The sequence below is a fragment of the Vibrio ziniensis genome (assembly GCF_011064285.1).
Classification (GTDB): Bacteria; Pseudomonadota; Gammaproteobacteria; order Enterobacterales; family Vibrionaceae; genus Vibrio; species Vibrio ziniensis.
Map to the genome: position 1 here is coordinate 1,784,524 of NZ_CP049331.1, position 57,671 is coordinate 1,842,194.

Below are 57,671 nucleotides of genomic sequence, written 5' to 3' on the forward strand. Positions count from 1 at the left end.
GTTTATCTCAGCGAATGATTTGGACAGAAGTGCGGAAGATTTTGTAGGTCTAGCTCGGCGCTATCTTGCCGCTGCCGAGCCAGAGAATAAAGATCAGTAAAGAGGCATCTCATCAGCCACATAATGATTGTGCAATCTTTCATGACCGAAAGTAGATTTTGGTCCGTGACCCGGAATGAAAGTAACATCATTCCCCAGCGGCCACAGTTTGGTTTTGATGGAAGTCAGCAAATCACTGTGATTACCTTGTGGGAAATCGGTACGACCGATGCTGCCGTGGAACAATACATCACCAACAAAAGCCAATTTTGCTTCTTCACTAAACAAAACCACATGACCCGGTGTATGACCCGGAGTGTGAATCACCTGGAGAGTCTGCTTACCGAAAGTTACCGTATCACCTTCATCTAACCAAGTATTTGGTTCGAAAGCTTCTGTGAGTGGAAAACCAAACATTTGGCTTTGCCCTTCTAACCCTTGCAACCAGAAGTTATCTGCTTTATGTGGCCCAACAATATCGACATTGCCAAGTTGTTCAGCCAGCGCTTCCGTACCACCAACATGGTCTAGATGACCGTGTGTAAGTACGATATGAACCACTTTCACGCCGAGTTTATCAATCACAGCTTTCAATTGTTTGACGTCACCACCCGGATCGACGACCACGCCTTCCATGGTTTCATCACACCAAACAATTGAACAGTTTTGAGCGAAGTGAGTCACTGGGACAACTTGATATTGTAAAGACATAAAGCAAACCTTGTTCGATATTCGAAATTGTTCGAACTATGCCACTAGCGCCTTAGTTTGACAAGTTACGAGCCCTGCCAGCGGCGAACTGGACCAGTGTCAATATGAACAAATCCGCTACGAGGGTAATAACCAACACCACCAACATTTAAACTTAATGCAGCTTCATGAACTTGCTTCAGCGACACGCCATCCAAGCGGAAATCGAAAGCTTTACCTAACATGTGGTAACTCTTCTGAGCGACACCACCGTTCGAATTATTACGTAGCATTTCATTTGTAGCTGGAGATCGGTAACCAGAAATAATCTGCACTTCTGCCTCACATCCAATTAAGGTCTGAATACGAGTTAGTTGGTCGAATAACCCTTTATCCATAGGGTAAACTTCGTTACGGCGGAAGTCGCGGCAAATGTGATTTAGTCTTTTTAGTTCTGAGCGAACGTAACGATGACCGTTGAAATAGCAACTTTCTAACGTTTCGCCTGTATGTAAGTTGTTTAAAGCTAACACACGCGGTTCAACAGGAAGGGAAGCCTGAGCAATCGTAGGTGCACAGGCCGCAACCACCAAACCACTTCCAGCAAATTTCAAAAAATCACGTCGGGATACAATCAAACCTACACCTTTACCACTGGTTAAATTTCTGACAGAGCGCGAAACTTAACGGACTCATAGATGTAGGTCAAATGCATAATTTGTGCACGAAATCGCTTAAAGCGAAGATTGACATGGTTACTTATTGAACATAAAAGAGATTTTTCCTGTGTAAATTTTGAGTAAAAATCACACAGAAAATCATTTATTGGTGGTTATTGCTATTAATTGCCGCTTACCCACGAGATTGGGCATCAAAACGGTAAACATCATCTCTGTATTGCAAACTACCACCTTCATACCACACAGTCTGATAGATAATCTGAACCGGAATTCTCTTTTTCAAAGTGACAGATTTGTTGCTCGCCTTCTTACTTTCCTCAAGTTGTGATTCATCAATCCCCTGAGTTTCGAATATTTTAGAAGCAAAAAGAGAGGCATTCTGAACACGAATACAACCCGAACTGAACGCTCTTGATGAGTTATTAAACAAATGTTTACTCGGTGTGTCGTGTAAATAAATAGCTCGAGAATTAGGCGTGTTGAACTTGTACAGACCTAGAGCGTTTTTACGCCCCGATTGCTGGCGCATGCGATACGGAAAGGACTCTGGTTCAACCATTGACCAGTCAATCACTTTTGGATCTAACGTTTGATCTGACCCCCAGCTTTTGATGATATCGATATGGTGTCGACTAAAATAATTCACGTCTCTTTTAGCGAGAGGAAGAATATCTTCAACCATGATTTTTCTAGGCACGTTCCAAGTTGGATTCAGAATCACTGAATCTAACTTTACCGACATCAGAGGAGTGGGACGTTTTACACTACCAACAACGACTTTAGTAGTAAAAATTGGCTTACCCGAATACCAATACTTCATATCAAAGCCAGGAATGTTGACCACAATAACGGTATCTTCCTGCGACCATAAGCGACTCCGTTCAGCATTTAGAGCTAACAAGGATAAGCGCGCCTTAACAGAAAGGTTTAGCCATTTGAATGTTGCAGGACCAATAATTCCATCCGATTTTAAACCGTGCATTGTCTGGAATTGCTTGACCACATTGACCAAACTTTCATCGTACCAAGAGACTCCCTCATTAACTGAGCTCATATCAATATTAACAAGTGACAAGCGTTTAATCAGAAGTTCTCTGTCAGCCAGTTTGTCTCCTGGTTTGATTAACATACCCTTTTGAAAATAAGTGGGAATAAATGCAGATTCTAAGGGCAGTAGAGTTTGGTAAGCTTTTACCAATGGCTGATAAGATACTGCTCTAGGCGTATATGATTGTATCAACTCTCCTATCCCTTGCGTACTGATGGCGACCTCTAGTGATATAAACGCATTATCACTCGGAAGAGGAAGGTGGTCAGTCAATTTTTGACCATCAAAAAACCATTCTTGCCCTATCTTCTCGGCTTGCTCCGCATAGCTCAAATACATGATCAGCGTATCAGTAGCGAACAAATCGTATTCAAACCAGGCCCTTTGCTCACGGAATTTTCTAAGTTTATTTAAACGAAGAGAGAATAATGGGCTAAAACCTGCACGATGAATCACTTCAAGTTGATGCTCCAACTTCTCCATTAACGGTACATCTAACCAAATGAGTTGATTCCCATGTTCTTGATAAAGATGCTTAATTCGTTCTGGATATTGGAGACTTGATAGGTTGTTTACATTCTTTTCAACCCAGCTACGATTTGAAAGGTTCCCCTCATCTGCAGCCAAAGGGCAGCTTAGTAAAACAAGCAACACTGCAAAAAAATGGATACATTTCATAAAACTCAACTTCACGACTACACGACCAATTGTCAGAGTATGGCAAATTATTTGCCAATTGTAATAGTGGTTTGATACTAGAGTACGTAAATTAGTGAATTGCTGCCCAATGATTATCCCATTGAACATTTGATATGTTGGTTTCAGCACCAATTGGATACTGGTTCTTCACCACTAACCCAGCACCAGAACTGACCTGAAATAGATCACCATCTACAACCACACCTGACGCGTCAGGTAATGGTGCAAGTTCGACTAAACGGCGAGTGTGCTTAGACCAAATACCATAACAGTTACCGACAGGAGATGTCGCCAGTATCCACTTATCCGTAGCAGCAATGCTCGCAATGTAGTGATTAAAACGAGCCCACTCTTCAGGTTCTGCTATTAATGGCTGCATTTCTCCACCTCGAGTATGCATTGAAATTAATGATGGTGAATCTTCAGGCTGCCCGCGATATTGCTGACCACACAGGACCGTTTCGCTTCCATCGTGAGCGAGGTGACGAATACTCAAATGGTGGTCAGGCAGAGATACCTGTTCGAGCACTTTGCCATCCATAGATAGATACGTCAGACTTGGGGTCATAGTGTCGATGTTTAATGGTTCACGACCATTAGTATGAACACCTCCAACACCAATTGCTAAAGTGTTATTCGGCATCATTATCACTTCGTGTGGGCCAATTCCAAATCCGGTTAACTCAGCGGTTTTCTTATAGCCGTCTTTGACATCATAAACACCAATGATACCTCGACTGGTGCCACGCTCACCTTCTGTAGCAAACAGCAATGTGCCGTCATTGGAATAAACACCGTGACCATAAAAATGTCGCTCAGAGCCCGACAGATTGAGCGTAATCATCTCACCAGTTTGATAGTCAAACACCATCATGAACTCACCCGGACGCCTTCCGAAGGCAACCGCTTGAGAAAGTTGCGGGTGAATAGCCACACCATGACCTCTAGCAGGCAGAGGCAACTGAGAAATAGCTTGCCCTTCTTTATCAGCGATTACAGCACTAAACTGGTTGCGACTTGTTACAGCGCAACCAATCAGCGCGGCTTGTTTCTGGGCAGAACTAGCACAACCAAACGGTAGCAGCGGCGCACAAGCGCCAAAAAGAGCCGCTTTTAAGAGTGAGCGGCGAGTATTATCAGTCACCATCTGTTGCATTAAACCCTATTACTACATCCAACGCGACTGACACTTCGTCGTGCAACAAATACTTCAACTGATCCATTTTGTTGTATTGAGAAAGCACCATGCGGTATCCATCTTTTGTTTGCAGTAAGTCAAACAGACTGCCTTCTTCTGGCCATGCTTCGACTAAGTTTGCATACTGTGTTTTTACTCGGTCGGCTAAATCGACTAAGCCACGATCTCTAAGCATTTGATCAAGGCCACTTCCGTTAGATAAGTACAGCGCTTGCATCGCTTCAACGTTCGCTTTTAAGTTAAACATTGAAGTTTTAGAACGCCATGACTCAGAAAAATAAGGGCGCGGTTTGCCTATATTGGCTAATGGTCGGCTTAACTTAGACATGGAAAACTCGAGCTGATTAGAAAGCAGAGCAATATATTCAGACTTCCATGATTGTTCATCAAGTTTTGTCCATGGATTTGTACGCCACGCTTTTTCAATCGTGTCTGCTCTGTTTGCAAGGTTTTTACTGATCGCTGTTGCAGACATACATGCTTGAGCTTTTGAGGAAGTCAGCGGTGATTTTGAGTCGTAGATCAACCACTCAAGCGCCCCCAACCCTTGTACCGTCACACTATTTTCTGAGATTTCCGCTGCTGTCCAAAACTTATCCTGCTTGGTAAGCGCAGTCATCTTTAGACCAGTGGTATTTTTCTTGTCTGGCCAGAATTGAACATTCCAGCTCTGAGCCAAGGCGTCAGCAGGACCACGCTCCTGACCTTGAAGCGCCATCCAAGCAAGCATAGTTGTATGCCACTGTTGTTTTAGTTCCGAATTGTCGGCAACGTCAGTTTCGCAATAGTTCGCGAATGCCTGTGCCAGTGAATGCGCCTGAACCGAAAAATGATTTGCTGCCTGATATTCTACCAAGTAGGTTGATTGACTCACATGGCGCGTCTGATCGGCATATGACGCCGTTTGGTTCGATTGGCAGGCCGTTAAACTCAAAACCAATATACTTGGCAAAAAATATTTGAAGGTCATATAAACACCTAACAAAGAATGACTTTATAAAGAATTCAAAAATGCGATTAAGGCTTCTCGTTCTTGCTTATTGAACTGAAGTACTTTTGCTTTGGCTTGTTGAGCTTCTCCGCCATGCCAAAGAACCGCTTCCATAAGATTTCGAGCTCGTCCATCGTGTAAGAAGTAAGTGTGGTTGTTTACTTCTTCTGTATAGCCGATACCCCATAGTGGTGGTGTCCGCCATTCATTTCCTGACGCAAGAGCTTCCGATCGCCCGTCACTTAATCCCTCACCCATATCGTGTAATAACAAATCTGTATATGGGTGAATAGTTTGTTCTGACAGTGCAGGTCTAGATTCCATTTTTGCTGTTTTAACGTCAGTTTTGTGGCAATTGTTACACCCTACTTCAGCAAACAACTTTTTACCATGTTGTACTGCCGGAGCATCGACATTACGACGTACTGGTACGGCTAAATGTTGCGAATAAAATTCCACGAAGTCGAGTATATTTTCACTGACCTCTGGCTCACCACCGTTTGGGACTTCATGGCAAAGAGACTGATGGACGGTACAGTTTTCCATAGGGAAAAGGCTGCTCGTCAATCCTAAATCGCCATTAAAGGCAGCTGCATTTTGCTGCATCAAAGATGGCTGCCCTGCTTTCCAACCAAAACGACCGACAACTTTTTTATCGCTACGTACATCCCAAACTCGGTTTACACGGCCAGAGATACCGTCGCCATTAGCGTCGTCCTCATCTTGCCAAGAGAGAATCGTCTGCTCAGGGATCGACTCTAATAAGCCTAGCCCAATCATAGGTGGAGCCACACGTGCTGAGAATAGAGTCTTAGGATGCAACTTTCCATAACCGAGATTCTGAATGGAAAGATTGGGTTTACGCAGCAGTACAGGTGTCCCATCAGCAAACTTGACGACCACTTCATCATAGGAAATATGTATAGAACCTTCCGCCTTTTTTCCTGGAAGTGCAAAATCCTGCAATTGGTCACCGTAGACTGGCTCAGGAACTACCCCTGCTTTGTCATAAATCGCTTTCTGTTCAGAGGTTTCTGCCGGAATACTAATACGTACAAGCATAGATACCGCTTGTGTATCATTGGCTTCTGGAGGATGACCACGACCATCTTTAATGTGGCAGTTCTGACAACCATTAGTGTTAAATAGTGGTCCTAAACCATCGCGAGCATCGGTTGAAGAAGGCGCTGGAACCCAAGGATTACGGAAAAAACTGTTACCTACGCTAAAATCCAAGCGTTTCGACATAGGTAAGTTGGAGGCTGGTAAGGAATAAGCGTTAGGGCCAGCTTTGGTCGTACTTGTGCTGCCACCAGATTTCACGTCTTCAGCCAGAGCTTGGCAAGATGCCAGACTTAATAATAGTGCTGAAAAATACGATTTCATTACATCTTTCTCGTTATTATAAAAAGCAAGAAACCCAACCATCAAAACCTGTTAGATAAGATCCGATGATTGGGTATAAATGGGTTCTCATCATGAATTAAACTATGACTGAAAACTCATTATGACATCCAGATTAAAACTCGTGGTCAGCGTTATCTGGGTTCAGATTGTCAATACCAATGATGGTAGCTGCACGTTCGATCGAAGCAGTTTGAGCGACTAGACCGGTAATCGCTTTGTTTACCAAAGCGTTACCTTCTGCGTTATCTGCCGCAATAAGCTGATCAAAATGTACGTTGTTTTTCTCAGCCGAAGTAACAAGCTTGCCAACTTCTGCGCGAGACGCTTCGAACTGCGCTAAGATATCTTTAGCGGCTGTAGAATCTTTTGCAGCGACTAGATCATTGATGCTTGGACCAGAGAGCTTAGAACCGTCAGCACGTGAGTATGAACCTGTGTAGATGTTGTAGATGCCTTGCTCGTTGAAGTAGTGCGAGTTGTGAGTGTTATCAGAGAAACAATCATGCTCATCTTCTGTAGAGTTAGCTTCCAGAGCCACTTTCATACGCTCACCAGCAAGTTCGCCAAGAGATAGTGAACCCATACCAAATAGCATCTTACGGATACCATTAGTAGCAGAATCAGCAAGAAGCTCTTGACGGTAGTTTCCTTTCTCTTCAGTAGACCACTGCTTCTCCATCCATTCTAAATCTTGAACAAGAAGCTGAACTGACGCTTTGAGATACTGTGCGCGACGATCACAATTGCCGTTAGTACATGCAGCACCTTGAACATAGTCCGTATATGGACGAGCACCAGCGCCTGGGTTAGTACCGTTTAGATCTTGGCCCCAAAGAAGAAATTCGATTGCATGGTAACCAGAAGCAACGTTCGCTTCAGAGCCACCAACTTCATTTAAGCTAGCAATAAGCTCAGGGGTAATTGTTGATGCGTCGATCGCTGTCGCACCAATAGTAATAGATTTATTACCGATAATGTTTGCGCTTGCGCCTTCATTACCCAGTTCGTACTGGTAATCTGTAGCTACATAGTCGATCAAGCCTTCATCTAAAGGCCAAGCGTTTAACTGCCCTTCCCAGTCATCAACTACAGCGTTACCAAAACGGAAAACTTCAGATTGTTGGTAAGGTACGCGTGCAGCTAACCAAGCTTTTTTAACATCATGGAGTTTTGCTTCTGATGGCGCAGATAGAAAAGCATCTACTGACTTTTCAAGCCCTTTTGCTGTAGATAATGAGTCAGCGAACACTGCATGTGCAATATCTGCATAATTTTCTACAACTTGTTGTTGGGTAACAGCGGCCATACTTGAAGTACTAGCTAGAGCAAAAGAAACGGCGATAGATTGGACTAAAAACGATTTCACTTTCATTAAAGCATCCTTGTTGAGCAATTTTATATTTGTAGTGCTAATTATTCTCATTTGCACTATTAGTTACGCATAATACAAATTTACATTTCATTTGCAAGCTGTAACAAAAAAAACCTCACCAAAGTGAGGTTTTTTCATGCAAAAGTAACAATCAGTTATCGTTTTAAGTCATAACTTAGTGTCATAACTTTAAGTCATGCTTTCCGTGTGAGACTTTCGCTTTCAAATAGTTTTCATTACCGGATTTAATATGAGCAGCCGTATTAACCACTTCAACGATTTCTATACCGTGATCTTTTAAATCTTTAACTTTTTTAGGATTATTAGTAATCAAACGAATTTTGCAAATCCCTAAGGCTTTCAACATTTGCGCCGCTTCTGTGAAATCGCGCAGGTCATCACCAAAACCTAAGTGATTATTTGCTTCATAGGTATTCATACCTTGGCTCTGTAGGCGATAGGCATCGATCTTATTGTAAAGCCCGATACCTCTACCCTCTTGGCGAAGATATAAAATGATTCCGCCAAACTCACCCATTTTTTCAATTGTTTCTTCAAGCTGCTCGCCACAATCGCATCGCGACGAATGAAAAACATCGCCTGTTAGACACTCGGAGTGCATACGAACTAATGGGACGTCTTGGGACTTATCAACAGATTTGAAAATGACAGCAACATGCTCTTTATCTGTTTCTAATCCTTTAAAAGAAAGGATTTCAGCGTCAATGCTACTTTTTGCGCCGACTTTAAAGTCAACCCTGGCTCTTACTTCCGCCATATCTGTACTCACTTCACTCAAACTTACTTATGCATAGTTGTTAATAATTTATCTTCATTCACACAGAACAGGTTTATCTTCTGTCGCTATGAGAATCTATGCATTCGAATACGTTAATCTTGTCATAACTATGGGGACTGACACCCAAGTTTTCAATAAAAAGATCATACTCCGTTTATCTGCTTAAGTAACCTTTAGAAATATCCTCCAAGAGAATCACTTAACAGATATTGTTATAGTATAACAATTTAAAAAAACGGCAATAAAAAACCCAGCTGTTTGCGCTGGGTGAAAAGCATTAGACTGACTTAGCTATTTTGAGCTTTCTTCCACATAGTGAAGTCAATCCAAATTTGTTCTAGCTCCTTCAACTCTTCTGCGGTTAATAGAGATAACGTCGATTTAGACTGAGTTGAAGTATATGGCTGCAGAGAACTAATTTGTTCATGAAACGCTTCTTTCAATTTATAAATCATCAGTTGGTCCACTGCCTCAATCCATTAATAAGCATTAATTCTCAAAAATAATACCATTTAAAATTCAATTTTGTGACAAAAAACAAATTAATGGAACGATTATCACACTTTACATTTGATTTTTTTGATATTTATTTTGATCAATTTTCTGTCTATAGATCAATTATCTTACTGTAGTGATCACCAATTTTTGAATAAAACATTACAACTTCTATTTAGCCAAAATTCGCATTTCAACACTTCTAATATAGAGATACTTTCTCTCTATATATTATTAATGCCTAATATAACAATCACCATTTAAATTTAAAAATATTGGACGTTTTAATGAAATTGAATAAACCTTATTAGAGTTTCAGGATAAAAAAAGCCGAGTATCAAATACTCGGCCTTTTAATATCAACGATTAATTATTCTGAATCACTTTCGCTATCTGACTCAGAATGGTCTGTATCTAAGGAACCCGTTGCTTCTACTGCACTTTCAATCTCAGCACCTTCTTCTCCTTCAGGAAATTCAGATTCTTCGATTTCTTCAATGCGTTGTAGACCAACAACTTTCTCATCTTCCGCTGTACGAATAAGCGTTACACCTTGAGTGTTACGGCCAACTTGGCTCACCTCAGCAACACGAGTACGTACTAGCGTACCTGCGTTAGTGATCATCATGAACTCGTCGCCTTCTTCTACTTGTACCGCACCGATAACTAGACCGTTACGTTCAGAGACCTTAATAGATACAACACCTTGTGTTGCACGGCTCTTCGCTGGGTACTCGCTTAGCACTGTACGCTTACCGTAACCATTTTCTGTTACTGTCAGTACATCACCGTCAGTCTTAGGTACGATTAGAGAAACGATTTGGTCATTACCATTCAGTTTCATACCGCGAACACCAGCCGCTGTACGTCCCATCGCACGAACTTGTTGCTCGTTGAAGCGAACAACTTTACCCGATTGAGAGAACAACATAATGTCGTTATCGCCGTCAGTAATATCAACACCGATCAGTGAATCTTCATCACGTAGGTTCAGAGCAATCAAACCATTAGCACGTACGTTGGCAAATTGATCAAGAGAAGTCTTCTTAACCGTACCATCACCTGTTGCCATGAAGATGAACTTATCTTCACTGAACTCGGTTACAGGTAGAATCGCAGTAATACGTTCGTTTTCTTCTAGAGGTAGCAAGTTAACAATTGGCTTACCACGAGCGGTACGGCTCGCTAATGGCAATTGATATGTCTTCAGACGGTATGTCTTACCACGCGTAGAGAAACATAGAATATTGTCATGAGTATTCGCGACAAGCAGACGCTCGATATAATCTTCGTCTTTCATGCGAGTTGCACTCTTACCGCGGCCACCACGGCGTTGAGACTCGTAATCACTTAGAAGCTGGTACTTTACGTAACCTTCATGAGACAGCGTTACAACCACATCTTCACGAGCAATAAGTTCTTCCATGTCGATATCATGGCTAGCTGCTGTGATTTCAGTACGACGAGCGTCACCAAAACCATCGCGAACCGCTTCTAATTCTTCACGGATAACTTCCATCAAACGTTCAGTGCTGCCAAGAATATGCAGTAGTTCTGCAATTTCTTCTAGAAGCTGTTTGTATTCATCAAGAATCTTCTCATGTTCTAGACCCGTTAAACGGTGTAAACGCAGTTCTAGAATCGCTTGAGCTTGTTGCTCTGTTAAGAAATATTGACCGTCACGAATACCGTATTGTGCTTCTAGCCACTCTGGACGAGCCGCATCAGTACCTGCGCGCTCAAGCATTGCAGCGACATTACCGAGATCCCAGCCACGTGAAATCAAACCAGTTTTTGCTTCTGCTGGCGTTGGTGCTTTACGAATCAGGTCAATGATGTCATCGATATTAGCAAGTGCAAGCGCCAAACCTTCAAGGATATGAGCACGTTCACGAGCCTTGCGTAATTCGAAAATAGTACGACGAGTAACCACTTCACGACGGTGGTCAACGAAGCACTTAATCATCTCTTTCAGGTTAAACAGTTTTGGCTGACCGTGTTCAAGGGCAACCATGTTAATACCGAAAGTGGTTTGAAGTTGAGTGTTAGCGTAAAGGTTGTTCAGAACAACTTCACCAACTGCGTCACGCTTACATTCAATAACGATACGCATACCATCTTTATCAGATTCGTCGCGTAGTGCACTGATGCCTTCAACTTTTTTGTCTTTTACAAGTTCTGCAATTTTCTCAATCAAGCGAGCTTTGTTCACTTGATATGGAATTTCAGAAACGATGATCGTTTCTTTGCCGCTCTTATCAGCTTCAATTTCAGCTTTAGAACGCATGTAAACTTTACCGCGACCAGTCTTATAGGCATCGATGATACCTTTACGACCACTGATCAATGCTGCGGTTGGGAAGTCAGGGCCAGGGATGTAGTCCATCAGCTCATCGATCGTAATGTCTTCATTGTCGATGAAAGCCAAACATCCATTCACAACTTCAGTTAAGTTATGTGGCGGAATATTAGTAGCCATACCTACTGCGATGCCTGACGCACCATTTACAAGTAAGTTAGGAACTTTTGTTGGCAGTACCGCAGGGATCTGCTCAGTACCGTCGTAGTTATCTACGTAATCTACCGTTTCTTTATCTAAGTCAGCCAACAATTCATGGGCGATTTTAGCCATACGCACTTCGGTATAACGCATCGCCGCAGCTGAGTCGCCATCAATAGAACCGAAGTTACCCTGGCCATCCGCTAGCATATAGCGAAGTGAGAACGGCTGCGCCATACGTACGATAGTGTCGTATACAGCACTGTCACCATGCGGGTGATATTTACCGATTACGTCACCTACCACACGGGCAGATTTTTTATATGGTTTGTTCCAATCGTTGCCCAACACGTTCATTGCAAATAGAACGCGGCGGTGTACTGGTTTTAGACCATCACGCACATCAGGAAGAGCACGACCAACGATAACTGACATCGCATAGTCTAAGTATGAACCTCGAAGCTCATCTTCAATGTTTACGGGCGTGATCTCTTTAGCTAGATCGCTCATAGAGCCTATATCCCTCTATAGTTTGATCGGTATATCCAGACAGTGAGCTATTACTATAAATAAGCCTAATAGACACTGTTTTCCAATTTCCAGATATTATTGATACTTATAAGGTGAAAAAATATAACACAACTTATTACGGTTCGGCATAACTTTCATTGCCCTTTTATCAGGTTGTGATGTTTGTTGCTTGTTATATGTCGAGAAATTACACACTTCGCCCATATCCAACTGATAAATGGTTAATTTTTGTCCACATATTTACTAAACAATCAATTCTTTACTAAACAAACTGAGAACACTGGTTTGATTTACTCAGGACGTTATAATGCCTACGTAACCACGGATGAGTATTAAAGGCAAATTCAATATGACGATAACTCAAAATCAAAACGTCGACCCTAACGAAATAAAAAAATTTGAGGACATGGCCTCTCGTTGGTGGGATCTCGATGGCGAATTTAAACCTCTTCATCAAATTAACCCTCTTCGTCTGGATTACGTGCTCGACAAAGCCGACGGCCTTTTTGGCAAAAAAGTTCTAGATGTTGGCTGCGGTGGAGGTATTCTAGCCGAAAGCATGGCAAGAGAAGGTGCAGACGTCACTGGCCTAGATATGGGTAAAGAACCTTTAGAAGTCGCTCGTCTTCACGCACTGGAAACCGGTACTAAGCTCACTTATATACAAAGCACGATAGAAGACCACGCTAAAGCGAACCCTCAAACATACGATGTAGTGACTTGTATGGAAATGCTGGAACACGTTCCGAACCCGCTTTCTGTTATTAAGTCTTGTGAAGCATTAGTGAAGCCAAACGGTCACGTTTTTTTCTCTACGCTTAACCGTAACTTTAAATCTTATCTGTTTGCTATTGTTGGCGCAGAGAAGTTGATGAAAATCGTACCGGCAGGCACTCACGACCATGAGAAATTTATTCGTCCTTCTGAATTACTAAAGATGGTCGACCAAACACACCTTAAAGAGCAAGGTATTACAGGCCTACTCTACAACCCTCTGACAGATACTTATCGCTTAGGTAAAAATGTGGATGTGAACTACATTGTACACACTCGCCTATTCTAATTATCTCATCCTAAATTTGAGGGTTTTGACCCTCAATTTTTTCAATAAAATTTTCATTTTTATGCACATTTTTCGTGCATTCTGTTCCATTTTGATTCAACGAAAATTGATAGAAATTTTTGACAAAAGATCAAGGAAATTTTTTTTTGATCGGTTATGAATAAACCAATCTTGAAAGCTCGATTTTTTACAATCAACTCTGTTCTTAGATCATCAGTTAGTGGCTACTAACGTTTTTTTTCATTTTCCAAGTTATCCACAAAGTTTCCCCTAAACTGTAACTTGCAATAAAGGGGTTATAGCACTATGTTGTAACTCGAACACTGATGCACCCCTATATGTAGTGTCTAGGCCACTACATATAGGCAGAGCATAATCACAAAACCGTCAATAATTTTACAAGAATTACATAAAAAAACGGTTTTTATCAGTTTTGTTAGGGAAATGAAGCAGAATGAACCAACAACTCACTGTCACTAAACGTGATGGCCGCAAAGAAACTATCGATCTGGACAAGATCCACCGAGTGATCACATGGGCAGCTGAAGGTCTGCAAAATGTTTCTGTATCACAAGTGGAACTTAGAGCTCACATCCAGTTCTACGATGGCATTACCACATCAGACATCCATGAAACCATTATCAAGTCAGCAGCCGATCTGATCTCTGAAGAGAGCCCAGACTACCAATATCTGGCTGCGCGATTAGCGGTTTTCCATTTACGCAAAAAAGCTTACGGCCAATATGAGCCACCAACGCTGTTAGAACACGTTTCTTCTATGGTTGAAAAAGGCAAATACGATAAGCACCTGATGGAAGATTACACACGTGAGGATTTCATTAAGCTAGACAGCTTCATCGATCACCGTCGTGACCTAAACTTCTCTTATGCTGCAGTTAAACAGCTTGAAGGCAAGTACTTTGTACAAAACCGCGTGACAGGCCAAATTTATGAGAGTGCTCAGTTCCTATACATTCTTGTAGCGGCATGTTTGTTTGCAAAATACCCGAAAGAAACTCGTTTGGACTACATCAAGCGTTTCTATGATGCGACTTCAACATTCAAGATTTCTCTACCTACACCGATCATGTCTGGTGTACGTACTCCTACCCGTCAGTTCAGTTCATGTGTACTGATCGAGTGTGGTGATAGCCTAGATTCTATTAACGCAACGGCAAGCTCGATTGTTCGTTACGTTTCACAGCGTGCTGGTATTGGTATCAACGCAGGTCGTATTCGTGCATTGGGTTCAGAAATCCGCGGCGGCGAAGCTTTCCACACAGGTTGTATTCCATTCTATAAATACTTCCAAACAGCAGTTAAATGTTGTTCTCAAGGTGGTGTTCGTGGCGGTGCAGCAACTGTTTTCTACCCTCTTTGGCACGGCGAAGCTCAATCACTATTAGTTCTAAAGAACAACCGTGGTGTTGAAGAAAACCGCGTTCGTCATATGGACTATGGCGTTCAGCTAAACAAACTGATGTACCAACGTTTAGTTGAAGGTGGAAACATTACTCTGTTCTCTCCTTCTGACGTACCAGGGCTTTATGATGCGTTCTTCCAAGATCAAGAAGAGTTCGAACGTTTATACGTAAAATACGAGAACGATTCTTCAATTAAGAAGACAACGGTTAAAGCTCTAGAAATGTTTACGCTGTTAATGCAAGAACGTGCTTCAACAGGCCGTATTTACATTCAAAACGTTGACCACTGTAATACTCACAGCCCATTTGATGCAGCTGTGGCGCCTGTACGTCAGTCAAACTTATGTTTGGAAATTGCACTACCGACTAAACCTTTAACAAACGTTGAAGATGACAACGGCGAAATCGCGCTTTGCACTCTTTCTGCATTCAACCTAGGTTCGATTGAACACCTAGATGATTTTGAAGAGTTAGCTGACCTAGTTGTTCGTGCTCTTGATGCCCTATTGGATTATCAAGACTACCCGCTTCCAGCAGCGTACAAGTCAACAATGAACCGTCGTACTCTGGGCGTAGGCGTCATCAACTACGCGTACTACCTAGCGAAAAACGGTGTTAAATATTCAGATGGCAGCGCGAATGCTCTAACGCACCGTACTTTTGAAGCAATGCAATACTACTTGCTCAAAGCTTCTGTACAGCTAGCGAAAGAACACGGTAAGTGTCCACTATTTGACGAAACAAATTACGCGAAAGGCTTGCTACCAATCGATACCTACAAACGCGATCTAGATAAAATCTGTGATGAAGAACTTCATTACGATTGGGATGCGTTACGTTCAGAAATCATGGAGCACGGCTTACGTAACTCAACTCTGACTGCACTAATGCCTTCTGAGACATCATCTCAGATTTCGAATGCAACAAACGGTATCGAACCACCTCGTGGTTACGTATCAGTAAAAGCATCAAAAGACGGTATTTTGAAGCAAGTTGTACCAGAGTTCCTAAAATACAAAGAAAACTACGAGTTGCTTTGGAACATCGGTTCTAACGATGGTTATCTACACCTTGTTGGTATCATGCAGAAGTTCGTTGACCAAGCTATTTCAGCGAACACAAACTACGACCCTAGCAAGTTCGAATCAGGCAAAGTGCCAATGAAGAAACTGCTTCAGGATCTTCTAACTGCATACAAGTTTGGTGTGAAAACGCTGTACTACCACAACACTCGTGATGGTGCGAAAGACGAGCAAAAAGATGTGGTTCAACCACAAGATGACGACTGCGCAGGCGGTGGTTGTAAGATTTAATCTTATTGACTCGAACTTTTAACTGATTTGAATGCCCTTTGTGACTGCAAAGGGCAAAATGGATGACAGCAAATGGCTTACAGTACTTTTACTCAGAAAAAGAATAACCAACTTAAAGAACCAATGTTCCTTGGTCAGCCAGTCAACGTGGCTCGTTATGACCAACAAAAATACGATATTTTTGAAAAGCTGATCGAAAAACAGCTTTCTTTCTTCTGGCGTCCTGAAGAAGTTGACGTATCAAGTGACCGTATTGATTACAACAAGTTACCAGAGCATGAAAAGCACATTTTCATTTCTAACCTTAAGTATCAAACTCTTCTAGATTCAATCCAAGGTCGCAGCCCTAACGTAGCCCTACTTCCTTTGGTGTCACTGCCAGAATTGGAAACATGGATCGAAACTTGGTCTTTCTCTGAAACGATTCACTCTCGTTCATACACGCACATCATCCGCAACATCGTGAATGATCCTGCTGTTGTTTTTGATGACATCGTTGAAAATGAGCACATCATTAAACGTGCGAAAGACATTGCGCATTACTATGACAACTTAATTCAGCTTACCAACGACTACCATCGCTTTGGCGAAGGAACTCACACGGTAAATGGCGAAACAATTAAGGTCAGTATTTCTACACTTAAAAAGCAACTGTACCTTTGCTTAATGTCGGTAAACGCTCTAGAAGCTATCCGTTTCTACGTGAGTTTTGCATGTTCATTTGCATTTGCAGAGCGCGAACTAATGGAAGGTAACGCAAAGATCATCAAGCTTATTGCTCGAGATGAAGCTCTGCATTTGACTGGCACCCAGCACATGATCAACCTACTTCGCAACGGTATGGATGATTTTGAGTTCTTACAAATTGCTGAAGAGTGCAAACAAGAGTGTTTTGACTTATTTAAGGAAGCTGCTGAGCAAGAAAAAGAGTGGTCTGAATATCTGTTTAAAGACGGTTCTATGATTGGTCTTAACAAAGACATTCTTTCCCAATACGTTGAGTACATTACTAACATCCGTATGCAAGCGGTTGGTCTTGATGCTGCGTATCCAAATGCGACTAGTAACCCTATTCCATGGATTAATGCGTGGTTATCATCAGACAACGTTCAAGTTGCTCCACAGGAAGCAGAAATAAGTTCATACCTCGTGGGTCAAATTGACAACGAAGTGGGCTCAGATGATTTCGAGGGCTTCGAGCTGTAATGGCAACGGTCAAAATCAACAAAATAATCACAATTGAATCTAACCCGTCAAATACGCTGCTTGAGACTATGGAGCAAGCGGGGTTAGAGCCGGAATACAACTGCCGAGATGGCCATTGTGGAGCGTGCCGATGCACGCTTATCTCCGGCGAAGTTGAGTATGTTGGTTTTGCAATGGCGTATACACAAGGCAATGAAATCTTGCCATGTATCTGTAAAGCTAAAACGCCAGTTGAACTTGCTAATGTAAATTACCAAACTAAAGCTAAACGAGCATAACGATTCGTTATCTGCCCAAATGGCTGTCAAATTTAAGCCAGAGCTAAACTCTGGCTTTATTCATTCCAAATAATATTTCATCTGCCGTTCCCATAGAAACGGATTTATGACCGATTTCCCTACCGTCGTCATCGTATAAAGACAAGCGATAACCAGGATAGCTTGAACTGTTGGTATCAACAGGCGCATGGCGCCATAGAGACACTACATCATGATCCTCACCAATACCGGTAAGTGCTTCTCCCAAAATTACTTTTTGGCTTGCAACTTCATACCACACTAAGATTTTTGATTGTGAAAACATATCCAGCCTCCTGCCGAATCACAGTGTTGAGCTTTCAGTTTACAAACAAAATTTAGAAATTTGGGGCCTAATTATGAAAAGATTTTTTACCTCTTCTAAAATCATCGGTTTAGAACTTAGACAATTTACTCATAAAAAATTGAGCAACATCGACTTTGGTAATAAGCTTATTTTTCATTGCATTATTACCATTCGTCATACTGAAAATAAAATTTGCAAGTATCCAAAAATTAAAAATCACTTCAAAACACTGCTTGGCAGATACATTTCTTTAACGGAAGATACAGAGCTGTACTTAACTAGAATAGGCTTACCTTCCAAATAACGGCGTAACATATCTGCTGCAATAGTCCCGATGATTTGTTTCTGCTCAGAAGGCGAATATGTGCGATTGAACTTCACTGTTTGCCCCCACTCGCCTTGCGGAGCAGAAAGAGAAACGGTGAAATGCTCATCGTTAAGCATACCTGTCACAAGCGAAAGATCTGTAGCGCATTTTTCTTTCGTTGCAGCAGCTAAAGCAAAAGATGCAGCCAATGGATCTTGATGCCCTAAGCCCTCTTCTGCCTTGTGGCTTAAAATCCAACTGTGACCACTGAGCTTTTCAATGTCAGCATTGCTTAATAGCCAATTTGATAACCAACCTTTCGTTGACTGCTCCGCTAACGAGAGTGACATACCTTTCTCGAGCATAAGATGACCAATATGTTCTAACATAGGTTCATCGACACTCACGACATGCAACTCCAAATGCGCATAGATCATTTGCAACAACTTCACACGCGTATCTAGATCACTACGAGGACCAAACAGCTTCACTTCAATGAATGGCAAATAAGAGCGATATCCAAGAACGTAGCCCTTTGGTAGTTGAAGTTTATCCAATTTATCCGATATACCCGATTCGGTAGTACCAAACGTATATAGACGGCTGCACTCTAAACCACTCTGTTGAGGAAACAGCTTTTGCAAATCTGGCAGTATCTGCTCGCTAACCATCTTTTTAAATTCTTTTGGTACTCCAGGCGTAAAGTAAAACCAACAATCGTTGATTTGAATTTTGAATCCACATGCCGTACCAATAGGATTATCGAGAATCATCGCTCTTTCTGGCAACATCGCTTGTTTGATATTACTTTCAGGCATTTTGATTTTACGTTGAGCAAAAAATGCTTCCAGTCTCTCAACCCATTCAGGAAACAACTTAAGTTCCTGCTCTGCTGCTAATGCAGCGCACTCAGAGCTTAAGTCATCTGTGGTCGGTCCCAAACCACCATTAACAACCACTACATCAGTATTAAAGCTGAGCATCAATAACTCTTCAACCAAAGCACTTTTTGCATCACCAACTGTTGAACGTTTACTCAGCTCAAATCCACTTTGGAAAAACTCTCGTGATAACCAAGCAGCATTAGTATCCACGATGTCTCCATGCAAAACTTCCTCACCTGTACTTAACATTGCAATTTTGAGCATATTCTTACCCTTAAAAGATATACCTAACCTATACTCGGTTATATAACACTCACTATATCCTCTGGAATGTGCTATTTCTCTAGAAGTTTTTCGTTTATGTGCAATTTGATGTTTCCATACATAAGACTTTAATGGATAATTGTGATAGCGATCATTAAAAACAGTGCCTTGGAGCCTTTTGTGCTAAAGAAAACCATCACAGCCCTCACGTTATCAATTTCAGCTTGCGTCAATGCAAGTCAGCACTTTGACAATCAATCTATTGAGCTGAACTCTTCAGTCAACTGTGCGGATTCTTTTTGCGCTTTTAATACTCCGTATTCTTATCAAGCACCATCACCTTATGCGATGAGCCTATCTGAGCAGCAGGATTTGCAAATTGATAAGCCACTTCCTCGTTATTTACTTGTCTCTAATGAGCGTGACTCTGAATATTTAAGACAACAAACATATACCATCTTAGGCTTGAGTGTTGCGACAGTAGCACTTATGACGCTGCTTCCCGAATCGGTTACTAAGTGGGACGAAGAAGACCGTGACCTTAGTGGTCTAGGTACAAAATGGAAAGATAATATTACTGATGGGCCAGTATGGGATCGAGATGAGCACTACTTAAACTATGTGATGCACCCGTATTTTGGCGGCGTATACTATACGGCTGCACGTCACGCTGGCTATAACGAATTTGAGTCGTTTTTATACTCAGCAACTATGTCCGCATTCTTCTGGGAATATGGGGTTGAGGCGTTTGCTGAAGTACCTTCATGGCAGGATCTTTTCATCACACCATTCTTCGGTGCGGTTGTAGGTGAAATAATGTTTGAAACTGAACAAGACATTGTTGCTAATGGTGGCGAAGTTTTGGGCTCAGAGACAATGGGAGACATCAGCTTGTTCTTCCTAAACCCTGTTGGTCATATTCATGGTTGGGTGAGTAACGCTTGGGGTGGTTCAGCAGAGTTTCAGCTTCAGACCGATCCATGGTATGGGAATTCTGATGCAGCAAACTTTGCTCTAAGCTCAGGCGTACCTTACGACGATCAGTTTTACTCTTTAAATATGAAGATATCATTCTAACTAAATAACGATGTTAATTGTAAAGAGCGCTCTAAATGGCGCTCTTTTTTCATTTACACACACTATGTAGCGTCATAATAAATATCTCTTGTAAATACTTCGTTTCCCGTTACTTACGCAATTGATAATTAATCAACACTACAATTGTGCTAAGGGTTAAATAAATGAAATTAATAGAATATCGTGACATCAAAAAATTGACCTTGGTCAAGTCTCTGGGACATATAACGCCTAAACTCAAAGAGTAAAGTGATTTTTATGATGTTCGGAGGCCTTATATGACTTGTACCTTTATTGTAAGTTTCGTAGGAAATGCAACACCCGCAACAATCAAATCTTTGGCCGCTGCGACAAATGAAAAAAGTGGTAAGTGGCTTATTAGTAAAGTTAACTTTATTGAAGACCAAGTTGCGGCAGTAATTAAAATTGAAATACCAGAAGAAAACGCTGACGTGGTAAAAGAAGCGTTCTACGCAACACCCGATCTATTGGTAAAAATTGTTGATGTCGCTGAGCATGTTCAACTAGAAGACAAAATTTACCAACTACGTATTGATTCAAACGACCGTTACGGTGTGGTTAACGAGATTACTCATGTACTTGATGAGCAAGACGTACACATTCTTGATATGGATTGCCAACGCGTATTTATCGCTGGCGGCGGTGGCGTAAGTTCTAGCTTGTTTACCGCTAACTTAGCAGTACGTTTGCCTGTTGAACGCCAGTTAAATGATGTGGTCAGCGAACTGGAATCTTTAAGCGAAGACACTCGCGTAATCGTTGAATCATAAAATTAGCTGATTCATAAAACTAAGCTGCATAAAAAAACCACCCTAGTTCTTTGAACAATTGGGTGGTTTTTTATTTCGCTAAACTCTTATTGAATTGACCATTGAGAAAGCGAACGTTTGAAGTCTTGGTAACCGAATTCGTTCAGTTTTTGAATTTCGCCATTACTGCGTTCACAGTAAACAGAAGGCATCTTCAAGCCGTTGAACCAGTTTAGTTTCACCATGGTGTAACCTGCACTGTCCAAAATATGCAGCTTCTGACCAATCTTTAATGGCTCGTCAAATTTAGCGATACAGAACTGGTCACCTGCTAAACATGAACATGAACCTATAACATACTCATGTTCACCTGACTCACTTGCTTCCAATACTGATGCTGGCTCTTTGTATATCAGTGTATCTAAACGGTGTGCTTCTGTTGCAGAGTCAACAATCGCTGTCTTCATGCCGTTTTCAACGATATCAACAACCGTTACCACAAGGTCAGTTGTCTTAGTGATCACAGCTTCACCCGGTTCAAGGTAAAGCTGCACGCAGTGTTTTTCAGAGAATGCTTTAAGCGCTAGACCCAGTTTTTCTACATCGTAACCAGGCCACGTAAAGAACACACCGCCCCCCATGCTTACCCAGTCCAGTTTGTCTAGGTACTCGCCAAAACGTTCTGAAATTGAATCAAGCAGGCTAATAAACGCATCCACATCTTTGTTCTCACAGTTCATGTGGAACATAACGCCATTAATGGTATCGAAAACAGACGTATCGATGTGGTCTGCTTGAACACCCAGACGCGAGAATTTACGTGCTGGGTTTGCTAAATCTTGCCCTGCGTAGCTTACGCCTGGGTTTAAACGTAAACCTAATGACGCTTTACCTTCAACGAGGTGACGGTATGCAGAAAGTTGCGATTGTGAGTTGAAGATCATCTTGTCGCAGATATCCGCGACTTCTTTTACGTCATCTTCGCTGTAGCCAACGCTATACGCGTGAGTTTCACCGCCGAATGTCTCGTAGCCAAGCTTGACTTCGAAAGGTCCAGAACTGGTTGTGCCATCTAAGTATGGCTTAATGATGTCAAATACGCCCCAAGTAGAAAAACACTTAAGCGCTAGGACCAGTTTTACACCCGAAATCTCTTTCAGACGTTTTGCAATTTCAAGATTGGCGATCAGCTTTGACTCATCAATCATAAAGTAAGGAGTTTTCAATTCACTCTTTTGCATCTTGTTTATTTCCTGCGTGCTGACTGAACAACACTTCATCAATCACAAAATGGAAAAAACAGCCATCACCTAAGTGACGGCTGTTTTTAACTATTCACTAATACAATCTAACGATTCACTTACTATTTAACCGTTTCAATAAAAACGATTATTTTAGGATATGAATCTCAGGCTCAGATGGTCGAAGTTCAAGAACTTCCCAATCCAGACCGATAGACGGCATAGTTTCTAGGAACGGATCTGGATTTAGCTGCTCCATGTTGAATACGCCTGAATCAGCCCATTCACCACGGAAAAATTGCAATGCAGCTGTAATCGCTGGAACACCTGTAGTGTAAGCAATTGCTTGATGCTCTACATCTTCGTAAGCCACTTCGTGGTCTGCGTTGTTGTAGATGAAAACACTACGTTGCTCGCCATTCTTCTTACCTTGAACCCAAGTACCGATACAGGTTAAACCTGTGTAACCCGGAGCCAAAGAGGTTGGGTCTGGTAGCATTGCTTTCAGAACTTGCAAAGGCTGTACAACTGTACCATCTTGCAGAGTTAACGGTTCTGGGCTTAACAGACCAATGTCACGCATGCAGTTGAAGTAGTTCAAGTAGCGGTCGCCAAAGCCCATCCAGAATTCAATTCGTTTTGCTGGAATGAATTCTTTTAGAGAGCGAACTTCATCGTGTGCCATTGAGTACACTTTGAAAGGACCACATTTAGGAAAATCAAATTCCAGCATACGTGTATGACAAGGAACTGTTTTCCACTCACCTTCTTCCCAATAGAAAGAATCACCTTGGATTTCAAGCATGTTTGTTTCTGGGTCGAAGTTTGTTGCGAACTTCTTACCATGATCACCCGCGTTGATGTCCATAACGTCGATAGTGTCGATTTCATCGAACAGGTGTTTTGCCGCATAGGCTGCAAAAACACTCACTACGCCTGGATCAAAACCAGCGCCTAGAATGCCTGTTATACCTGCTTGTTTGAACTTTTCGCGGAAAGCCCATTGCGGATCATAAGCTTCTGGTACTTGTTGACCTTTAGAACAAAGGTCAACAGCCACTGATGTATCTAAGTAAGATACTTTTGCCTGATAACACGCTTCCATAATTGGAACGTTAACCCATGGAGGGCCAGCGTTAATCACGAGATCAGGCTTAACTTCTTCAATTAACGCAACTAATGATTCGATATCACTTGCGTTAACTGCACGAGCTTCTAGCTTCTTAGTAGAATCTTTTAAGTTGTTTTTACCCTTAATCGATTCAATGATCTTCTCACACTTCCCGATAGAACGTGAAGCGATGGTAATATCACCCAGCACGTCGTTGTTTTGAGCTGCTTTATGTGCAACAACCCAACCAACACCGCCCGCACCAATCTGTAGAATTGACATTTTATCCAATACCTTTATTTCGCTAGCTCTGACGCTAGAGTTTCAATTTTAGCCAGTAGAGATTCGAAGTCCGAAATCTTCAAGCATGGGTTCAAGATTGTGAATTTCAAGGCAGTTTTGCCATCCACAATGGTCTCGCCTAGTACTGCGATACCACGTACCAGCGCTTCCATTCGAACTGCTTTGTTAAGCTCATCGAAATCTGTCGCTTGGCTGTCTACCGCGCGGAATAACACTGTAGACAAAGATGGTTCAGCCAAAAGCTCGAAGGCTTTGTGCTGACGAACCAAATCAGCCACTTGTAGAGTTTGCTCTAGCAAATGGTCGTACATTGCGCCTAATTGTTTAGGACCGATGTTTTGCATCGTCATAAACACTTTCAAGGCATCAAAGCGTTTCGTTGTAGAGATAGACTTATCAACCAAGTTTGGCAGAGTGTCATGCTCACGGTTCAGGTAGTCTGCATGGTGAAGCAGGTACTTGAAGTTGTTTTTATCGTTTAGAAGTAACGCACCACAGCTAATTGTTTGGAAGAACAATTTGTGGAAGTCTACGCTCACTGACTGTGCACGTTCTACGCCTTTCAAACGACCTTTGTGGCTGCTTAGAATCAACGCGCCGCCGTATGCACCATCAACATGCATCCATAGGTCATGTTTCTCTGCAACGTCAGCAATCGTCGCTAGATCGTCGATAGCACCGTGGTCAGTCGTGCCCGCAGTACCTACAACTGCAAATGGAATCAAACCTTCAGCTTTAGCTTGTTCAACCGCTGCTTCTAGTTTCGTTACGTCCATAGTGCCGTTTGGCAGTGCGTCTACAGCAAGAATCGCTTTCTCACCAAGCCCCATCCAAGATGCTGATTTTTGTACTGTGAAGTGTGACTTCTTAGAACAAATAATACGTAGCTTGTCTGCGTAATCAGGTAGACCTAGCTTCTGGATAGAGTGACCGCTTAGTTTGTCCGCAATCCAGTCACGAGCCAACATTAGACCCATCTGGTTACTTTGCGTACCACCGCTCGTTACGATACCGTCTGCTTTAGCGCCTAGCTCGTATTTCTCACACATCCAATCAATCACTTTCTGTTCAACGAATGTTGCTGCAGAAGATTGGTCCCATGAATCCATTGATTGGTTTAGAGAACCAATAATAGTTTCCGCCACAACTGATGGCATCAATGGTGGTGTATGTAAGTGAGCAATACAGTCTGGGTGCTGAACAATGATTGAGTTCTTAGCCACTAGCTCTGCAGTGTCTGAAATCACTTCTTTCAGTGACGCGTTCTTGTTATCAAGATCAACCGCATAAATGGCTTCTTCCAATGCTTTTGGATTCATACCAGAGTATGGCGCGTTCACTTCTTCAAATAACGCTTTCATTGCAGCAGTTGTGTGGTTCATTACACGTGCAAATTCTGCGCTGCCCATTGAACCAGTGTGGATGAAGTGTTTCTTCCACTCTTGGTTGCTTGGCTCTGGATCTTTATGACCGCCACCAGCAGCAAGAATTGCTTCTTCTAGCGTACGTAGTGCAAAGTCGATTTGCTCGAAAGAGATAATCAATGGTGGAAGGAAACGAATAACCGAACCTTCACGGCCACCTTTCTCAACCATCAAACCACGCTCAAGCGCAGCACGTTGAATAGCTAGTGTTAATTGCGGTGCAGATTTTGGTTCGCCGAACTTGTTTAGTTCACCGCTTGGATCTTGAATTTCAAGACCTAGCATCAAACCTTTACCACGTACTTCTGCAACGCAGTTTACGCGGCTTTGAATTTTCTCTAACCCCATGCGTAGGTATTGACCCGCAATATTTGCGTGCTCTACAAGGTTATCACGAGTGATGATTTCTAGTGCTTTAGCACCTGAGACCATAGCTAACTGGTTACCACGGAAAGTACCGGTGTGCTCACCTGGTTTCCATGTATCAAACTTCTTGTTGATAACCAGAATCGCCATTGGCAGACCGCCACCAATCGCTTTAGATAGACATAGTACGTCTGGAATAATTCCCGCTTCTTCGAACGCGAAGTTGTATCCAGATTTACCTACACCACATTGGATCTCATCAAAGATCAATAGAATACCGTGCTCATCACAAATACGACGTAGTTCACGTAGGAAATGCGCTGGAGCAGGGATAACACCGCCTTCACCTTGAACTGGCTCTACGATAATCGCAGCAGGTTTCATGATGCCTGCTTCGTCATCGTTAAGAAGACGTTCAATGTAACGAATACTCGCTTTCGCGCCTTCTTCGCCACCTAGGCCAAACGGGCAACGTAGGCTATATGGGAAAGGCATAAAGTGAACATCTGACATCAAACCAGTACGACGAGCTTTCGTGTTCAGGTTGCCCATCATGCCCATAGTACCGTTAGTCATACCATGGTAAGCACCACGGAAAGCAAACATAGTATTACGGCCTGTTGTTTGTTTAGCAAGCTTAATCGCCGCTTCAACAGCATCAGCACCAGATGGACCACAGAACTGAACAACACAGTTGTCACCAAGTTCAGAAGGAAGGAAACCTTTCACTGCTTTGATAAAGTCAGTTTTAGATTTCGTTGGAATATCCAGTGTTTGATATGGTAAACCAGAATCAAGCTGTTGCTTAAGAGCTTGGTTAATTTCTGGATGGTTGTAACCTAAAGCCAGAGTACCCGCACCCGCCAAACAATCTAGGAAGATTTGGCCACGTGTATCTTCTACTAAACAACCATAAGCTTGTTTAATAGCGATAGGTAGACGACGTGGGTAAGAACGAACTTCTGATTCGTGCGCAGCTTGATCAAGCAACACTTCATCAGGAGTTAGATCATATAGTCCGTCTAGTACTGGAATTTGGTTAGACATAATAGTTGCGATAGTGTTATCGACTTCAAAGGCTGTACTCATTTTCATCACCTTGAAAATTAATAATTTCTGTTCATTTCCCACACATCAGTTCAGCAAAAGAGAGAAATGACAAATAGCAAAACGTTCCGAATGCATTAAGCAAATACGGAATACGGGTCATCAAACTGATGACGATTAACTAAATCAGAGGTTCAAGGTTCTGTAATGCTACTGTCTTGATATACAGGGCATTCTGGAAGTACAAAGCTGATTAGTGGTTGTAGTTTAAATGAAATCAATGTTGGGTATCCCATTCACATGCTGTTACCACAGCAAGAGTATCCCGTCTATCAGTAAAAGGACTTACTGATACCTACCTTACGTAATGTCACAATCAGCCTGAATGGTCATTACGCGTATCCCTCAGAAACTCTGTCTGAGATTGCGGCGGAAATTAACACAAAACAGGTGCATTTTGCAATATGAAATCGCGTTAAATGAACGATCTTAATTACAAATCAAACACATAATAATGAGTCAATATGCATTATTTATTGATTTCAATAAGCAGAGGCTTACAACTCATTTAGTACGATATCAATCACAAAAACATTACATATATCAATGTATAACAAATGAAATCTTTGGGATTTTTTTGAACTAAACTCTCAATATTCCAATTTATACACTAAGCTAAAATAAACTAAAGCATGAAACATAAATTTCTAGCACTATCTAAATGAAGTAGTTGAGGAGCTTCATATTGAAACGGCACCTTTCATTATTAACCGGTTATCTTTTACTACTATCCGGTTCTGCGTTTGCGCAAACATTAGAACAAGCAGTCGCTATTGCGTTGGCAAGCAATCCAGAAATTAAAGCTAGCTATAACGAATACGTCAGTACGATCAACAACAGCAAAGCTTCTCGGGGGAAATATCTACCGACTATCGACTTAGACGCTGGTATTGGCTACGAAGGTATTCGCCCTGCATCTACAACCGGACGTGAAGATACAGATTTAACACGCAAAGAGGCAAGTATCATCCTAAACCAATTGCTATGGGATGGTAATGGCACTCTAAATGATATGGATCGAACCGCTGCTGAAGCTGAATCCACTAGGTTGCAACTGTTAGACAATGCGTCAAATTTGGCCCTTCAAGTTACTGATACTTACCTAAATGCGGTGAAAGCTACGGAAATTCTAGCGCTATCGGAAAGCAACTTATCTGTCCACATTGATATTTATCGAGACATAAAGAAGAGAGTGGATTCCGGCGTAGGCTCTACTGCAGATTTGACTCAAGTAGAAGCTCGAATTGCAAAAGCGCAAGGTAACTTACTTGCGGCACAAAACAATCTGTTTGATGCTCACACCCAATTTCGCCGTCTAGTTGGTCAAGAACCGCTGGGATTAATATACCCTCGTGCTGACGAATCCAAAATTCCACTATCGTTAGCCGACGCATTAGTATTGGCATTTAATAAGCATCCTGTGATTAAAATCGCCAAGGCAGACGTAGATGCTGCAAGGTATCAATACAAGCAATCTAAAGCGCCCTACTACCCTACTTTTTCTATAGAAGCTCGCCAAACATGGCGAGAGGACGCGGGCGGTTACGAAGGCAGAGCAGATGAAACAGTTGCAATGTTACGCATGAAATACAACTTGTATAACGGTGGCAGTGATAGTGATAACAGTGAAAGTTCAGCTTTCCAATTGAACAAGGCAAAGGATCTACAAGAGAATGCTTATCGCCAGATAGAAGAAAGCTTAAGGTTATCTTGGAGCGCACTAGATTTAACGCTTCAACAAAAAAACTTCCTCTCAGACCATGTGGATTCATCGTCAAAAACCGTCATCGCCTATGAAAAACAATACGGCATCGGTCAGCGAACTTTACTTGATGTACTAAACACAGAAAATGAATTGTTCGAAGCGCGTAAAGAATATCTCGACGCTCATTATGATGAGCAGTTCGCAAAATATCGCGTCATGAATGCAATAGGTGTTCTAATTGACGCTCTTTTGGTTGATATCCCTAAAGAATGGACCAGCGAAGTGGATTATTGATTATGAAGAATAACATCTTGCCTTTAGTAATATTTACTTGGATTACCTACTCATATCCAATATTCAGCGCAGAAGAATTTCCATATAAGGTTGCACCTACAGCAAACCAAATTGCCGATTTGCAAGATGACGACGAAGATGGTGTGATAAACGGGAGGGATGTATGTCCTAGCACACCATTTGGCTCGGATGTTGACAATCAAGGCTGCGGTGAAGTCAGACGGGAGCAAGACGTACGTCAACTACGAATTTTGTTTGCCAATGATTCCTATGAGATTAACCCCATTTTTTCAAACCAAATTCAAACAATGGCTGATTTTTTAAAGATTTACAAATCTGCATCTATTGAGATTCAAGGTTACACCAGCAAAGTAGGCACAGATGAGTATAATTTAGAGTTATCAAAGAAGAGGGCTGAAGAAGTTGAGAAAAAGCTACTTTCTTACGCGATCCCCCCTGAACGCGTGACAATTGTAGGCTTTGGTGAAAGTCGATTAGAAAGCTTAGGCGACACCCCAGCAGACCATGCACTCAACCGCAAAGTCACAGCAACTGTGGTTGGTTTAAAAGAAAAGGTTGTTGAAGAGTGGACTATTTTCTCTACTTTGCATAAACGATAAAACATCAAACACTTCAATCAGCATTGTTAGTAAAACAAAAAGCCTCTCGAGCACTTTGCCGAGAGGCTTTCAATTTTGAGAATACCCTTCTGATTCGTTTACATTTTTTTCTTAGGTAAAGAAGCACTTAGTAAGACGTACCCGGCTACTGCGGCCATCGTCGAGCCCATCAGGATACCTAATCGCGCATAAGTATCAAAATCGACAAAATCAACACCAAACGCGAGTGATGAAATAAAGATCGACATCGTAAAACCAATACCACACAGTACAGACACGGCAAAGATATGCTTCATACCGACACCTTCCGGTAACTTAGCCACGCCCAGTTTCACCGCCGCCCAGCTAAAGGTAAAGATACCTAGAGGCTTACCAATAAACAGACCTAACGCTACACCAAGTGGCAGAGCTTGGGTCAAGCCGCTCATTGAAACGCCTTCTAGAGATATACCTGCGTTAGCAAATGCAAACAAAGGCAGAATACCAAAGGCTACATATGAGTGAAGGCCATGTTCTAAATGCTTAAGCGGTGAATGCTCTTTGTCTTTGCCTTTAAGTGGAATAGAGAAACCAATTACCACACCCGCAAGCGTCGCGTGCACACCAGATTTCAATACAGCGACCCAAAGAATGAAACCAACAATCAGGTAAGCACTAATCTTGGTCACGTGCTTTGCATTCATGACAAACAGTATCGCCGTCATTAAGAAGCCAACTGCTAATGCCATTGTTGAAAGATCACCGCTGTAGAACAAAGCAATAATCACAACCACACCTAAGTCATCAATGATTGCCAATGCTAGTAGGAACACTTTCAAGCTAATTGGCACACGACTACCAAGTAGCGCCATGATACCTAAAGCAAATGCAATATCCGTTGCAGCCGGTATAGCCCAACCTTGAATCGCAGTTTCGTTTGAAATATTAAACAGCACATAAATCAGAGCTGGTGCAAGCATGCCGCCCACAGCTGCAATAGCTGGGAAAATAGCGGTTTCACGCGATTTTAGAGCACCTTCAAGTAGCTCTCGTTTTACTTCAAGACCGATCAACAGGAAGAAAATAGCCATCAAGCCATCATTAATCCAGTGTGAAACAGACATACCCAAAATGTATGTGTGCAGCCCCGCTTGGTAAAACTCATTTAGCGGTGAGTTGGCAATTACCATAGCGATAGCTGCTGCAATTACCAAAATAATGCCACCAGCAGACTCCATTTTTAAAAAGTCGCGAATGATATCAGTCATTATATCGTCCTTATTATTTCGTTATGTCGATAAATGATTTCGAACAGATGCATAGGAGTTTAGTGCTTTAGAACATTCTTGAATAATCGCTTGTAGTGACTTGAAACATCGGTTTTTCCGAATAAAATTAACATTTAGCATGAATATTCCGCATTAATTGCTATTTGATAAGTATAGAAAAGAATTAATCGAGCCAACAATATTAGGAAATGAAATATCTAACTCTTAGATAAGAAAAAAGGAGCATTTGCTCCTTTTTCTTCTTAATAAACGTTAAAAATCAGTACCCTGCTAACTGCATATAACCTTCGGCGATATGCGTACCAGTGGAATGAATCGCTCCTTCCCAATAAGGCACAATAAAAGGCAACCATAATTGCTTATTCACTGCCGAGGTTTTTAAATCAATACCGTATTTAGGTATTGTGATTCGCCATTCCAGTGGTAAAACTTTCCCACCTTCAAGCACAATTTTATTGAGTGGCACTATTACCATGTCATCAGTTTTTAGCTCCACGGTTTCATCAGCAGTCGCTAGAGTACCGAATAGGAATGGCAAATCTTTATCGTGTCGGTAACGATTCACAGATAATGTCGTTGTGCTATCAAGCTTTAATACAAACTTATCCCAACCTAGCTGTTTGTCTGTCATCAAGCCACTGCCCCACTCTTTGCTCATGAAAGCAGTTCCTTCAAAGGCAATTGGGTCGCTGTCTTTAGTCAGCTTAAACTGGCCATAAATATCAATAAACGGCGCTTGCAAATTATACGTCGCAATTGGGTCTATCGCGTGTTTTCGTTGATACCCATTATCTCCGGGTAACACATACGGACCTTTGATATCACTATAGAGCGATACACTGAACGTATCTGTTTTCACATCGAGATGACCTGGGAACGGGTTTTTACCTAATGATCTCCATGACCAATCATCTATCCACATACGTAGTGGCATAGCATGCATACCAGCTTGTCCGATTCCACCACGAGCTACACGTTGTTCACGCCAAACCTTTCTCTCATTAGATATCACGATATAAGAAAAATAGATCTGGGAATTTAACCAACCTAGTTCTTCATTCCTTAAATCATGGGCGAAACGAAAGTAACTCCATTGAATGGCGTAACTATGACCTTTCTTATCTCGTACATTAGCAAAAAAGTGCAACCACTCATGCTGATATTGCGGATGAAAAGAAAAGTCTTCAGGTAAGTTAACAGGATTTTTCGGCAGGACAGGAGTAAAAGCGTACTTAGTATCTGATGACAAAATTGAATTCAACTGATCATCTAATACCACATCTTCTTCAAATTGGTAGCTTCGCAAGACGATACTAGCCACAGAAAACAATGCTGCAAAAACTAAGAAACCTACTAAATATTTCAGGCTTACCCTTACTTTCATTACAGCGCATCCCTCAGTGACTTCATTGGTGCTTTACGAACTAAGCGAATAATTGGCAACGCTCCAGCTATAATCAGTGTAAGCATTGAAAGAATGGCTGTTTTCAAGTACGCCATTGGCATCAATTGTAGCTCCATGCTCCATCCAAACGATTGTCGAATAACAACATCAATCACGAGTTTTGCAAGAGCTAACCCTAACGGCATTGCAATTAACATTGATATCAGACCAAATACAAACAGCTGTAATGCTCCAAGGGCAACTAACTCTTTACCTGATACACCTAAACAGCGTAATAACGCAGTATGCTTCTGGCGAGATAATTCACCGGCTAATGTTGCGAAGAAAATACCACACACTGCAATCAACAAAGTGATGTTTCCTAATGTATCGGCGATAACAAATGTTCGATCAAAAACACGCATAGCTTGCCTGTGGATGGTACTGTTATCATAAACTCGTTCTGCATCAAGATGAAAAACGGAATTAAGACGCTTAGTTAGTTTCTCACCATCGGCATCTTTGTTGAGAACCACAGCCAAAGCTACATCACCAGTACCAGCAAATGCGTTCAGCCAGTTAGCATGGGACATTAATATTTGGTTGTACGGGTTACCATAATCGTAGTAAATACCCACAACCTGCCAATCAAGACCTAATGGTTCAGATAAATCAACTTTGTCGCCCGGTTTCAAGTTCAGTTTGATAGCCATCGATTCACTGATCATGATGCCTTTTGAATGGTGCAGATAATACCAGTAGTTAGGAATACCGAGTTTAACTGTCAGTGAGTTAGACTCCGATTCTGTCTCTCCTGTACTGACCACTTGTAGCGTCCCTTTATTAGAAGGAAACTCTCGTTCCCATCTCCACCATACGTCTTTCACATCAGTTTGATTAGTTAACCAGCCGCTGATCATAGAAGCGGAGCTATTGGTCGGATACAGATACATGTCAGCGGCTAAGCGTTGATTAAGCCACTTATCAGTGGTGTCGCGGAAGCTTCCCACCATAGTAACAACACCGATATTAGCAGCCATCGCAATCATAAATGCCATCGTTGCGACACCACGGTAGCTCATACTCGCGGCAGCATCGGCAAAGAACCAGCGAGCTTTAACCCAACGTAGACTGTATGAAAAGCTGTTAAACAACTTCCAAATAACAAAAGGAGTAAACAGAGCAGCACTCACCAGCATTAAAGCAATAATGGTATAACCTGATGATTGTGTTTTGGGTGCTTGGTAGATAGCGATAGCAGCGACAGCCAAAGTTCCACCAATAAAGGCTTGAATACTGAATTCCGAGCCAGCGAATCTTGCAAGGGAAAGACGCGTGCTCAAACGAATCGGTTGGGATTTAAGTAAGCGAATCAAAGGCCATGCGCAAGATGCAAAGGCACCACATACCGCCATAAGGAAACTGTAACTACTCCACTCCCAATCCCAATCAATCGATAAACCAACATCGGCGTTGTATAAGTCAGCAAGACTCACGGATACCGACGGGATGAGTTTATTTGCCAATAATAGTCCTAAGCCATTACCACAAATCCAACTAACGATGATTAACCCCATTAGCTCGATCATCAAAGCTTGAGCTAACTGCCATCCATTAACCCCCGTTTGACGTAACATACCTACCAAACGTTGACGCTGAATGAGAGACAAAGACATAGCTTGGTAGAAAATAAATAGTCCGACCAAGAACGAAAGCATCCCCATTGCTGTTAAATTCATATGAAATGCTTTGGTTAACGATTCCAATTCTGAACGCGTACTTCGCACCAAAATCATGCCATTTGGCAGACTGCTTGCCAGTTTTTCAAGCTTGTCTTCTGGCATTGGACCACAAGCAATCACAGAAAAACCGGAGCTTTTCTTCAACTGACGAACTAAAGACATATCAGCGATGAGACGAGTACCACTTACCATACCTTTGCGATCAACGACTAACGGGCCAAGTTGAGCACCGTCGTGCAGTTGAATCATATCTCCATCTTCCCAGCCTTGGTGATCTGCAAGTTCTTGCCCAACCATGACAGGATATGGTGGTTGCATCAGTCTTAGTGCTTTGATGTCATTTAGCGTTTTTTGTCCCATAACAGGAACAAGAGCAACAGGATCGATGCCGAGCAGAGTGACATCTGTACCTAGCTGAGTAGTAAAGCGATAGCTGTCGAATGGAACGCATTGATGAAAACCATCACGACGTAGCTGGATATAAAAGCCTTGCGGAATTTTGTTGGCTACGTGTTTGGTACGGATACGATATGGCAAAGGGTTAGCAAAAAGCTTTTCACCACTTTCATAACTTTGACGAGCGTGTTGGTTAATTGCAGTGACACCAACAAGGAGAGAAACACCAAGTGTAAGACCAAACCAGACAAGAATGATCTGTAGAGGATAGCGACGATAGTGACCAAGTAGCGCTTTAACTACGGGCCATAACATGGAGGTGTCCTCCTTGGAGGCGAATACATCCGTCCATATGCTGAGCAACTTTTTCACTGTGAGTAACAAGGAAAAGTGTACATTTTAACTGTCTTGCCAGTGTGGTTAGCAACCGCATTACCGCTTCAGCATTACGCTCATCTAAACTACCGGTAGGTTCGTCGGCAAGCAAGATTTTGGGTTCCATATATAAAGCTCGCGCAATTGCAGCTCTTTGTTGTTGACCACCCGAAGCTTCTTCAGGATAACGACCAAGTAAAGGCATTAAATCTAATGCTGAAATAATCTGACGCCATAAACCAGTATCTTCAGGTAAGCCTTTTAGCTGGCGACAAAAACGAATGTTATCCGCGATATTCAACGTAGGAAGAAGATTAAATTGCTGGAAAATATGACCAATATTGTTACGACGGTATGCCGTTCTTTGGAATTCAGACGTGTTGTGCATAGAAAAGTCTGGGAACCAAATCTCACCAGAGTCCACTACATCTAAGCCAGCAATAAGATTCAAAAGCGTACTCTTACCAGAGCCACTTTCTCCCATAAGAGCCAGTTGATCGCCTTGATTAATCGTCAGTTCAGCGCCCTGCAACACAGGATGGAATTCACCACCATCTACATATCCTTTGCTCAGGTTTACCAGCTGTAACATCAATCATCACCGTCGACTAAAATTGGAGAGAGAATCTACACTAATTCCCTTTCAGTAGGAAGTATTTTGCTGCGTACTGGCATCGAGTTGTTGCAAAATGCAGCAACTCGGTAGACAAAATTCAACTTCCGATTAGATTGCGCATCCACTTCTTACTTCTTACACGGAAATAGCACCCCACCCACTTAACGGCTTCCTCACTTAAAAACAACAAGTAGATCCATTCAGGGCTAGCATTGAGATAAAGTGCGGCAAAAGCAGCAAGTGGAATACCAATTACCCACTGAGCGATAAGATCCTGACCCAGACAGAATTTCACATCCCCACCCGCACGTAATACTCCGACAATCGCAATCATAGGAACTGAACGTAGTACAATGCCCAAGCTCAAAATCAGCATGAATTTTTCAACCAATGCCCGGGTTTCTTCCGTTAGAGCACTAAACGAATTTAGAATCGGTATTTGCAGCAAATACAGCATCCCAGACATAAAAATTGCGGTAATAAAGTTGGCAACAATTACACCAATAGCTTGATAATAAACTGCTTCATAATTACGTGCGCCAAGTTGGTTACCTATCAATACTGCTGCAGCATTCGACAAACCAATCAACAAACTTAGTGAAATAGATTCTACTGGCGTCATTACCGAAAGTGCAGCAAGCCCTTGCACTCCCGATTGTCCCATGATTGCATGATAAGCAAATAAACCACCCGACCAAGCAAGGAAGTTAAACGTAGTTGGTAGAGACAGTTTTAAAAAGCGGGCCACATTGCTCAGTTCCAATACTTTTATGATATCGGTAATTCGGAACGCAAGTAAGTGATTACGGCTGTAGAGATAACTGTACAGACATGCGACTTCAATCACGCCACTTATCACAGTGGCGATAGCAGCGCCCTTAATCCCTAAAGCCGGAAATCCTAACTTACCGAAAATCAAAATCCAGTTGAACACAACATTTGAGGCAATACCAATGGCACTAAAGAAGGTACTGATCCCCGGTTTATGCATTGCACGAAGACCTATCGCCATACTGTTTACACAAGAGATGGCAAACATACTTAATGAGGTGATCACCAAATATTGACTACCAAGATCGTTAACGACTTCAGAATCGGTAGTCAATGCCATGATGTCATGTGGATAGATGACGAATAGAACTACGGTAAAAAAGGCAAATATCATCGACATTAACCACGTTAATGCTGTAGTTCCCCGAACTCCGTCTCTATCACCTGCCCCCCAAAACTGAGCAGAAAGTAGCGCACCACCAGCTGAAATACCAATAAGCATAATTGTTGAGACAAAGGTAGCTCTCGCTGCGACACCAACCGCTGCAATTTCAGATTCACCTAATTGGCCAAGCATCAATACATCAACCAATCCTCGACTAGAAAGTAGCAGCGTCTGTAAGCTGATCGGTAGTGCTATTGCGACCAAACGACGGAAGAAATCTCCTTTTGTATGGAGTAAAACTTGGGACAACAAAGACAAACGACACCCCTAAAGACAAAGGATTGATAGAAAGAGAAAAAGTAAGCAGCTATTATACTCACTCGTTCATAACCTAACCATCATAAAGCAAAGGTAAAAAATGAAAAAAGTACTTGTGCTGGGAGCTTCTGGGTATGTTGGTTCCCAACTATTACCACTCTTGCTCGATGAAGGTTATGAAGTCACCGCCGCAGCCCGTCATATTGATTATCTGCAAGCACGAGTTACACCTCATCCAAGGTTAACTATTACCTATCTCGATCTGGCAGATAAACAGGCAACCATGAGTTCGGTGCCTCAGTTTGATTTGGTATTCTTTTTAGTTCACGGCATGGCACAAGGTCATGATTTTGCTGAATACGAACTTTCACTCGCCAACAATTTCAAACTGGCTTTGGATAACAGTCAGGTAAAGCACGTGATTTATTTGAGTGCACTACAGCCACAAACTGGCAATTCCGAACATTTGAAAGCGCGTCAGCAAACAGGTCAAATCCTACGAAAAAGCCAAGTGCCCATTACGGAGCTTAGAGCCGGCGTAATCATAGGCCCCGGTTCAGCGGCTTTTGAAATCATGCGTGATTTTGTCTACAACTTGCCAATGTTAATCACGCCCAAATGGGTTGATTCCAGAGCCAACCCAATTGCGCTGGAAAACTTGAATCATTACTTACTCCAGTTAGCAAAAGAGTCGCCGACTGATCACCAACTCTTCCAAGCTGGAGGTCCTGATACACTCTCCTATCGCGAACAGTTTCGTGTGATTTGTGAATTGGCAAACAAACCTTTCCGTCTCTGGTCAACATCATTGCTAACCCCACAAATGGCGTCTTACTGGTTAGGCGTAGTGACATCTGTTCCGTCGAGTATTGGACGAGCTCTCCTTGCTGGCTTAGAACATGACTATATTGCTGATTCTGATGAACTAACAACTCGCTATCCTCAGACGTTGGTTTCCTACCGTAATGCAGTCAAAAGCACCATCGAACACGAGGGCACATTTGTTCGCAGCAAAGTATGGGGCTTTGAGCCTAACGCACTAAAAAGGTGGCAACCAGGCTTTGGTTATTACCCAAAACAAGCGGGTGCAAGCATAGAAACACAATTATCCAGTTGCGAACTGTGGGACATCATCAAAACGATTGGTAGTAGAGAAGAAGGTTATTTTTTTGCCAATATTCTATGGCGCACTCGTGAATGGTTAGATATTTTCTTCGGTGGTGGGCGTCCAGTTCGCCGTAGCCCTGCAGGTCCAGAGCTTAAAGTCGGGGACTATATCGATTCTTGGAAAGTCATTCGTTGCGAATCCAATGAGTTTTTGTCGCTGTTTTTTGGCATGAAAGGACCGGGATTAGGGCGATTGGAGTTCACTATTAAAGATCATGGTGATAAGCGCGAATTGAACGTTACCGCATGGTGGCATCCAAAAGGTTTTTTGGGGTTAATGTACTGGTTTGCCATGATGCCCGCACATCTGTTTATCTTTAATGGCATGGTGAAAGCCATCGTCAAGAAGGCAAAAGCGAATAGATAATACCATCCTAGATAAAAAATATGATCAGACTGAGCATCGGCGAGCAGCGAATGGGCGTCAAACGCAAACGCGCATTCACTGATCAGGAAGTTTTCCCACATTAGGACATATAAACAAAAAGGCTCTGTGAACGTTCACAGAGCCTTTTTGTACTCGAATATTTGCAATTAATCCGCTTTAAATGAAAACGGAATCTCAGCCAGTTGCTTACCCTGATTAGCAGGAAATACCAGATATTCACCGTGATATTTCACATTCGATTTATAGTCTGTTTGCTTATGAACCATAAATCCGGCTGCACTTGCCATCTCAACAAACTGAGCATGGTTACCACGAACAAACCAGTTCATTGGCTTCACCATTAAATCACCATCAAAGCTTGATTCACACTGCTCTGAACACAGCGCCAGTGAGTTTTGCCCATCAGTAAATATCTGTACTTTACCGGCACCAACCAGAGGTTCTGAAGTGGAAACCTCCCAATCAGCCTGTTCCATCTGATCTAAAAATGCTTCAACTTTTTTGTCGGTAATCACGTTGTCGACATCACCTTCAAAAAAAATTTTATAAAACGCAGAGATACGTTTAAAAGTAAACAGCAACTCAGACTGATTACCTTTCGAACGCCCAGCTTTTAGCCAACGAGTTAGATCAGGTACAACACAACGGTCAAAACGCTGCGCTTTAATTGCTTTAGATACCCAATGAACCAAGAAATGGTTATTTGCCACTGGTGCGTTGACCAGTTTCCCAGACTCATGTTCAGCTGCCAGTTCGCCCAGCGCTGAGTTAACTACATTTTGAATTTCTAAATAATAAGCTGACACTATGCTTTTCTTCCTAATGTCCAATAGAAGGTTGCTGAAAATACCGAACAGGCTGACATCACTAAAATCATCGGCCAGACAACGTCGCTAGGCATTGCTGCGACAACCATACCAACCACAGATCCTGTTCCAAATCTCAGCGTTCCCGCCAAAGAAGCGGCTGTCCCCGCCATTCTTGGATAGCGACTTAACAATAGCGCCATCGAGTTACTGCCGATGGTTGAAATCGTACCAACGAACATCACCACAAATGGCACTGTGCCCCACAATCCCCAGCCCAATAGCCAGCCGATGAACAAGCCAAAGCCCGCCATTAGTTGGATAAACAAGCCAAAGCGCAGCATCGCATGAGACCCCACTTTCTTAACGAAGCGACCATTGATACTAGTCATAGCAATCATGGCCACAATGTTAAGACCAAACAGATAACCGAACGCACTAGGGCTAACGCCATACAAGTCGATATAAACGAATGAACCAGCCGTCAGGAATGCAAACATGCCTGCAAATGAAAATGCGCCGGCGAAAATCAAACCCATTGCAAAGCCAGAGCGACACAACTGAGCATAGTTACGAATCGTGCTGCGAATATGCAGCGGTTGACGGTTTTCCGCAGAGAGCGTTTCTGGAATTTTCCAGAAAACCATCAAGATGACGATCACTGCGAAAATTGCTAGTACCCAGAAAATAGAGCGCCAACCAAACCACACAGCTAAGTGACCACCAATCATCGGCGCAGCAAGCGGCGCAAGAGTGATAACCAAAGTCACAAACGACATCGCACGGGCGAAATCTTCACGATCGAACATGTCACGAACAACCGCCTGAATCACCACCGCCGCCGCTGCGCCAGCAAACCCTTGAGCTGCACGAACATAAGTTAATGCATCAATACCGTTAGTAGTTGCGCTAACAACTGACGCAATTGCAAATAACGCAATACCCACCAGCATAACTGGTCTACGACCATAGCTATCCGCCAACGGACCATGCAAAAGCTGACCAATAGCAAAACCGGCGGTATAAGCGGTAAGCGTAATTTGTACTGAACCCGCGCTTACACCTAAATCTCTTGCAATAGCAGGCATTGCTGGCAAATACATATCAATAGCCAGCGGTGTCAAGGCACCAATTGCACCCAACACGATAAACATTATAAAGCTCATCTTAGTGGCGTCGTTGGCAGAAGTCGTAGTATTCGAAGTCATAAATCTCCGGTCGAATGTAAAACAAGTGCATCACCTACGTGATGCACTTAATAATAGCTTAAAGAAAGGACAATACGCCCAAGCTATGAGAACTGTATCAGAATGCGAATTCTTTTTTGGAAACAAGGAGTTTCCTAAAGCTTTATGGGTAGAAACCAGCGAGAGTCATTACTTCCAAATCGAAGCGACTTCTTCTTCCGTAAGGTATCGGTATTCACCTGGCTCTAATGTGTCATCAAGAATGATATTGCCCACTCGTTCACGATGAAGACCGACAACTTTGTTGCCTAGCGCGGCAAACATTCGTTTCACTTGGTGATACTTACCTTCGTGAATCGTCAGAAGGACTTGCTGTTCATCGATCACTTCCATTTGTGCAGGAAGTGTTAGCTCACGTTCATTGCGCAGTTCAATGCCTGTTGCAAATTTTTCTTCGTAATTCGGCTCAATAGGGTCTGCAAGCCAAACACGATAAATTTTGTCGCATTTATGTTTCGGTGAAGTGATACGGTGAGACCACTGACCGTCATCGGTAATAAGCACTAAACCTGTGGTATCAACGTCTAATCGACCTGCAAAATGCAAATCGCTCATGTTCACTTCATCAAGCAAAACAAATGCAGTTTGATTAAAACCATCTTCGTGCGAGCAAACAAAACCCTGCGGCTTGTTAAGCATGATATAACGCGGGCCACTGATTCTGATTTCACGCCCTTGCCACTCAACGTCCGATTGTTCAGTAACCTTAAATGAACCAACCTTCTGAACTTCACCATCAACAGTAACTTCGCCACTTTTCAGGATTTGAGTCGACTCTTTACGCGTTGTGCCTAGCGCGTCACACAAAAATTTATCTAAACGCATGAATACCTCATCTGCTTGAAGTCGGGTATTATACGCATCTCACTCAAAATAGTTGAGCTATTTCACAGAATTATTCGTCCTATTGCATGTACACACTTCGCCCATATCAAGCTGACTCAGTAAAAGCGGTTATTCACTACTTTCGCAAACACTCGACTCCCGCAGTCATCGTGCTACCAACGGGTGCAGGGAAAAGTTTGGTCATTGCCGAACTGGCAAGACTGGCTAAAGGTCGCGTGTTGGTACTTGCTCATGTCAAAGAGTTGGTTGAACAGAACCACGCAAAGTATGAAAGCTACGGTTTAACTGGCGCTGTATTCTCTGCGGGCTTAGGGCGTAAAGAGACAAATCAGCAAGTCGTCTTCGCATCAGTACAATCGGTTGTGCGTAACTTAGACGCATTTAAAAACCAGTTTTCCTTGTTGGTTATTGATGAATGTCACCGCGTTCCTGATGATAAAGACAGCAGTTATCAAAAAGTGATTTCACATCTTCTTGAACTCAATCCTGGCATGAAAGTGCTTGGCTTAACGGCTACGCCTTATCGCTTGGGGATGGGTTGGATTTATCAATATCACACTCGAGGATTAGTCCGCAGCGAAGAGCCTCGTTTCTTTCGCGACTGCATTTTCGAACTCCCGATTCAATATCTGCTGGATGAAGGCTTCCTAACTCACGCACGCTTAATTGATGCTCCAGTACTCAGTTATGACTTCTCACAGCTCAAGCCTGCAAATACTGGGCGGTACAAAGAATCTGAACTGGATTTAGTGATTGAACAATCTAAACGTGCAACACCCCAGATTGTTTCTCAAATCGTTGAGCTATCCAAAGACAAACAAGGTGTAATGATATTTGCTGCCACGGTTCGTCATGCCCAAGAAATCATGGGATTACTACCTGAAGAACATTCCGCATTAGTAATAGGCGATACGCCATCTCCAGAACGAGACCGAATTATTAATGGCTTCAAGATGCGTGAAATTAAATATCTGGTCAACGTGTCTGTCCTAACGACTGGCTTTGATGCACCCCATGTTGATTTGATTGCAATTTTACGCCCCACAGAGTCAGTGAGCTTGTATCAGCAAATCGTCGGACGAGGTCTACGTTTATCTCAAGGGAAGGACGAGTGTTTGGTGCTTGATTACGCAGGAAACACTTACGATTTGTATCAACCCGAAGTGGGCGACCCAAAACCCGATTCCACCAGCGAAATCATAACCATTCCCTGCCCAGCTTGTGGTTTCAACAATAACTACTGGGGAAAACTAGACGCTAACGGATTTCTTATCGAACACTATGGTCGTAAATGCCAAGGCTATTTTACCAATGAAGAAACCAACGAACGCGAACATTGCGGTTACCGTTTCAGAGCCAAGTATTGTAACGAATGCGGAGCAGACAATGATATTGCAGCCCGTATCTGTCACGAGTGCGATGCCACCTTGGTTGACCCCGATAAAAAGCTCAAAGAAGCGTTGAGTCTTAAAGATGCTCTAGTCTTTGAATGCCTCAACATGGATTTGAGTGTACATAAAGATGACAAAGGCAAGTCACAACTAAGAGTGACCTACATTGGTGACAACAACGCACAAGTACACGAATTTTGGGCACTGACTACGCCAAAACAAAAAGCCGTGTTTAAAGAACGCTTTGTACGACCACATTTGGCAGACAGACATCGACCATTCGACGAAGCGTCACCTTCGAAAGTCGTCGACAATCAACATCGTTTCCGCCCGCCACAATTTGTCATTGCCAGAAAATCAGGTCGTTTCTGGAAAATGCGCGACAAAATATTTGCTGATGAGCTAGTGTAAGTTTTCCGATTCGCAAGATGACAAGATTCACATCCTATTCATATACCGGCATTTATACTGCACCAATCATGACGTAACGGACGCTTTACATGCTAAATTCAAAACTCAATACCGCTACTTTGATTGCTCTCCTTGGCAGCTTTTGTTCTTTAGGTATGGCCTCTTTGGCTTTTGCCGAGCAGCCGATACTTAATGATCCTATTCAAGATATCTACAAAGAAGGCACGCAAGTCAAAATCGATGAAGATCAAGATGAAGTCTACGCTGCGGTGCAAAAAGGGCTTATCAAACCGTTTTCAGAACTCTACGCTGCGATTGATAACGAGCTCTATGGCCGCCTGATCAAAGTTGAGTTAGAAGAAGAGGATGACGAATGGATATACGACTTAAAATTAGTTCATGAAGATAAAGTGATACGTGTGGAATACAATGCAACCACTCTTGAGCTAATGTCTATCAAAGGCAGAAACGTGCTAAGCGTAATAAAAAATAGAGACGCACAATGAAGATCCTCGTAGTTGAAGACGACCAAAAACTAAATGAACAGATAGCCACCGCACTGGAAGATGCTGGCTGGGTGCCAGAAGCGTCTTTTGATGGTGAAGATGCGCTTTATAGAGCAACCACCGAAGAATGGGACTGTATTGTTTTAGACTTAGGCTTACCTAAACTCGATGGTATTTCCGTACTCAACAGTCTGCGTGACCAACAAATCAATACTCCAGTTATCATACTCAGCGCTCGCGACACACTTACCCAACGTGTGGAAGGCTTAAATGCAGGTGCCGACGACTATCTGACCAAACCATTTGAAATAGTTGAGCTGATAGCGCGAATTCGTTCGCAATTACGCAGAGCTTCTGGTAATGCAGCCCCTATTTTGCAAGTGGGCAATTTAAGTTTGGATACGCGAAGTTCAGTGGTGACTTGGAAAGACCAACCACTAAGCCTAACAGCCTTGGAATATAAAGTTATCGCTTATTTCATGCATAACCCCGATAAAGTAATTTCTCGCACCGAGTTAGTTGAACACATCTATAAACAGGATTTCGACCGAGATTCGAACACTATAGAAGTATTCATTGGACGTATTCGAAAAAAAGTGGCGCCAGATGTCATCAAAACCGTGAGAGGCTTGGGGTATCAATTGCATGCCCAATAAACACGATTCCTTAAAACGAGCTTCGTTAAAACATCTCAGTATAAAAAATCGGTTACTGTTGGCTGCCACGCTTTGGTTAAGCGCCATGATACTGGCTGCGGGCTATCTTATTCCTTCAATGGTAAAAGACTATCTCATCGAAGATGCACAGAGCCAACTTCGCCTTTCAATGGATGAAATTACGGCCAATTTAGAAGCAGATAAAACAGGTAGACTTAGCCTTTCACGCCGTCTGTCCGATCCTCGATTTAATCAGCCTTACAGCGGTGTCTATTGGTCAATGCAGATTGGAGAGCACGCTATTCGTTCTCGTTCCTTATGGGACAAAACGCTGGTCGAAGAGCAGCATAGCCACAAAACCATCTACAAAGGCGCAAAAGACGAAAACTTAGTGGTGCTCACGCAAACCATTTATCTGCCGGAATATTCACGTCCTATTCAGATCATTGTTGGCATGGATGACTCCCCTATCCAAGAAACGTTAACGCAAGTGATTGGGCAACTTTGGATCATTCTTGCGCTGTTGTTCTCTGGTGTATTAATTCTGATTAGCGCGCAAATTTCTTGGTCATTATGGCCTCTTGGGAAGATGCAAAAAGAGCTCGCTTTACTGCGCAAAGGAGATCAATCAACTCTCAGCGAAAACTACCCCAAAGAAGTCTATCCGCTGGTTAAAGACCTTAATGCTCTGCTATTTCACTATCAGGAGTTGCTAGAGCGTGCTCGCAACCATGCAGGCAACTTATCTCATGCGTTAAAAACACCGCTCTCTGTGATCAAAAACGAAGTGGCAACACTCAATGAAGAGAGCAAGCAAGTACTACAAAAACCCATTGAACTGATTCAACAGCACATTGATTACCACCTAGGTCGTGCGCGCATGGCTGGCGCTGCAAACATACTGGCAGTGAAAACAAGCCCTAGCGAGAGGGTCGATACCATTTCTATCGCTTTTGACAAAGTGTATGCCGAGCGTGAAATCACCTTAGTCAACGAACTGGATTCAAATCTTACTGTCGCCGTTGAACCCACCGATTTTGACGAAATGATCGGTAACTTATTAGAAAACAGTTACAAATGGGCGAACTCCCTCATTCGTGTGTACAGCATGGAAGAAAACAAAGAACGCATTGCTATCTGCGTAGAAGATGATGGCGCAGGTATCAGTAAAGAAGATATCGAACATGCCATCAAACGTGGTATTCGCATAGATGAAACCGTTCCGGGCACAGGTTTAGGGTTAAACATCGTGAGCGAAATGGCACACAGCTACCGAGGAAAACTTTCCCTATCGAAAGGGCAACTTGGCGGATTAAAAGCTACCTTAACCTTACCTGTTCCCGCTGCTTGATGATTCCTTGTTCAACAAAGCCATAGATACAGATAAGATTCACCGCTAGAACGACATTTTTATTGCTACATCCCTGATTGGATGATAGTATCCGCGCTCGTTTTGATAGACATACTTGGTGTATCAAACGTTAATACAACACAAGGTCGCATTGTGTTGTTCATTTATTTTTTACTAATTTTGAGAGTAAATACTATGAAATTTGAAGCAGTAGTACGTACTGAACTAGGTAAAGGTGCGAGCCGCCGCCTACGTCACGCTGGCCTATTCCCTGCTATCGTTTACGGTGGTGAGGCTGCGCCTGTATCAATCACTCTAAACCACGATGAAATCATGAACCAAATGGACAAACCAGAGTTCTACGAAGGTATCGTTCTTGTGATTGGCGGTGCTGAAGTTAAGGTTAAGCCGCAAGACGTACAACGTCACGCGTTCAAACCAAAAGTTGAGCACATGGACTTCATCCGTATCTAATTCCCTACCAAGGAATTAGTTGGATAAAATCCAACCTTTTGCATATATAAGATAAATCAGCCTTACCAACTGATACATCTAAAAATTCGAAACCCCGATGCTACCAACATCGGGGTTTCACCGTTTTAGGTTACCGCTAATATCTTCCCATTCCATGGAACATTCCGCCGAACACTGCCATCAGAACTGCGAAAATCACACTCAATATGATGAAAGCAGGAATTGAAGCAATGGCAAATTTCACCATAAAAATTACCATCGACATAAATGGCATTTTGATATCGACAACCGTTACTTCCTGCTTACCGTTTTCAACAGACATATCACTTCCCTTATAATTAAATTTCGCTATAGGATTACGTAATCACTGTAGTAGTTATCTGATATAGCGACACTTTTTATCTTTCATTCCCAAAAGCTCTTTTTCTAAATGAGATTAGTGAAAGAATTCCCAAAAAACACTTTAACCATGCATTTTTTCTAAGCTCAGTGTATAACTCTCGGTAAGAGCTGATAGTGATTATGACAAAGAGACCTAGTTGTGAAAATAACTGAACTTAAACCTGATCCTCTGGTTTGCCCATTGTGTGGTAAACCTAATACCTGCATTAACCTAGGCGTGCTTGATATTAAAAAGTCCTGTTGGTGTAACGATCCCACAATTACTTTTCCTGAAGAGCTGTTATCACAAATCCCTCCTGAACTGAGAAGAAAAGCCTGCATCTGCAAAACCTGCGTTTTGAATTTTCAAGCATCACAGAAATCACAATAACCCCCTCTATTTTTCCCTTTAAAAACAATATTTTTTATCAATTTATAATTTATCACCTATGCTTATCTATTGGAGTGCCGAGTTGTTGAACAGCCTGCACTTCTCTGTTTGCAATTTGGAATAGCGGCTTTGATGTAACACCTGTTTCCAAGACGTTTGTCACCTTTCATCGCTCTGGCTTATTCCTTGCTTAAACAACCATATACCTAACCATCTCATATGGTTCAGGTTTAGAAGTAGTTAACTTCAACAAAGCCTTAACAGGAAGTTATAAGGCAACCACCTCTGATTAGGCAGACCATAACTGGGAAGTGCTGATCACGTATTCACTGTTGGTTGCCATAAAGGACGGAACGACCATGGATAAATTAACTAAAAACTACAACTCCGAAATGTTCTTTGATGAACTCATTGATAGCGAAGGAAAGCCTCGTCAATCGGCTTCACAACTACTCACTTACTTAGAATCATTACCAGCTGAAGAGCTTGAAAAACGTCGGCTTACCGCTGAAACCACCATTCAGGAAATGGGGATAAGTTTCACGGTTTACACCGAAGAGGGAAACATTGACCGAGCTTGGCCTTTTGACATCATACCGCGCACCATTGATGCCAAAGACTGGCAGGTCGCAGAGAAAGGATTAAAGCAAAGACTTACGGCTCTCAACCGCTTTATTGATGACCTTTATCACGATCAAAAGTGCATTAAAGACGGCGTTATTCCTAAGCACATTATCGAGGAATCGAAAAACTTCCGCCCTGAATGCATCGGGGTGTCGCCCGCTTTTGGTGTGTGGGCACACATTTGTGGCACCGATTTGGTGCGCGCAGATGACGGCCAGTTCTATGTACTTGAAGATAACCTGCGTGTTCCTTCAGGTGTATCGTATATGCTCGAAAACCGTGCAATCACCAAACGCGTTCTTCCAGAGCTATTTGAAAACGACGATATTCTTCCAGTCGACTCATACACGTCAAGACTGTTTGATATGCTGGCAGCCCTTTCTCCACGTGCGATTGAGCATCCAGAAATAGTCGTTTTGACACCGGGTATCTATAACTCTGCGTATTTCGAACATGCGTTCTTAGCTCAGCAAATGGGTGTAGAACTGGTTGAAGGTGGCGATTTATATGTCGACACCGACGACTGTGTTTACATGAAAACTATCTACGGACCAGAACGCGTTGACGTTATTTATCGTCGTATTGATGACTGGTTTATTGACCCAGAAGTGTTCCATCCGGAATCAATGCTTGGCGTTCCCGGATTAATGCGAGCTTGGAAAGCGGGTAACGTGGCTCTGGCTAACGCTCCAGGCGCTGGCGTTGCTGATGACAAAGTGGTTTATGCCTATGTACCCGACCTGATTCGTTATTATCTTGATGAGGAACCGATTCTACCGAACGTAGAAACCTTCCTATGTGAAGATGAAGAACAGCGTGCTTACGTGTTAGCCAACCTAGATAAGCTAGTAGTAAAACCAGCCAACGAGTCCGGTGGTTACGGTATGCTTGTTGGTCCTCACTCTACGGAAGAAGAGCGAGTTCTTTTTGCAGACTTAATACAAAAGAACCCTCGTAATTACATAGCGCAACCAACACTAAAACTCTCCACGGCTCCTACTTTGGTCGACACCAACTGTATCGAACCTCGTCATTTGGATTTGCGTCCATTCATTTTGCAAAGCAACAAAATCTATGTCACTACAGGCGGGCTTACACGCGTTGCGTTGAAGAAAGGCTCCCTTGTCGTTAACTCGTCACAAGGCGGTGGTAGTAAAGACACATGGATTGTTAAGTCAAAAGGAGAGTAACAATGTTATCAAGAGTTGCTGAGCGCCTTTACTGGAGTGCGCGTTATTTGGAGCGAGTCGAAAACATTGCTCGCCTATTAAATGTTTACGATGAACTGCTGTATGACTTACCAAGAGACATTCGAATTTCTTGGTATAACCTTATCGAGATCAACGGCAGCGTTATTGATTACACCAGCAAATACAAAGATCACGGCGAACGTAATGTGGTGAAATATTTGCTTTCTGACATGGATAACCCAAGTTCCCTACTCGCCTCGCTCAATATGGTGCGTGAAAATATTCGTACCTCTCGCGATGTAGTCCCAGAGGAGATGTGGGAGCAGATCAACGAGCTAAACATCTACGCTAAAAAACACATTCAGCTAGGCATCAACCGTTCAGATCGGCACGTCTACCTGAATGACATCATTGAAGGTTGCCAAAAAGTGATTGGGCTTCTTGCCAACGCGATGCGTCGCGATGCAGGCTGGAGCTTTATTATCTTAGGTCGCTACCTAGAGCGCGCAGATATGAATACTCGTATTTTGGATTCTGCAGTGTCGATAATGAACCAATCAAGTGAAGAGGAGCGTCTTCACCTTGAGCAAGTCTTGTGGTCAAAAGTTCTCAAATCGCAGAGTGCCTATCTTAACTATCGCAGAACAATGCGTGCATCGGTCACTGGTGAAGATGCGGCGACATTTTTGCTGATGGATGAGTTCTTCCCTCGCTCACAAACATTTTGCTTAACGCAAATCAAAATCGCAGCTGAAGCACTTCCAAGTGCGGAAGAAGTGGTTGTTGAAGTTAATCGTCTACTTGATAACACCAAAGGCGTTGAGAGTGCAAAAGAGCTCAACATCGAATTCAGTAACTATCTCAATGACGTCCAGTTAGCCATTATCGACCTGCATAGCCAGATCCGAGAGACTTGGTTCCACTTCCGCCACGGAGAAGCTGCATGACCATTCGCGTAGCGATATTGCATAAAACAACTTATGAGTTTGACCGCGATGTGAATGTTTCTCCGCATGTGTTGCGCCTTCGACCGGCACCACACTCGCGCACGCACATTCATGGATATTCACTCAAGGTGTTACCTGAAAAGCACTTCATCAACTGGCAACAAGATGCGTTTGGCAACTATCAGGCGCGTCTAGTGTTCCCAGAAAAAATGCGCAAGCTGCAATTTGAAGTGGAAGTCATCGCCGATATGACGGTGATTAACCCCTTCGATTTCTTTATTGAAGAGTACGCCGAAACATACCCGTTCAAATACGACAGCCTACTAGAAGAAGAGTTAGCGCCGTATTTGAAACACGATGAACCAAACGCACTACTCTCGGCATGGCTTAAAGATGTCGACCGAAGCGAAACGCCAATTGTGAGTTTCCTTTCTAAGCTCAACAGCCAGCTTTCACAACAAATTGAATACGGTATTCGTTTAGAACCCGGCATTCAGAGTGCCGAAGAGACACTTACGCTTAGAAAAGGCTCTTGCCGCGATACTGCTTGGCTACTTATTGAAGTGCTGCGTAATCTCGGTTTAGCGGCTCGCTTTGCTTCCGGCTATTTAGTACAGCTTACTGCCGATGTAAAAGCCTTAGATGGTCCTTCAGGCCCTGAGCAAGATTTTACAGACCTGCACGCATGGTGCGAAGTCTACCTTCCGGGTGCCGGCTGGGTGGGTTTAGATCCTACCAGTGGCTTGTTTGCTGGTGAGGGACACATTCCCCTAGCCTGTACAGCAGATCCAGCATCTGCCGCGCCGATCACCGGTATGGTGGATGAGTGTGAATGCGAGTTTAGCTACACCAACACGGTTATTCGTATTCACGAAGATCCTCGTGTCACAAAGCCTTACAGCGATGATGAGTGGGAAAACATCAAAGCATTAGGGAATGCCGTTGATAAAGTTTTAGAGGAAGAAGATGTTCGCCTAACCATGGGCGGCGAACCCACGTTCGTCTCTATTGATGATATGGATTCTGAGCAATGGAACACTGGCGCTCTGGGTGCTGATAAGCTTCGTCTCTCCAAAGATTTATTACTTAAGCTCAAAGACAAATTTGGCTCAGATGGTTTACTCCACTACGGTCAGGGCAAATGGTATCCGGGTGAAGAGTTACCTCGTTGGGCGCTGGGCTATTTTTGGCGTACCGACGGTGAAGCGTTATGGAGCCACCCTCAACTGCTTGCCCGTGTCGATAAAGACTATCAACACAACTTGCAAGATGCTCAGCGCTTTGGTGAAACCTTATGTCAGCAGCTTTTCCTAGACAGTAAATATCTACAACCCGCTTATGAAGATTCGCTCTACTATTTATGGCTTGAACGCTCTTTACCCGATTCAGTGAATCCGAAAAAAGCATCTCTTAAAGACGATTTAGAACGCAGACGTTTAGCAAAACTGCTCACCCGAGGACTCGATACGTCAACGGGTTATGTGCTACCACTGAGCTACTTTAATGGTCAGTGGCAAAGCTCACTGTGGCCAATGCGCAGTGATGTCATTACTTTGATTCCCGGCGATAGCCCGATGGGTTTCCGTTTGCCTCTCAATTCACTTCCACCAATCAGTCAGGAAGAGATTGTTCCCGAGCGTGACCCGTTTGAACAAAGAGAAGCGCTGCCCGTTTACTCGTTTACCGAATCGGCAAACCAAACTCAAAGCGGTCAGCATCAAACTCAGGTAGAGCAAAAACAGACAATATCTAAAGCCGTCATTCATACAGCGCTTTGTATCGAGCCAAGAGAGGGGCGCTTACACCTGTTTTTGCCACCAATGACTTCCTTGGAACACTACGTGTCTCTGATGCATTTCATTGAAGTGACAGCGCTTGAGCTATCAATGCCAGTTGTGATTGAAGGTTATGAGCCGCCAAAAGACTACCGCTTACAAAAACTACTGATCACGCCTGACCCGGGTGTTATCGAGGTCAACATACATCCGGCTCATAGCTGGAAAGAGCTGGTCTACAACACCGAAACGCTTTACGAACAGGCTCACCTATGTCGATTAGGTACAGAGAAGTTCATGCTCGACGGTCGACACACAGGCACAGGTGGTGGTAACCACATCACATTAGGTGGAGCCACACCTGCTGACAGCCCAATGCTGCGTAAACCGGATTTGTTACGTAGCTTTGTTAATTACTGGCAGCACCATCCGGGGTTGTCTTATCTGTTTTCAGGGATGTTTATTGGCCCAACCAGCCAAGCTCCTCGCCCTGATGAAGGCAGAGATGAAGCGCTGTACGAAATGGAAATTGCGTTCCAAAACATGCCTGAAGGCTTAGTGGATCAACCTTGGCTCGTCGACCGACTGATGCGTAACCTACTGGTTGATATTACAGGTAACACACATCGCTCAGAATTTTGTATCGACAAGCTCTACGCAGCTGGCAGTAGTAGTGGACGTCTTGGCATTCTTGAGTTTCGTGGGTTTGAAATGCCGCCACACGCCAGAATGTCGTTAGTTCAAACGCTTTTATTGCGCTGTCTGGTGGCGAGGTTCTGGAAAAACCCTTACCACAAGCCTTTGATTCGTTGGGGCACTTCCCTACACGACAAATTTATGATGCCACACTACGTCTGGCAGGACATTAAAGAGGTGGTGGAAGATCTGCAACGTCACGGCTATCCGTTTAAGTTAGAATGGCTTGCTCCTTTTGAAGAGTTCCGCTTCCCTCATTACGGTCGCCAGCAAATTGATGATATGGAGTTGGAGCTGCGTTGGGCAATCGAACCTTGGCACGTGTTAGGCGAAGAGATAACTCATTCAGGAACCGCGAGATATGTGGATTCCTCAGTGGAAAGATTGCAAGTTCGTCTCACTGGTATGACTGAAGGCCGCTATTTGCTCGCCTGTAATGGACGCAGTGTGCCTCTGCGCGCTACGGGTCGCAAAGGTGAATACATTGCAGCAGTACGATACCGTGCTTGGTCGCCACCTTCTGCGTTGCATCCGACACTGGGTGTCGATGCGCCACTGGTATTTGACATCATCGACACTTGGAATGGTTTATCGATTGGCGGATGTACCTATCATGTTAGCCATGCTGGTGGGCGAACGTACGAAACACTGCCAGTGAACAGTAATGAAGCCGAGGCTCGTCGTGTGAACCGATTCTGGGATCACGGATTTACGCAAGGTCCACTAGAAGCTAAACCAGAGTTCAATGCAATACGTCAGTTCTATGAACATACCGATGTACCACGACCTATGTCTCCTCCAAGAGAAGAAATCTGTCATGAGTATCCAAACACCTTAGATCTGAGAAAACGTGATTTTGAAGCTAAGGCGCGGTACTCAAGGTAGTATTCACTTTGGAAAAGAAGCGCGATCCTAAGAAATGGCTCGCGCGAATATCAAAGCTAATGTGTATAATTAACGTCCTGTTTCGTGAGGTAGTCATAAGAGCAAATGATGCAACAATCCAGACCTGACCAGTCGGCGAATTCAACCGAGCAAGGATCGATGGAAACATCGGTCCTTGCTAGTCCTTATCCTGCGTCTTCTTACGCTTTTGATGAAGTCTATGATGAGCAACGCACAGCGCGCACTCACTGGAAACCTTTACTTGAACATCTCACTAAATTGGATGTTGATGGTCTGGATGATCGCCACCAAAGAGCGCAGCGAATTCTACGCGATGATGGAGCGACTTATGACTTAAAAAATGATCCACTTACGCCAGATGTTTGGGCATTGGATGTGATCCCTAATCTGATTCACTGGCAAGAATGGCAAAAAATTGAAAAAGGTTTGGCTCAACGTTCAACACTTTATGACCTTATTTTAAAAGACATTTACAATGAACAGAACCTGATCAAAGACGGCATTATCCCGTCTGAAATCATTTATAGCCATCCCGGTTTTTTACGTGCATGCCACGGTATGAAAATGCCCGGAGAAAAGCAGTTAATTTTACACTCTGTTGATTTAGTGCGAGATACACAAGGCAACCATCTAGTTATAGGTGATCATACTCAAGCACCTTCGGGAGTTGGTTATGCGCTTGAAAATCGTACTGTAATTTCGCGTGTCATGCCGAGTATTTTCCGCCAAGGTAACGTAAGACGTTTATCGGCTTTCTTCCATACTCTGCGTAATACTCTTTCACATCTGGCTAGCCACAAAGCAGATTCACCGCTGATCGTGGTTCTCACTCCCGGTGCATATAGCAGTACATACTTTGAACATGCCTATCTGGCTAACTACCTTGGCTATCAACTGGTACAAGGTGGTGATTTAACCGTACGTAATGGTAAAGTTTGGTTAAAATCGCTCAATGGCTTATCACAAGTGGATGTTATTTTACGTCGCTTAGATGATGCCTATTGTGATCAAGCTGAACTTAATGCTGACTCACTACTTGGCGTTCCCGGTCTGTTAGAAGTTGCTCGAGCTGGCAATGTTATTCTCGCTAACCCACTTGGAGGTGGCGTATTAGAAGCCCCCGCTCTTTACGCATTTTTACCGAAAATTTGCCAATATTTATTGGGTGAGCAACTGCTCATTCCAACAGTCAACACATGGTGGTGTGGAGACAAACAAAGCCTCAGCTATATTAAAGAGAATCTTGGGCAACTGATTATCAAACCGGCTTGTCGAACCATGGGCCAACCCACCATTTACGGACACTGTTTGTCAGACGGCGACCGAGCAAAAACCCTCGCGATGATTGAGAAGCGTCCTTATCTGTATGTAGCTCAAAGCTATGTACCCGGTTCGATGCTGCCTATTTGGTCTGAACAACACATTCAAGCAAGACCAAGTTTACTGAAAGCATTTACCGTAGCAGACAGAGATCACTACGCAGTGATGCCTGGCGGATTAACTCGCGTAGCAGAGTCCACTGAAGATTACATCGTCACCAAACTCTCTGGCTCCCGTAGTAAAGATACTTGGATTTTATCTAACGGACCGGACCTCTCTCATCAGTCGCTATTTGATAAATCGCTCGATGTGGCGCAGCAAACCAGCATGCCTAGTCGCGTGGTTGAGAACCTGTTTTGGTTTGGACGGTATGCAGAGCGTGCTGAGATTAGCCTGCGATTGATGAGAACGGTGTTTAAACAGCTTAACGGCCTCGAATCTCTAGTTCCAGAAAGCCGCGACATTTTGCTTGAAGCTATATCCCATCAAACACACTGCTTGCCAGGTTTCACAACTGGCGATGCAGCCTTGTTTGAAAATCCCAATAAAGAACTGGCAGATTTGGTCACAAATGGAAGCCGCATTGGCAGTATTAAAGCTAACTTACAGTCTTTGCTCGCCTGTGGTGAACAAGTCAAAGAAATGCTATCTGCTGATACTCGGGTGATATTAAACGAACTGCGTGACCATATCGCAAGAGTCGATCGTGCCTACGAATTTGGCTTACCCGCCATTCCTGAAGAATCGTTAGATGGTTTAGTCACAACACTACTTGCACTTTCAGGTTTGAACCATGAAAGCATGCTTCGAGGGCAAGATTGGGTATTCCAACAAATTGGACGCCGAACCGAACGCGCACTGCAAACAGCAAATCTATTACAATCAACACTGACTAAACCTTTGTCGGGACTCCCTCAACAACAGGTATTGGAATCGGTTCTTTTAAGTATGGAAGCGTTGATCTCCTTCCGTCGCAGATACCGCACCCGTGCAAGAGTAGCTTTTGGTCTCGATTTGTTAATGGTCGATACGACTAACCCGAGAGCACTGGTTTATCAGTTAGAGCGACTACGTGAATTCCTCAATGTGTTACCTCGTCACCAAAATTACATTCCGGGTGGGCTCACTCAAGAAAGTCGTTTGATCATTCAAACCTTGACCGACATTCAACTCACCGATTTAGAACAATTGGCGCAAATAGACGATGAAACAGAAACACGTCTACAACTGTCACAACTGATGGCAAAAATTACCGAGCAGTTAGAGAAATTTACTTCGCTTATCAGTGACAAGTATTTCGACCACACAGCAGGCCCACAGCAGTTGATCAAACCGAAATGGAAATTGGACGTATGAAGTACCGCGTGCGACACACCACCACCTATGAATACAGTGCACCTGTAACTTTGTGCTATAACATGGCGCACCTTTTACCGAGAGATACTGAGCGTCAGCGCTGTCTTAATCGACGAATACAGGTACATCCGACACCAATATACCAGCGTGAAGGCAAGGATTACTTCGGCAATTCTACTTTCTATTTCTCAATTCAAGAGCCTCACAAAAAACTCACTATCGATGTTGTGAGTTATTTTGATATCAACACCCCCATCTGGTCTGATAAAACTGAGCTGCATCCACTGACATGTGGAGAACTTCGCTCATTGATCAATAACGCCGATACTACTCCGTTGAGAATGGCAAAAGAATACTGTTTAGATTCAGAACAAATCATGTGTTCTGACACCTTACGCGATTACGCTCTGCCCTTTTTTGCAGATAATCAACCTGTTCTTACCGCTGCAAAAGCATTCACTCACCACATATTCTCCGAATTTAAGTTTGATCCAACAGCAACTGACGTAACAACCCCAGCAGAAGAGGTATTGAAAGATAAACGCGGTGTCTGTCAGGACTTTGCACATTTAGCCATTGGCTGTTTGCGTTCAGTGGGTCTACCTGCGCGCTATATGAGTGGTTACATCGAAACCCTACCGCCTCCAGGGAAAGAGAAATTAATCGGCGCAGATGCTTCTCACGCTTGGTTTGCGATTTTTGTACCCGAACTAGGCTGGGTTGAGTTTGACCCAACCAACAATTTGATCCCTACAGAACAACACATTGTCACAGGTTGGGGACGCGACTACGCAGATGTGACGCCATTACAAGGCGTTATTTTCGACGGTGGCGATTCCCAATCGCTTAGCGTTGCCGTAGACGTATCAAGGCTTGCTTAATGACTTGATCTAAAAAGAAGATCACAGAGTTTATGTGGTCTTCTTTACTATTTGCTTTACTAGCAACACTCTTGTTCCAATTTATAGAGAAGGTCAAGCGCATCGCTATCGTCGCATTCAGCGAAATAACTATAAAGAACGTTTAATTGATTCCCTACAAAATTTAGGTTGTCCCTTCCCATGTTTTTCTGTTCTTGTTGTTTATTACGAAAATAACTATGCCACTGCTCTTTGCCGTGTCCAGCATCTAAATGTTTATCAAGAAGAGTGACCAACAGATCTGCATTTTGGTCACATTCGATATTACAAAAAGAGATATAACGATCCGAGTCTGGAGTTAACATTACTGATTCCTTCTAAGCAAAAGTTTGAACAAATAAGTTCACTGGGCAAATTGTAAGCCAATCATTAACACTATGATTTATTTGAAAAACTATTAATTAAACTGTTTTCTAATTGTCGTAATTACTCTAATTTTGTTGCTATTCAGACAATTACAACTAATAGTCAAACACCGATAGAACAATCCTCTGACGACACTATGTTTTCAAACGCGGATATTTCAAATTACCGCAAATTCACATTTTATCGACATGCCTTAGTGTATTGATGCATATAGACAAATTGCTTTACAGCTATTTTGTTTTTCAATTAAATTAAAACAAACAATAAAAAGATCGTCAGTGTTGTATTTGAATTTTTATCACATGAGGTGATTTATGTTCGGGATAGTAACTAAGAGCATTCGAGCCAAACTTTCAATTTCAATGGGAATTGCTGTTGTTTCACTCATTATTTTATTTGTTAGCTATGGAACACTAACCAAAAAACTTAATAGTGGTGTAGACAATTTAGGACACCAGTTCATTCCTTCTGTCACTTTCGTTCTAAACGCAGACCGAGACTTATACCAAGCTTACGTCGCTCAACTGCACTATTTGCTCAGTCCTGGCAACGAAGACTTACAAGATTTCAAAGACAATGCGAAGCAAGCCTATGACCGGATGATGAAGTTTAAAAATCTTATGAGCACCCACCCCGCAATCATTGCCAAAGTGAAAGATTTTGATAATCGCTTTCAAAAGTGGGAACAATCATCCAACGAATATTTCAAACTCGTAGACAGTGGTAACACCAAAGAAGCAGAGTCTCTACTTGGCTCAAAGGTATCTCAA

General features: G+C 42.9%; 47 protein-coding genes (2 of these 47 only partly in view). 22 read left to right on the plus strand and 25 right to left on the minus strand.

Annotation, left to right across the window (positions count from 1 at the left end):
* Positions 1 to 100 carry the end of a DUF2982 domain-containing protein gene (locus G5S32_RS08165; RefSeq protein ID WP_165311544.1) on the plus strand. Its footprint begins 578 nt before the window's first position, so only the last 100 of its 678 coding nucleotides appear in the window; its start codon lies off the left edge, out of view; it ends in the stop codon at positions 98 to 100.
* Here the strand turns inward: G5S32_RS08165 and G5S32_RS08170 are convergent.
* The 10 genes from G5S32_RS08170 to gyrA all read right to left on the minus strand — a co-directional run bounded on the left by G5S32_RS08170 (position 94) and on the right by gyrA (position 12,428).
* Positions 94 to 750: an MBL fold metallo-hydrolase gene (locus G5S32_RS08170; RefSeq protein WP_165311545.1), complete on the minus strand. Its 657-nt coding sequence runs from the start codon at positions 748 to 750 to the stop codon at positions 94 to 96. The genes G5S32_RS08165 and G5S32_RS08170 overlap by 7 nt on opposite strands.
* Positions 751 to 815: 65 nt before the next feature.
* Positions 816 to 1,367, minus strand: coding sequence for a peptidoglycan L,D-endopeptidase MepK (gene mepK / locus G5S32_RS08175; RefSeq protein WP_165311546.1), 552 nt, complete (start codon positions 1,365 to 1,367; stop codon positions 816 to 818).
* Between the two features lie 214 nt (positions 1,368 to 1,581).
* Complete coding sequence (locus G5S32_RS08180) at positions 1,582 to 3,135, minus strand: L,D-transpeptidase family protein (protein WP_165311547.1); 1,554 nt, start codon at positions 3,133 to 3,135, stop codon at positions 1,582 to 1,584.
* A gap of 91 nt (positions 3,136 to 3,226) precedes the next feature.
* Positions 3,227 to 4,312 (minus strand): DUF1513 domain-containing protein, encoded by a 1,086-nt coding sequence (locus tag G5S32_RS08185; RefSeq protein ID WP_165311548.1) that lies wholly within the window; start codon positions 4,310 to 4,312, stop codon positions 3,227 to 3,229.
* Positions 4,293 to 5,324 carry an imelysin family protein gene (locus tag G5S32_RS08190; RefSeq protein ID WP_165311549.1) on the minus strand — a complete coding sequence of 344 codons (1,032 nt, stop codon included), beginning with the start codon at positions 5,322 to 5,324 and terminating at the stop codon, positions 4,293 to 4,295. The genes G5S32_RS08185 and G5S32_RS08190 overlap by 20 nt, the downstream gene beginning before the upstream one ends.
* A 24-nt stretch (positions 5,325 to 5,348) precedes the next feature.
* Positions 5,349 to 6,731 carry a di-heme oxidoreductase family protein gene (locus G5S32_RS08195; RefSeq protein ID WP_165311550.1) on the minus strand — a complete coding sequence of 461 codons (1,383 nt, stop codon included), beginning with the start codon at positions 6,729 to 6,731 and terminating at the stop codon, positions 5,349 to 5,351.
* A 133-nt stretch (positions 6,732 to 6,864) separates the two neighbouring features.
* Complete coding sequence (locus G5S32_RS08200; protein WP_165311551.1) at positions 6,865 to 8,124, minus strand: imelysin family protein; 1,260 nt, start codon at positions 8,122 to 8,124, stop codon at positions 6,865 to 6,867.
* Between the two features lie 181 nt (positions 8,125 to 8,305).
* The gene (locus tag G5S32_RS08205) at positions 8,306 to 8,902 is read right to left on the minus strand and encodes a GTP cyclohydrolase II (RefSeq protein ID WP_165311552.1); all 597 of its coding nucleotides are present in this window, start codon (positions 8,900 to 8,902) and stop codon (positions 8,306 to 8,308) included.
* Positions 8,903 to 9,210: 308 nt separating this feature from the next.
* On the minus strand, positions 9,211 to 9,390 hold the full coding sequence (locus G5S32_RS08210) for a hypothetical protein (RefSeq protein ID WP_165311553.1): 180 nt from the start codon (positions 9,388 to 9,390) through the stop codon (positions 9,211 to 9,213).
* A 398-nt stretch (positions 9,391 to 9,788) separates the two neighbouring features.
* Positions 9,789 to 12,428, minus strand: coding sequence for a DNA topoisomerase (ATP-hydrolyzing) subunit A (gyrA, locus tag G5S32_RS08215; protein ID WP_165311554.1), 2,640 nt, complete (start codon positions 12,426 to 12,428; stop codon positions 9,789 to 9,791).
* Positions 12,429 to 12,798: 370 nt separating this feature from the next.
* On the opposite strand from gyrA, the gene ubiG reads away from it, so the two are divergent.
* The 4 genes from ubiG to yfaE all read left to right on the plus strand — a co-directional run bounded on the left by ubiG (position 12,799) and on the right by yfaE (position 17,733).
* Positions 12,799 to 13,512 (plus strand): bifunctional 2-polyprenyl-6-hydroxyphenol methylase/3-demethylubiquinol 3-O-methyltransferase UbiG, encoded by a 714-nt coding sequence (gene ubiG / locus G5S32_RS08220; RefSeq protein WP_246201000.1) that lies wholly within the window; start codon positions 12,799 to 12,801, stop codon positions 13,510 to 13,512.
* Positions 13,513 to 13,966: 454 nt separating this feature from the next.
* Positions 13,967 to 16,249 carry a class 1a ribonucleoside-diphosphate reductase subunit alpha gene (gene nrdA / locus G5S32_RS08225; RefSeq protein WP_165311555.1) on the plus strand — a complete coding sequence of 761 codons (2,283 nt, stop codon included), beginning with the start codon at positions 13,967 to 13,969 and terminating at the stop codon, positions 16,247 to 16,249.
* 72 nt (positions 16,250 to 16,321) lie between these two features.
* Entirely contained in the window at positions 16,322 to 17,455 is a 1,134-nt protein-coding gene (nrdB, locus tag G5S32_RS08230) for a class Ia ribonucleoside-diphosphate reductase subunit beta (protein ID WP_165311556.1), read from the plus strand.
* On the plus strand, positions 17,455 to 17,733 hold the full coding sequence (gene yfaE, locus G5S32_RS08235; protein ID WP_165311557.1) for a class I ribonucleotide reductase maintenance protein YfaE: 279 nt from the start codon (positions 17,455 to 17,457) through the stop codon (positions 17,731 to 17,733). The genes nrdB and yfaE overlap by 1 nt, the downstream gene beginning before the upstream one ends.
* Before the next feature lie 43 nt (positions 17,734 to 17,776).
* Here the strand turns inward: yfaE and G5S32_RS08240 are convergent, their stop codons facing one another.
* On the minus strand, positions 17,777 to 18,037 hold the full coding sequence (locus G5S32_RS08240) for a 30S ribosomal protein S6 modification protein (protein ID WP_165311558.1): 261 nt from the start codon (positions 18,035 to 18,037) through the stop codon (positions 17,777 to 17,779).
* 237 nt (positions 18,038 to 18,274) lie between these two features.
* The gene (locus tag G5S32_RS08245) at positions 18,275 to 19,513 is read right to left on the minus strand and encodes a CinA family nicotinamide mononucleotide deamidase-related protein (protein WP_165311559.1); all 1,239 of its coding nucleotides are present in this window, start codon (positions 19,511 to 19,513) and stop codon (positions 18,275 to 18,277) included.
* A 180-nt stretch (positions 19,514 to 19,693) separates the two neighbouring features.
* On the opposite strand from G5S32_RS08245, the gene G5S32_RS08250 reads away from it, so the two are divergent.
* Positions 19,694 to 20,590: a DUF3943 domain-containing protein gene (locus G5S32_RS08250; RefSeq protein ID WP_165311560.1), complete on the plus strand. Its 897-nt coding sequence runs from the start codon at positions 19,694 to 19,696 to the stop codon at positions 20,588 to 20,590.
* A gap of 278 nt (positions 20,591 to 20,868) precedes the next feature.
* A complete protein-coding gene (locus G5S32_RS08255; RefSeq protein ID WP_165311561.1) occupies positions 20,869 to 21,381 on the plus strand; it encodes a glycine cleavage system transcriptional repressor in 513 nt (170 codons plus the stop codon).
* Positions 21,382 to 21,467: 86 nt separating this feature from the next.
* On the opposite strand, the gene nspC is transcribed toward G5S32_RS08255, so the two are convergent.
* From nspC to G5S32_RS08270, 3 genes are all read right to left on the minus strand, one after another.
* Positions 21,468 to 22,601 (minus strand): carboxynorspermidine decarboxylase, encoded by a 1,134-nt coding sequence (gene nspC, locus G5S32_RS08260; protein WP_165311562.1) that lies wholly within the window; start codon positions 22,599 to 22,601, stop codon positions 21,468 to 21,470.
* Between the two features lie 148 nt (positions 22,602 to 22,749).
* Positions 22,750 to 23,994: a carboxynorspermidine synthase gene (locus G5S32_RS08265; protein WP_165311563.1), complete on the minus strand. Its 1,245-nt coding sequence runs from the start codon at positions 23,992 to 23,994 to the stop codon at positions 22,750 to 22,752.
* 14 nt (positions 23,995 to 24,008) lie between these two features.
* Positions 24,009 to 26,894 (minus strand): pyridoxal phosphate-dependent class III aminotransferase, encoded by a 2,886-nt coding sequence (locus tag G5S32_RS08270; protein WP_165311564.1) that lies wholly within the window; start codon positions 26,892 to 26,894, stop codon positions 24,009 to 24,011.
* A gap of 703 nt (positions 26,895 to 27,597) precedes the next feature.
* Between G5S32_RS08270 and G5S32_RS08275 the strand changes: the two genes are divergently transcribed.
* Positions 27,598 to 28,911 carry a TolC family outer membrane protein gene (locus tag G5S32_RS08275; protein ID WP_165311565.1) on the plus strand — a complete coding sequence of 438 codons (1,314 nt, stop codon included), beginning with the start codon at positions 27,598 to 27,600 and terminating at the stop codon, positions 28,909 to 28,911.
* The gene (locus tag G5S32_RS08280) at positions 28,887 to 29,531 is read left to right on the plus strand and encodes an OmpA family protein (protein ID WP_165311566.1); all 645 of its coding nucleotides are present in this window, start codon (positions 28,887 to 28,889) and stop codon (positions 29,529 to 29,531) included. Before G5S32_RS08275 ends, G5S32_RS08280 begins: the two co-directional genes overlap by 25 nt.
* Before the next feature lie 98 nt (positions 29,532 to 29,629).
* Here G5S32_RS08280 and nhaA read toward each other — a convergent pair whose 3' ends face one another.
* The 5 genes from nhaA to G5S32_RS08305 form a co-directional block, all read right to left on the minus strand.
* On the minus strand, positions 29,630 to 30,778 hold the full coding sequence (gene nhaA / locus G5S32_RS08285) for a Na+/H+ antiporter NhaA (RefSeq protein ID WP_165311567.1): 1,149 nt from the start codon (positions 30,776 to 30,778) through the stop codon (positions 29,630 to 29,632).
* Positions 30,779 to 31,058: 280 nt separating this feature from the next.
* The gene (locus G5S32_RS08290) at positions 31,059 to 32,183 is read right to left on the minus strand and encodes a lipocalin-like domain-containing protein (RefSeq protein WP_165311568.1); all 1,125 of its coding nucleotides are present in this window, start codon (positions 32,181 to 32,183) and stop codon (positions 31,059 to 31,061) included.
* Positions 32,183 to 34,636 carry an ABC transporter permease gene (locus G5S32_RS08295; RefSeq protein ID WP_165311569.1) on the minus strand — a complete coding sequence of 818 codons (2,454 nt, stop codon included), beginning with the start codon at positions 34,634 to 34,636 and terminating at the stop codon, positions 32,183 to 32,185. Before G5S32_RS08295 ends, G5S32_RS08290 begins: the two co-directional genes overlap by 1 nt.
* Complete coding sequence (locus tag G5S32_RS08300) at positions 34,617 to 35,288, minus strand: ABC transporter ATP-binding protein (RefSeq protein WP_165311570.1); 672 nt, start codon at positions 35,286 to 35,288, stop codon at positions 34,617 to 34,619. Before G5S32_RS08300 ends, G5S32_RS08295 begins: the two co-directional genes overlap by 20 nt.
* Positions 35,289 to 35,409: 121 nt before the next feature.
* A complete protein-coding gene (locus G5S32_RS08305; RefSeq protein WP_165311571.1) occupies positions 35,410 to 36,786 on the minus strand; it encodes an MATE family efflux transporter in 1,377 nt (458 codons plus the stop codon).
* Positions 36,787 to 36,886: 100 nt separating this feature from the next.
* Between G5S32_RS08305 and G5S32_RS08310 the strand changes: the two genes are divergently transcribed.
* A complete protein-coding gene (locus G5S32_RS08310; protein WP_165311572.1) occupies positions 36,887 to 38,320 on the plus strand; it encodes a DUF2867 domain-containing protein in 1,434 nt (477 codons plus the stop codon).
* Between the two features lie 167 nt (positions 38,321 to 38,487).
* Here G5S32_RS08310 and G5S32_RS08315 read toward each other — a convergent pair whose 3' ends face one another.
* The 3 genes from G5S32_RS08315 to rsuA form a co-directional block, all read right to left on the minus strand.
* Positions 38,488 to 39,147: a DUF2913 family protein gene (locus tag G5S32_RS08315; RefSeq protein ID WP_165311573.1), complete on the minus strand. Its 660-nt coding sequence runs from the start codon at positions 39,145 to 39,147 to the stop codon at positions 38,488 to 38,490.
* Positions 39,147 to 40,355 (minus strand): Bcr/CflA family multidrug efflux MFS transporter, encoded by a 1,209-nt coding sequence (locus tag G5S32_RS08320; RefSeq protein WP_165311574.1) that lies wholly within the window; start codon positions 40,353 to 40,355, stop codon positions 39,147 to 39,149. Before G5S32_RS08320 ends, G5S32_RS08315 begins: the two co-directional genes overlap by 1 nt.
* Before the next feature lie 168 nt (positions 40,356 to 40,523).
* Entirely contained in the window at positions 40,524 to 41,219 is a 696-nt protein-coding gene (gene rsuA, locus G5S32_RS08325; protein ID WP_165311575.1) for a 16S rRNA pseudouridine(516) synthase RsuA, read from the minus strand.
* A gap of 86 nt (positions 41,220 to 41,305) precedes the next feature.
* Here rsuA and radD point away from each other — a divergent pair, with 86 nt between their 5' ends.
* The 5 genes from radD to rplY all read left to right on the plus strand — a co-directional run bounded on the left by radD (position 41,306) and on the right by rplY (position 46,029).
* Positions 41,306 to 43,042: a DNA repair helicase RadD gene (gene radD, locus G5S32_RS08330; RefSeq protein ID WP_165311576.1), complete on the plus strand. Its 1,737-nt coding sequence runs from the start codon at positions 41,306 to 41,308 to the stop codon at positions 43,040 to 43,042.
* A gap of 89 nt (positions 43,043 to 43,131) precedes the next feature.
* Positions 43,132 to 43,548, plus strand: coding sequence for a PepSY domain-containing protein (locus G5S32_RS08335; RefSeq protein ID WP_165311577.1), 417 nt, complete (start codon positions 43,132 to 43,134; stop codon positions 43,546 to 43,548).
* Complete coding sequence (locus tag G5S32_RS08340; protein ID WP_165311578.1) at positions 43,545 to 44,204, plus strand: response regulator transcription factor; 660 nt, start codon at positions 43,545 to 43,547, stop codon at positions 44,202 to 44,204. Before G5S32_RS08335 ends, G5S32_RS08340 begins: the two co-directional genes overlap by 4 nt.
* Positions 44,194 to 45,555, plus strand: coding sequence for an ATP-binding protein (locus tag G5S32_RS08345; protein ID WP_165311579.1), 1,362 nt, complete (start codon positions 44,194 to 44,196; stop codon positions 45,553 to 45,555). Before G5S32_RS08340 ends, G5S32_RS08345 begins: the two co-directional genes overlap by 11 nt.
* Positions 45,556 to 45,750: 195 nt before the next feature.
* The gene (gene rplY / locus G5S32_RS08350; RefSeq protein ID WP_165311580.1) at positions 45,751 to 46,029 is read left to right on the plus strand and encodes a 50S ribosomal protein L25; all 279 of its coding nucleotides are present in this window, start codon (positions 45,751 to 45,753) and stop codon (positions 46,027 to 46,029) included.
* A gap of 136 nt (positions 46,030 to 46,165) precedes the next feature.
* Here rplY and G5S32_RS08355 read toward each other — a convergent pair whose 3' ends face one another.
* Positions 46,166 to 46,351: a hypothetical protein gene (locus G5S32_RS08355; protein WP_165311581.1), complete on the minus strand. Its 186-nt coding sequence runs from the start codon at positions 46,349 to 46,351 to the stop codon at positions 46,166 to 46,168.
* 297 nt (positions 46,352 to 46,648) lie between these two features.
* On the opposite strand from G5S32_RS08355, the gene G5S32_RS08360 reads away from it, so the two are divergent.
* The 6 genes from G5S32_RS08360 (at position 46,649) to G5S32_RS08385 (ending at position 56,496) form a co-directional block, all read left to right on the plus strand.
* A complete protein-coding gene (locus G5S32_RS08360; protein WP_246201091.1) occupies positions 46,649 to 46,801 on the plus strand; it encodes a cysteine-rich CWC family protein in 153 nt (50 codons plus the stop codon).
* Positions 46,802 to 47,160: 359 nt separating this feature from the next.
* The gene (locus tag G5S32_RS08365) at positions 47,161 to 48,615 is read left to right on the plus strand and encodes a circularly permuted type 2 ATP-grasp protein (protein ID WP_165311583.1); all 1,455 of its coding nucleotides are present in this window, start codon (positions 47,161 to 47,163) and stop codon (positions 48,613 to 48,615) included.
* Between the two features lie 2 nt (positions 48,616 to 48,617).
* Positions 48,618 to 49,562 carry an alpha-E domain-containing protein gene (locus G5S32_RS08370; RefSeq protein WP_165311584.1) on the plus strand — a complete coding sequence of 315 codons (945 nt, stop codon included), beginning with the start codon at positions 48,618 to 48,620 and terminating at the stop codon, positions 49,560 to 49,562.
* Positions 49,559 to 52,918: a transglutaminase family protein gene (locus G5S32_RS08375; RefSeq protein WP_165311585.1), complete on the plus strand. Its 3,360-nt coding sequence runs from the start codon at positions 49,559 to 49,561 to the stop codon at positions 52,916 to 52,918. Before G5S32_RS08370 ends, G5S32_RS08375 begins: the two co-directional genes overlap by 4 nt.
* A 108-nt stretch (positions 52,919 to 53,026) precedes the next feature.
* Positions 53,027 to 55,615 (plus strand): circularly permuted type 2 ATP-grasp protein, encoded by a 2,589-nt coding sequence (locus G5S32_RS08380; protein WP_246201001.1) that lies wholly within the window; start codon positions 53,027 to 53,029, stop codon positions 55,613 to 55,615.
* The gene (locus G5S32_RS08385) at positions 55,612 to 56,496 is read left to right on the plus strand and encodes a transglutaminase family protein (protein ID WP_165311586.1); all 885 of its coding nucleotides are present in this window, start codon (positions 55,612 to 55,614) and stop codon (positions 56,494 to 56,496) included. Before G5S32_RS08380 ends, G5S32_RS08385 begins: the two co-directional genes overlap by 4 nt.
* Before the next feature lie 59 nt (positions 56,497 to 56,555).
* On the opposite strand, the gene cowN is transcribed toward G5S32_RS08385, so the two are convergent.
* Entirely contained in the window at positions 56,556 to 56,840 is a 285-nt protein-coding gene (gene cowN / locus G5S32_RS08390; protein ID WP_165311587.1) for a N(2)-fixation sustaining protein CowN, read from the minus strand.
* A 375-nt stretch (positions 56,841 to 57,215) separates the two neighbouring features.
* On the opposite strand from cowN, the gene G5S32_RS08395 reads away from it, so the two are divergent.
* Positions 57,216 to 57,671 carry the start of a methyl-accepting chemotaxis protein gene (locus G5S32_RS08395; protein ID WP_165311588.1) on the plus strand. Its footprint extends 1,173 nt past the window's final position, so 456 of the gene's 1,629 nt are visible here — the first part of the coding sequence; the start codon lies at positions 57,216 to 57,218; its stop codon lies beyond the right edge, outside the window.

Bases quoted from the DNA above. Each gene is read 5' to 3' on its own strand.
- G5S32_RS08170 (WP_165311545.1), bottom strand. From the start codon at position 750: ATGTCTTTACAATATCAAGTTGTCCCAGTGACTCACTTCGCTCAAAAC.
- G5S32_RS08180 (WP_165311547.1), bottom strand. From the start codon at position 3,135: ATGAAATGTATCCATTTTTTTGCAGTGTTGCTTGTTTTACTAAGCTGC.
- G5S32_RS08185 (WP_165311548.1), bottom strand. From the start codon at position 4,312: ATGCAACAGATGGTGACTGATAATACTCGCCGCTCACTCTTAAAAGCG.
- G5S32_RS08190 (WP_165311549.1), bottom strand. From the start codon at position 5,324: ATGACCTTCAAATATTTTTTGCCAAGTATATTGGTTTTGAGTTTAACG.
- G5S32_RS08195 (WP_165311550.1), bottom strand. From the start codon at position 6,731: ATGAAATCGTATTTTTCAGCACTATTATTAAGTCTGGCATCTTGCCAA.
- G5S32_RS08200 (WP_165311551.1), bottom strand. From the start codon at position 8,124: ATGAAAGTGAAATCGTTTTTAGTCCAATCTATCGCCGTTTCTTTTGCT.
- G5S32_RS08205 (WP_165311552.1), bottom strand. From the start codon at position 8,902: ATGGCGGAAGTAAGAGCCAGGGTTGACTTTAAAGTCGGCGCAAAAAGT.
- gyrA (WP_165311554.1), bottom strand. From the start codon at position 12,428: ATGAGCGATCTAGCTAAAGAGATCACGCCCGTAAACATTGAAGATGAG.
- ubiG (WP_246201000.1), top strand. From the start codon at position 12,799: ATGACGATAACTCAAAATCAAAACGTCGACCCTAACGAAATAAAAAAA.
- nrdA (WP_165311555.1), top strand. From the start codon at position 13,967: ATGAACCAACAACTCACTGTCACTAAACGTGATGGCCGCAAAGAAACT.
- nrdB (WP_165311556.1), top strand. From the start codon at position 16,322: ATGGCTTACAGTACTTTTACTCAGAAAAAGAATAACCAACTTAAAGAA.
- yfaE (WP_165311557.1), top strand. From the start codon at position 17,455: ATGGCAACGGTCAAAATCAACAAAATAATCACAATTGAATCTAACCCG.
- G5S32_RS08240 (WP_165311558.1), bottom strand. From the start codon at position 18,037: ATGTTTTCACAATCAAAAATCTTAGTGTGGTATGAAGTTGCAAGCCAA.
- G5S32_RS08245 (WP_165311559.1), bottom strand. From the start codon at position 19,513: ATGCTCAAAATTGCAATGTTAAGTACAGGTGAGGAAGTTTTGCATGGA.
- G5S32_RS08255 (WP_165311561.1), top strand. From the start codon at position 20,869: ATGACTTGTACCTTTATTGTAAGTTTCGTAGGAAATGCAACACCCGCA.
- nspC (WP_165311562.1), bottom strand. From the start codon at position 22,601: ATGCAAAAGAGTGAATTGAAAACTCCTTACTTTATGATTGATGAGTCA.
- G5S32_RS08265 (WP_165311563.1), bottom strand. From the start codon at position 23,994: ATGTCAATTCTACAGATTGGTGCGGGCGGTGTTGGTTGGGTTGTTGCA.
- G5S32_RS08270 (WP_165311564.1), bottom strand. From the start codon at position 26,894: ATGAGTACAGCCTTTGAAGTCGATAACACTATCGCAACTATTATGTCT.
- G5S32_RS08280 (WP_165311566.1), top strand. From the start codon at position 28,887: ATGGACCAGCGAAGTGGATTATTGATTATGAAGAATAACATCTTGCCT.
- nhaA (WP_165311567.1), bottom strand. From the start codon at position 30,778: ATGACTGATATCATTCGCGACTTTTTAAAAATGGAGTCTGCTGGTGGC.
- G5S32_RS08290 (WP_165311568.1), bottom strand. From the start codon at position 32,183: ATGAAAGTAAGGGTAAGCCTGAAATATTTAGTAGGTTTCTTAGTTTTT.
- G5S32_RS08295 (WP_165311569.1), bottom strand. From the start codon at position 34,636: ATGTTATGGCCCGTAGTTAAAGCGCTACTTGGTCACTATCGTCGCTAT.
- G5S32_RS08300 (WP_165311570.1), bottom strand. From the start codon at position 35,288: ATGTTACAGCTGGTAAACCTGAGCAAAGGATATGTAGATGGTGGTGAA.
- G5S32_RS08310 (WP_165311572.1), top strand. From the start codon at position 36,887: ATGAAAAAAGTACTTGTGCTGGGAGCTTCTGGGTATGTTGGTTCCCAA.
- G5S32_RS08320 (WP_165311574.1), bottom strand. From the start codon at position 40,355: ATGACTTCGAATACTACGACTTCTGCCAACGACGCCACTAAGATGAGC.
- rsuA (WP_165311575.1), bottom strand. From the start codon at position 41,219: ATGCGTTTAGATAAATTTTTGTGTGACGCGCTAGGCACAACGCGTAAA.
- radD (WP_165311576.1), top strand. From the start codon at position 41,306: ATGTACACACTTCGCCCATATCAAGCTGACTCAGTAAAAGCGGTTATT.
- G5S32_RS08335 (WP_165311577.1), top strand. From the start codon at position 43,132: ATGCTAAATTCAAAACTCAATACCGCTACTTTGATTGCTCTCCTTGGC.
- G5S32_RS08340 (WP_165311578.1), top strand. From the start codon at position 43,545: ATGAAGATCCTCGTAGTTGAAGACGACCAAAAACTAAATGAACAGATA.
- G5S32_RS08345 (WP_165311579.1), top strand. From the start codon at position 44,194: ATGCCCAATAAACACGATTCCTTAAAACGAGCTTCGTTAAAACATCTC.
- rplY (WP_165311580.1), top strand. From the start codon at position 45,751: ATGAAATTTGAAGCAGTAGTACGTACTGAACTAGGTAAAGGTGCGAGC.
- G5S32_RS08355 (WP_165311581.1), bottom strand. From the start codon at position 46,351: ATGTCTGTTGAAAACGGTAAGCAGGAAGTAACGGTTGTCGATATCAAA.
- G5S32_RS08365 (WP_165311583.1), top strand. From the start codon at position 47,161: ATGGATAAATTAACTAAAAACTACAACTCCGAAATGTTCTTTGATGAA.
- G5S32_RS08370 (WP_165311584.1), top strand. From the start codon at position 48,618: ATGTTATCAAGAGTTGCTGAGCGCCTTTACTGGAGTGCGCGTTATTTG.
- G5S32_RS08375 (WP_165311585.1), top strand. From the start codon at position 49,559: ATGACCATTCGCGTAGCGATATTGCATAAAACAACTTATGAGTTTGAC.
- G5S32_RS08380 (WP_246201001.1), top strand. From the start codon at position 53,027: ATGCAACAATCCAGACCTGACCAGTCGGCGAATTCAACCGAGCAAGGA.
- G5S32_RS08385 (WP_165311586.1), top strand. From the start codon at position 55,612: ATGAAGTACCGCGTGCGACACACCACCACCTATGAATACAGTGCACCT.
- cowN (WP_165311587.1), bottom strand. From the start codon at position 56,840: ATGTTAACTCCAGACTCGGATCGTTATATCTCTTTTTGTAATATCGAA.